Origin of the sequence: Coprobacter tertius (assembly GCF_024330105.1) — a bacterium.
GTDB classification, from domain to species: domain Bacteria; phylum Bacteroidota; class Bacteroidia; order Bacteroidales; family Coprobacteraceae; genus Coprobacter; species Coprobacter tertius.
In genome coordinates, this window is record NZ_JANDHW010000005.1 from 1 (window position 1) to 57671 (window position 57671).

The window sequence follows — 57671 nt, forward strand, 5'->3', positions numbered from 1 at the left end:
CACAGGTTGCTCCCGATAAAGCCGGCGCCTCCTGTTACTAATATAGTTCGCATGTAATGGAATTTTTATACGTACTTTTATTGTCTAATCGGATACCTCAGTATAAAAAAGACTCTTTTCTTTCATCAGAATATGTTCTCCAACAACAAAAGATAAAGTATCGAATACAGTCAATAAATCTTCAGTTATATCTTTATCCGATATCGATCTACGATCTTCTGTAATAATATCCGAACATATTTTTTTTTCTAAATCCCGATTTTCATCGATCATCGAAGATCGATACAGTAATTTAAGAATCTCCCCTCCCAAAACCGATCGATAAAAGATATCGACCGATCTCATACGAGTAATGATTTTACGAAGAGAATTATCCAATATCATATGAAAATCTTCATCTGAAGTCAATGCTTCATATACTTGTATAGTAAATAACCTTTTTATCGTTTCAGAAATCGTACAACAAACCCCGTCATTGGTTCTCGCAGCGATATTATCGATTATATCTTTTGCTTCTTCGGCACACCCGTTATCACCGGTAAAATAAAAACAATAACTCAACAACGTACATTTTTCAAGATCACATACATTTTTCAGTAATACATTTTTATCCCGATCGAAAAACAATTTATTTACCAGATCGAGAGCTCTTTGTAAACGAATTTCATCTTCACCGTCTATACAAGTAGACATTACAGAAATTAAAGCTCGAGCGTTTTCATTATCCGCTTTAACGGAGCTATCGGCAATTTTAAGAAATAGGGTATCCGCTATCTTTTGTAAATATGATATGATATCGGCATATGATATCCCGAAATCGTTATCTCCGGCAATCTTTACCGGTAATCGTAAATTAGAATACCCTTTTAAAAGTGTAGCTAATTCCCCGATTTTTAATTGCGTAAAATCAAGTGTATTTACTTTATTCAACAGACATTGAAAATATTTCTCTAATTCACTTTGCATTATATTAACTATTCATTAGGAATGCGTTCTAAAAAGCTACCGGGAATAAATACGGTAGCTAATGCAAAAAAGTTCTCCAGACGAACGACAACCCGTTTATGTCCTCTAATACGAATAAGTTCGCCTTCGATACCCGCAAAATCACCTTTAATAACTCTAACTTTATCGCCTTTTCTCAAATCGGGCGAAACAAATTCGACCTGATTTTCATAATTTTCGATCAGATAAATAAAATCAGACATTTGTTTATCGGGAACTCGAAGCAAGGTTCGATCCTCGAGATTACGCATATAACGCATCTCGAAGCCATATTCATTTACTAAAGATATGCTTCCTTTCGTATCATAATGTATAAATATAAGATTACTGATGACAGGTTCTATTGAAGTTTTCTTTTTCCCGTCTTTTTCCTTAACGACTTTATGAAAAGGAATAAAATTCTCGATTCCCATTTCATCAAGACGCAGCTTTATCTTTTTTTCTTTTCGATATGTTTTAGCGACAAACCAATGCCGTTCTTCTTTATCAATCATAATTTTTTTCATTCAATCAAGACAAAGCCTAAGCTTCCAGACAGTAAGATACTATCTTCGACAAACTATAAATTACACCTTTTATTGAAGTCATATTTCTTAGACAGAGATAGGACACTCATTTAATTGTACAAAGATAAATTATTAATATGATTCATACAATAAACTTTTACTAAATTATTCCCTTATAGATGTTGATTTCATACACAAATTAACACAGAATACTGTTTATTTATTCAATTTTATTAATATCTCAATTTATAAAAAAGCATTAATTAAATATTTTCTGCAAAAAGTCATTATAATAAAAATGAGATACAAAGAAATTATAGCGATAAAATTTTCTTAATTAATTAATAACCAAAAGGAAATATAAATTGTCCTATCTCTGTCTAAGAGATAGGACACAATTATTATAATTCACATAATATTTTATGGTTTGCATTATCTATCATAGCCTGATCCAATGAAGCAAGATATATTTGAGTGGTAGATTCATTATTATGCCCCATGCCCTCACTAATTATCGAAATTGGAATATTCTTCTTTTTAGCAGCAGTAGCCCACGTATGGCGGGCCACGTAAGTAGTAAGGTTTATCGGTAAATTAAGCATACGAGAAATAATTTTCAATTGTTTATTCTGATATGAAATAGCATTCAGATATTTTTTACTTGAAATTTCATTGTCATTTTTCCGGATAATAGGCAAAATAAAATCTGAATTTTCCATTACAGAAACATACCGATTGATAATTTCCTGAATACAAGGTTCTATTCTGATACGTAATTGTTGCCCTGTTTTTTGCCTGTTATAGTAAATAAATCCATTTTTAATATTCCTCTTCCTTAAATAAGCCATATCGATAAACGACATACCTCTTGTATAAAAACTAAATAAAAAAAGATCTCGGGCTAAAGCTAAACCGGGTTTATTCTCTAAATCCAGTTTCTTTAATTGAGAAATTACCCCTTCATCAACCGCTCTTTTACGTGTTTTTTCTATTCCAGTATAAACGTGTTTAAACAAATTCTTTTTATTTATCTGGTAATTTTCAATAGCTTTATTATATACAGCCCTTAAAATTCGCATATAAAAAGAAATACTATTAAGGGTAAGTCCTCGATCCTTCAGATACCTTTCATATTTTTTTAAAAGATCTGCATTCAGTTTTTCAAAACAAATATCATGCTTTTTTAAAAAACGGCTGAAACTACGATAAGTACATTTATAGGTTTGAGCTGTACGATAACATCCGCTAATTTCGAGACGATTTATCAGGTCATTCATAAACTCAAAAAACAAAAGACTCTCTTTATCATTTTCCTCACAAGAAAGAGCCTGAGTAAAACAATCATATTCCATTTCTGACGCTACCTGTTTTTTCCCCATATTCTTTATTTTCGAATCGAGAAACGATTGAGCTTTCTCCGAAATATCCGATACTCCAGATACAATACACATGTGATTACTGTCCCACTGCCAAGGATAAATTTTTAGACCGGTTGATATAAGTTTTATTCTACTTTCATGCGTTAATTGTAAATAAATCACGCATTTATTATCTTCCCTCTTTAACGTTTTCGATTTTTCTTTCAATGACATCATAATTACTTTTTACTTACACTTCTACTTTTTTAATCATTCCATTTTTCATGTTAAAACCTCTAAACAAAATTAGAAAGAAAATGATACAAAATTTTATCTGCTATAAATACCCATTTATTACTTAAATATTTATATACAAGGACTTAAATATTTCGATTAAGAAAAAATAATTCTTTAATTATAATGTCATTATGATAAAAAATATCATGAGGAAAGTAAAAAAACTAATTTTTAATTGATAGAGGCCGATTTATAAATTTATATCTATTACAAAAAAATGATACCTGTTTTTTTATCTATAATAAAAGGTTTGCTATTAATAAACGAAATAAATAGAATAGAATTCACCCTATTTTATTCTTATACGATCGGATATATCGTAAAAATCATTTTATCGCCTTTCTGTAATGATCATTAATAGCACTATATAATTCATTAAAAGTACAACACAACGCCCGAGTAGATATACATATCGGAGAACCGTATGTATGAAATTTCAATATTAAAGAACGTCGTTTAATAGCCGTTTTTTCTTGTACAATATACTGGTTGGGATTTTTAACGACCAAAACGACATATTGATAATTGAGGTTTTCCAGATCGTCCATAACCTTTATACGTTCTATATCTTTCCATAACACAGTACCGACATAATATCCGGTCGATAAATCGGTAACTCCTTCATCGGAAATAATAACACCGATAAGTCCGTCTTTATGCATACGGTAAACAGCCCACAATGAAAATATAAAAAGCAGCATAGAAACCACGACGAACAATCCGGTGAGATAACGTCCGGGAAGACGCATAGAATATAAATAATGAGCTAAATACATAAGACCGCACATTGCAAGAAATGTTCCGGCACAAAAAGCGTAAACACCGAAACGTTTCCTGCCATTCAACATAAACCGGATTATCGAAGTGTTAGTCATAATAATTTAGTTTAAATCGTCTGTTCAACATTCCATACAAAAGCCCTTAATCCCAAAGCCGGAGATTGTTCGTCGAGTTTGTGCAAAAGATCGAGTAAATTATCTACTTGGCGATCTTCTACCATAGCGATAATCGCCGAATTCATACTCGGCCACGCATGACTGCCGTAATGAGGTTCTCCGGTTACAGAGCCTCGCCCCTGAACATTCTCCCAATAGGTAAATCCCCGACAATTATTATGATCGAGAATCCCATGAATCATTTCAAGATGTGCTTGGTCGAATGTTATAAATATAGCTTTCATTGTTTTAATTTTAAATTTGAAGATAATATAAAAACAGGATAAATGAATTTAAAATTCATTTATCCTAAATTATAAAGTCATAACTTTGACAAACTCGCAAGTTTAGCCGCAAGTTTACGACGTTTTCTCTTTATTCCGTTACCGGCAAATACACAATATACGACTGGTACGATAATTAATGTAATTAAGGTCGATACTGATAATCCCCAAGCGACAGTGGTTCCCATCGAGCGCCACATTTCCGATCCTTCTCCCCGACCTACAGCCAAAGGAATCATACCGATTACTGTTGTCAGTGTCGTCATCAATACAGGACGCAAACGCGATTTACCAGCATGTATGACAGCATGAGTTACCGATAGCCCTCGTTCTCGATTAAGAATCGTATAATCGATAAGTACGATACCATTCTTTACGACAATACCCACCAACATGATCACTCCGATAAGAGCCATTACACTCAAAGGAGTTCCGGTAACGGCAAGCCCGATAAATACTCCTGTAAAGGAGAATGGCAGCGCAAACATAATAATAAAAGGATCGGTAAGAGATTCGAACTGTGAAGCCAAAATAATAAATACCAGTATTATGATAAGTGCCATCAACATGGTAAGGTCACCGAATATCTCTTGCTGATTCTCGTACATACCTCCAAAATTCAAAGACACATTCGACGGAATATCCATTTTCGAAATCTGCTGTTTTACTCCGTTAACAGCTTCTCCTAATACCCCATCGGGACCTAAAATGGCAGAAACGGTAACAACACGTTCCCGGTCTTTTCGTTCGATAGTAGGTGGAGTCATCCGCTCTACCACTTTCCCGAGATCTCTTACTCTTATACCTTTTCCCTGAGCATTATATATCATTATATTTTCTATATCCGAAATTGTTTGACGATACTCAGGTGCATAACGTACCACAATATCGTATTCGTCTCCGTCTTCACGATAATACGAAGCCGTGGTACCGTTAATACGATTTCGCAAGAAAGAAGAAGCCGTTGCCATATTCAAGCCATTCATAGCTAATTTTTCCCGATCGAAATCGACCTGATACTCCGGTATATAATCTTTACGGCTGATATTCGTCCCAGCCACTCCTTTTACCGACTCCATGCGTTTTGCCAGTTCCGCAGCCACTTTATCGGTTGTTTCAAAATCGAATCCGTAAACTTCCACATCTACCGAAGCCTGGGCCGACATTCCTGTATTACTACCACCGGCATTCACTTCGTATGTCTTTATTTCGGGATATTTTTTCAGGTCATCCCGCATCAGATCGCAAATTTGGGTGAGCCCTCTTTCTCGATCTCCAACACTCGACAAACCTATATTGAACGAAATAATATGAGTTCCGTTATCCTGTATAGACCCGAAAATATTATCGGTATCTGCTTGTCCCACTGTAAAGTTAGAAACCTCTATCTCGGGATATTTTTTTCGGAATTCCTTTTCGATATTCTGCGCAAGCTGACGTGAAATTTCAACCCGTGTTCCTACCGGCAACTCTATCGTAATCCCGATACGAGCATTATCTTGAGTCGGGAAAAATTCGGTAGGAATTACTTTTATAAGAAACATACTGCTGACAAATAACGTAATGGCTCCGAATATTACTGTCTTACGATGAGCCACTGCCCATGTAAGAAATTTATAATAACCGTTATCGAGCGCATTCAGCCCTTTTTCTATCGGACCGAAAAACAACATATATAGTTTTCCTTTTTTAGGATCGAGCTTTAATAATTGCGAACATAACATAGGTGTAAGCGTAAGAGCTCCTACCGTAGAAACAATCATAATAATGCTAACAATCCAGCCTAACTGTTGGAAAAGAATTCCGGCCATACCCTGTATCATTGTAAGCGGAAGAAATACGGCTAACATGGTGAGTGTAGATGCGATAACCGATATAGCCACTTCATTCGTTCCATGAATAGCCGCCTGTTTTGGCGCACTTCCCCGCTCGATATGATTGGTAACATTTTCGAGTACTACGATCGCGTCGTCCACCACCATACCGATTGCAATACTTAGCGAACTCAATGATATGATATTCAACGTATTTCCAGACATCAACAAATAACAGAACGATGCGATAAGAGAAATAGGAATAGTAAGTACAATGATAAAGGTAGCCCTCCAACGACCGAGAAATACCAATACCACGATCATCACGATGATAAAGGTTACAAAAACGGTTTCTACCAAACTGCTGATAGTATTTTCGATGTTGGTGGATGTATTTATGATCATCCCCAATTCGACATCCGAAGGTAATGATTTTTGTATCTCGGGTAATTTCTTAAGTACCTGATTCGCAATATTTACCGAATTGGCACCCGACTGTTTCTGTATAACTATCATTCCTCCTTGTTTGCCGTTATTATAAGCTTCTTGAGCCCTTTCGGCAACAGTATCTTCTACTCGAGCCACATCACGCAGGTAAATATTACGATCGCCGGTAGTACCGATTACCAGATTTTCCATCTGCTTGGCATCGGTAAATTCCCCTTGAACACGCAACGAATAGGTATTCGATCCGATATCGAACGTTCCCCCCGGCGTATTCAGATTTTCCTGTGCAATAATACCGGCTATGCCTTCAACCGTTAATCCGTATGCTTCCAGTTTGTGCGGATCACAATAGATTTGTACCTGACGTTCAGGAGCTCCAGTGATAGAAACCGATCCGACTCCCGATATACGTTTCAAAGGATTAGCGACTTTATCATCGAGAATTTTATATAATGCCGGCATACTTTCATTGGCAGTTACCGAAAGGATCAAAATAGGGATATCATCGGTACCGAATTTAAAAATGATAGGGTTCTCGATATTATCCGGCAACGACGACTCTACAACATCGAGCTTATCCCGTACATCGTTTGTCGCTACGTCTATATCGGTACCATATTCAAATTCCATGGTTACAATCGACAGGTTTTCTTTCGACTGAGAAGTAATGTGTTTAAGGTCGCTGACAGTATTCAACGTATTTTCCATCACCTTTGTCACATTTGTCTCTATATCTGCCGCACTTGCTCCGGGATAAGCCGTCATTACCATAATAGTATTTGTCTCTATTTCAGGTAACAGGTCGATAGACAAACGGCTTAACGAGAAAAGACCGAGTATCACGATCGCTACGAAACAAAGAGCTGTCGTAATAGGCTTTTTTACGGCTGTTGCATATAAACTCATAACTATTCTTGTTTTTTAATATGATGAGTACATTAAAAATTATTTCTCGGCAGAATCTTTTTCTACTTCTACCTCCATCCCGTTCGTCAAACGGCTTTGTCCTGCGACAACGACCTCGTCTCCATCGGAAATACCCGAAATTACTTCGTATTTATTACCTATCTGACGGCCTAATTCCACTTTATTATAAGTAACCTTACCATCTTTATAAACATAAATATACCGATCTCCCGAACCCGATTGTTTTATAACCGAAAGATCGGGAGTAACAACATGTTTTTTTACTCCGAAATCCATCGTTGCTCGTGCAAACATACCGGGACGCACTTTACCATCGGTATTCGCCAATTTAACTTCTACAGGAAAAGTACGCGTTGCGGGATCGATAGTCGGATATATCAGACTCACTTTACCTATAAATTCCTGATCCCCGAATACATCTAATTTCACTTTTACATCCATTCCCTTTTTTACTTTAGTATAAAAGCTTTCCGATACATGTACAAGCAATTTTACAGGTGTAATCTGCTCTATTGTAAGAATAGGATTTCCTCCGTACATATCGCCATTATCGTAATTACGAGCTGTTACCACTCCTGTAATGGGGCTGATAAGTTGCGTATTTTCCGATAAATTTTCGTAAGAAGAGCGTGCGACATCGAGTTGCGTTTTCATTTGATCTACCGCCTGTTTCGAAGCTCCGCCTACTTTAAACAACTCTTCAAGACGATCGTATTCGAGCTGTAAATTGTCGAGTTGTGTTTTTTGCTGTATAAGACTTGTTTTATCCAGCAATACCAATACTTGTCCCTTATTTACCCTGTCCCCGATTTCTACTTTTATATCTTTAATGCGCATTTGCACTGAGGGAGAGATATTATTTACAACATTTGCCTGCACATTTGCCGTAAAGTCCTGAGATTGGGGAACATCCTGGGAAGTCACTTTTTCGATCCGAACAAGTGGTTTTTCATCAACTTCATCTCCTGTTTTATTTTTATCGGTACATGATATGATAGACGCTATAAACGCTAAAGATAGAAGTCCGTATTTTCCGTTTCTTTTCATGAGTATATTTCTTTTTTTATTATTTCAAAATAAATATCAATTGTCGTCGGATTTCGAATAATCTTTATTGCCCAACAACAATTCAAGTTCAGATTTTGCAGCCAAATAATCATAAATTGCCTGATAATAAGCCAATCTCGAATTAGTAAGAGCCAAATCAGCATCATTAAGTTCTACAAAAGTCGCCGTACCTATTTCAAAGCTTTTTTGCATGATCATATAAGCCTTTTCCGCCTGTTTTACACCTTCGCTATTCGACGCGATCTGTTTTACCGATTTCTGAATATTATCAAGAGAAGACTGCACCTGCATCGAAAGATTCCGGTGGAGATCCTGCCTGTTATATTTCATTTGCGCAACGGCGACTTTGGCTTGTTTTACCTTATAATAACGACTCCCCCCCTGAAATATAGGGATCGACAGCGATAATCCGATCGTAGAATAAGGATTCCAATGACTACTGCCGTATTTTCCATTATTAAACATATCCAGCCAGTTATACATTCCGGTGAACGCTAAAGTAGGATACCACGACATTTTTTGTACCTCCATCGCCCGTTTAAGATATTCGGTCTGTAAATCGAGTTGTTTCAAACTGGTATTGTTCCGCAATGAAGTATCGATAGCCATTGTTTCGCTATACATCGTATTTTCATAATCGGCAAGGCGGTTTGTAGCTTCAATTTCTACACCCATATCAATTCCCATAAGTACCTTTAGCTGTAATTTAGCCAGTTTTACCCCATTCTCTGCTTGTAATAATCCGGGTTCGAGATTTCTTACCTGTACCTCAGATCGCAAAACATCATATTCCGAAGCCGTTCCCTGATTGAATTTATTACGGTAATTCTCTGCATTGAGTTTGGCATTATCATAACTCTGTTTCAATACAGAATACGAATCCTGAGTCATCATTACATTATAATATGCTTTTTGCACCTGATTTATTAAAGTAAGACGAGACGAACGGGCTGCCTCGAGCGATTGTTCTACATCGGCCTGGGTAAGCTTTATATTTTTCCACAATGCCGGTGCAATTACAGGAAACTGCAAATTAAATCCCATCGTAATCGTATTATCACGTCCAACTTCAAGTCCGTCATTCCCAATGGCATTTTCCTGAACACCGGTTCCACCTCCCGGTGCTAATCCCGACATATCAAAATCCATGTACATCACCTGTTTTTTCAGTGCATACGAATAATCGGCTGATGCTCCTATCTGAGGAAAGAGACTGCCGAGGACTTCTTTTTTGCCGTAATTTTTACGGACAATTTCCATATCAGCCACTTTTATCGTAGGATTTTCATTGATTGCTATTTCAACTGCTTTTTCTAAATCGATACGCAATACAGAAGTTTCTTCCTGACTTTGTGCATATATTCCGCTCTTTGCGAGCGTAAATAAGACAAATGCGCTTGCCAGTTTCCATTTTATATTCATAAATCGTTTTTTCTTGGTTCAAAGGAGGGTTATTATTATTTTAATATTTCAATCTTTCATTTTTTTTGCGATAAATTCTTCAATAAAAGCAACCCCTTTAGGAGTCGCTATACCACGTATAAAATTCATAAACATGGTTTCAAAAATATCGGTGAACGAGAAACGCGAGATATCTAAATCATCGGTATTTTTCAATGAATCGAGTTGGGCGATCATCAACATCGATACGATCTCTATTTTAAGATCAGGGCGTATAAGGCCTTCTGCCATCCCCTGCTTCATGAGTATGTGAGCATTCTTTATTCTTTCGGTTCTCTCTTCTTCAAAGAGCACGGCGATCTTCGGATGATACCGCTTTACATCCGTAAAGTAATTACGATTGGTATTTCTCAATTTTTTTCCGATATGCTGATATACACGCAATAAAAGATCCATAGAGTTTACCGACTTTTCGGCAATTGCCAAGGTTTCTTTTTCTGCCTGCCTGTTCATATACCGTATCGTTTCCAGAAGAAGTTCATCTTTATCTTTAAAATTTTCGTATAATGTACGTTTCGAAATACCCATTTGAGCCGCAATATAGTCCATCGTGACCGATTTAATACCGTTCCTTACAAATAACAATGAAGCTTTTGCAATGACTCGCTCTTTTAGCTCTACGTTCATAAAAGATATATTTATTTGCAAATAAAGAGCGAAAACTCGAAATACTTTAAAAGTTTTCTCAAAATTATCCCTCGCCTATCGTTAATAAATTATAATAGACTTACTCTATATTTATTTTAATTCCGGTTGCGTAATTTATAGGTATTTTAATAAGGAAACACTCGACTTTATTTACAATTTTCATATTGATATTTCTGTAACATATAATCTCTTATCGAAAAAAGAAAACAACTAGAATAACCGAAACCCAAAACACTCCTGTAGTTTTCACTCCCCCGATGATTATTGTATAGTTTATTCTGTATTTATATTCTCCGTTTCCCTTATCTACACAATTTAACAATGTTATAAATTGTATTAATTACACTAAGAATAAATATAAATTATTAGATTTGCATCGATTTGTATATAAAATACATACAAAACTGACGTATTTAATATTGTATCTCCTATGACTAAAATTACAAAAGAAGCAGCCCTGCTTTATCATAGTCAGGGCAAACCGGGAAAGATTGAAGTTGTCCCAACTAAACCTTACAGCACCCAATTAGATCTGTCACTTGCATATTCACCCGGAGTCGCAGAACCCTGCCTCGAAATAGAAAAAGATCCTGAAAAAGCTTACGAATATACTTCTAAAGGAAATCTGGTAGCGGTAATTTCAAACGGAACCGCCGTCCTCGGGCTGGGAGACATAGGAGCTCTTGCCGGGAAACCCGTTATGGAAGGGAAAGGCCTGCTATTTAAAATATTTGCCGGTATCGACGTTTTCGACATCGAAGTAAACGAGAAAGATCCAGATAAATTTATACAAGCTGTCAAAGCGATCTCTCCTACTTTCGGCGGGATAAATCTCGAAGATATAAAAGCTCCGGAATGTTTCGAGATAGAGAACCGTTTAAAAGCCGAACTCGATATTCCGGTCATGCATGACGACCAACACGGTACGGCTATTATTTCAGGAGCAGGATTATTAAATGCTCTCGAAATACAAGGCAAAAAAATAGAAGATGTAAAAATCGTCGTAAACGGAGCCGGAGCTTCGGCAATCTCTTGCACCAAACTTTATGTAATGCTCGGTGCTAAAAAAGAAAATATCGTAATGGTAGACAGCAAAGGCGTAATAAATGCCGAACGTACCAATCTGCCCGAATCTAAAAAACAATTTGTAACCGATCGTAAAATTTATACACTCGAAGATGCTATGCGGGGAGCTGACGTATTCCTCGGACTTTCCAAAGCCGACGTGGTAACCGTAGAAATGGTACAATCGATGAACGAAAATCCGATCGTTTTCGCATTGGCCAATCCCAATCCCGAAATTGCATACGAAAAAGCAAAAAACGCCCGTACCGATCTGATTTTCGCTACCGGACGATCCGACTATCCCAACCAGATAAACAATGTTTTAGGCTTCCCTTACATCTTCCGCGGAGCCCTCGATGTAAGAGCTACTTGTATTAATGAAGAGATGAAACTGGCTGCTGTATATGCGATTGCCGATTTGGCTAAAAAACCGGTTCCCGATGTCGTTAATGCTGCTTATAATCTAAAACGCATCAGTTTCGGTCCTGATTATATTATACCCAAAGCTCTCGATCCGCGTCTGCTCACAACCGTATCCCCTGCCGTTGCTAAAGCGGCTATCAGTTCAGGTGTTGCTCGTAAAGTTATTACCGATTGGGACGCATACGAAAGCAAACTACGCAGCCTTATGGGATACGATAATAAAATGATACGCCGGTTTACCGAAATGGCGAAACAAAATCCGCAGCGTATCGTATTTGCTGAAGCCAATCACGCTAATATGCTGAATGCGGCTGTTATGGCTTACCAAGAAGGTATCTGCTTCCCTATTTTATTAGGTAATGAAGAACTTATCGCCAAACTGGCCGAGCAAATAGGCGTAAGCCTCGAAGGAATACAGGTATTAAATCTGCGCAGCCCCGAAGAAGCCGATCGCAGAGAACGCTATGCCAGAGTATTGGCTAACAAAAAACAACGGGAAGGCGTTACCCTTGCAGAAGCACGGGAAAAAATGTACGACCGTAACTATTTCGGAATGATGATGGTAGAAGTAGGAGATGCAGACGGTTTTATTACCGGTACCTATACGAAATATGCCGAAACCATAGAAATTGCAAAAAATATCATCGGTATACGGGAAGGACACAAACATTTCGGAGCTATGCACATCATGAATACTAAGAAAGGGACTTATTTCCTCGCCGATACTCTGATAAATCGTCACCCAAGTACCGAAACACTGGTCGATATTGCTCGTTTGGCACGTAATTCGGTTAAATTCTTTGCGCATGATCCCGTTATGGCTATGGTATCCTACTCTAACTTCGGAGCCGATGATCAAGGTAGTCCGGCTTCGGTACACGAAGCGGTAGCCGAAATGCAGGCACGTTACCCCGATTTACTGATCGATGGTGAAATGCAGATAAATTTCGCTCTGAATACGAATTTACGGGATAAAACATTCCCTTTCAATAAATTAGCCGGAAAAGAAGTGAATACGCTAATTTTCCCGAACTTGAGTTCTGCCAATTCAGCCTATAAGATGATGCTCGAAATGGGCTTAGCCGAATGCATAGGCCCCATTCAGATGGGGCTGAATAAGCCGATTCATTTCACCGATATCGAAAGTTCTTCTCGCGATATCGTTAATCTAACGACTGTCGCTGTCCTCGATGCGATCGTTCAGAGAGAAATCGAAAAAGTAAAATCCTCTAAATAAAACAAGGGCATTCGCTGTTAAAACATCCCGGCATAATCGTATATCCGATGAGTGCCGGGATGTTTTTATTATTCCGTAATTATAAATATCAAAAGATTAAATATTACACTATCGCCATTCTTACCGATACGGTACATTCATTACCGACAAATATAATTTTCTTTGTATGTTTTTAGTATATAAGAACATCAAAAAAAAATAAAGGGGAAACACGCTAAAAATGCTTCCCCTTTTAAAATATTTTTTCACTTATTATTTTACATCCGACATCAGTTGTTCAAAAAAGTCATCGAGTTCTTTATCTATTTTTTCAAAAAAATTATCCTCCAATACGATATTATCATGATCGACGGTAACCAATTCACAAATCTGTTCGAAATCTTCATCGATCAGTATTACCGAAAACGGACCGACAAATTCCAGCGATTCCAATTCTTCCCGCATCAGTTTACTACCCAAAACCGCTTTTAATGTATCGATTACCGTTTCTTCAAAATTGTCACAGGTTTCTTTCAGTTCATCCCACTCATCGATCGTCGTAGATAAAAGCAATTGTTCCGTATCATCATATATCAGAAGTGAAAGATCGTCATACTTCACGCATACATACATATCCGACAACGAATACGCATCATCGGCATTTGCTTTTTTTATCGCATCGATAAAAACCTCAGCCAATTTTTCGTGAAGTTTTTTTTCTGAAACAGCCATTATTTTATCTCCTTATATCTATAATTTATGATTCAAAGATACAAAAAAATAAATTACAATAGTTATATATCTGTTTTTTCTGCATTATCAACCGGTTTTGCGATACACAAAATACTCCTTTGAGAAAAAAACGTATCTTATTTGTAAAAAAAACGAGAAAAAGTTTTGCAAAACAGATGGAATCGTTACATTTGCATCGTGAAACAAAAATCACGAAACAAATGAAGAATTTCAATTTCGCATATTATTTCTTTTACTTTTTTTACTTTAGCAGAAAGTGAAACGGGATTTTATGTAGAAAACAAAATGAAATAACAGAAACGAAATAATAAAATCCCGTCATAACGACGGGATTTTTTTTTAATAGAATTACGATGAAACGAAACATACGATTTTACTTTTATTACTTTTTTTACTTTATGATAAATCGTAAGGTGGTGAATTCACGTAATAATAATTAAGCGTATTTATAATATCCCACCTTTGAAAAACAAAGTGTGGGATTTTTAATATAATGAAGTTTTATAACAATGAAAAAAGTTGCAATACAAGGAGTATCGGGTTGTTATCACGAAACAGCGGCTCGTAATTTTTTCTCGGGAGAAGAAATACAGGTCGATCAGTGCCGTACTTTCGAAGAATTACTCGAACATATGGGTAAAGACGCTTCCCTGATAGGAACCATGGCGATAGAAAACACCATCGCGGGGTCACTCCTTCAGAATCATGAATTGTTAAGAAAAAGCGACGCCTGCATCATCGGAGAATACAAATTGCGTATTTCTCACGTGCTGGCCGCTCTGCCGGGTGAGAAAATAGAAGATATTACCGAAGTAAACTCCCACCCCATCGCCCTGATGCAATGCGGAGACTTTTTGGCAGGTCACCCTTCTATGAAAGTGGTAGAGAAAGGCGATACTGCGGGAAGCGCCCGTGAAATATCCGAAAAAAAACTAAAAGGGCATGCCGCTATTTGCGGAAAACTGGCTGCCGAATTATACGGCTTGAATATTCTTGCCGAAGGTATCGAAACCAACAAACGCAACTTTACACGATTCCTGATACTGGCCGATAACTGGAAAAAAGAAGAATTGATACAGGAAAGCAAAATAAATAAATCTTCTCTCATTTTTACCCTTCCTCATTCTCAGGGTAGCCTTTCAAAAGTTCTTACGATTCTGTCTTTTTACGATATAAATCTCACCAAAATACAATCATTACCCATCATCGGAAGAGAATGGGAATACCGGTTTTATGTAGATGTGACTTTCGATAACTACGTGCGTTACCGTCAATCCCTCGAAGCCATCATTCCATTAACAAAAGACTTTAAAATACAAGGAGAATATGCTGAATTCACACAACCCCTCTAAAATGATAACTCCGGCAAACAGAGTAAACCAGATAAGCGAGTATTATTTCTCGAAAAAACTGAAAGAAATTGCTGAAATGAATGCTAAAGGGATGCAGGTTATAAGCCTCGGCATCGGTAGCCCCGATCAACCACCACATCCCGATACGATCGAAACGCTATGCAATGAAAGCCGTAGAAACGACACCCACGGTTACCAACCCTATGTGGGTATTCCCGAATTACGGAATGCATTTGCAACATGGTACCGCAAATGGTTTGGAGTTGAACTCGATCCGGCAAAAGAGATACAACCTCTGATTGGCTCTAAAGAAGGAATCCTGCATATTTCACTGGCCTTTCTTAATCCGGGAGACGGCGTACTGGTTCCCAATCCGGGATATCCCACGTATCGGTCGGTCAGTAATCTGGCCGAAGCCAATCTCATCGAATACGAGCTGAAAGAAGAAAACGGTTGGATGCCCGATTTCGAAGAAATCGAAAAAAACGACTTATCGAACGTAAAAATCATGTGGGTAAACTATCCCAACATGCCGACCGGCACACCGGCCACTCCCGAGCTGTTTGAAAAACTCGTCGACTTCGGGAAAAAACACGGGATTATCATCGTCAACGACAATCCGTACAGTTTTATCCTCAACGATAATCGACTGAGTATTTTACAAGTACCGGGAGCAAAAGATATCTGCATAGAGATGAACTCTATGAGTAAGTCTCACAACATGCCGGGATGGCGTATCGGAATGCTCGCTTCCAATCCGCAATTTGTTGAATGGATTCTTAGGGTAAAAAGCAATATCGATTCGGGAATGTTCAAACCCTTGCAAAGCGCTGCGGTTACGGCATTATCAACCGACGAAACCTGGCATCGGGAAATGAATATCGACCTGTATCGCCGCCGCCGGCATCTCGCCGAAGAAATTGTAAATACGCTGGGATGCTCTTTCGATCCCGATCAGGTAGGAATGTTTCTTTGGGCACGCATTCCCGATAACGAAGTCGATTCGATTTCTCTGGCCGATAAAGTATTGTATCAGGCACGCGTATTCATAACTCCGGGAATTATTTTCGGTTCCCAAGGAAAAAGATTCATACGCATTTCTCTCTGTGCGACAGAAGAAGTCCTTGAAAAAGCTCTCGAACGTATAAAAACAAACCTGAAAAATAATAAATAAAAATACGACAATATGACTGAAACAATGAATTTCGAATCTATTCTATTACCGGGCGTAAATGCCAAACGCCCTTTGATTATCGCCGGCCCTTGCAGCGCCGAGACGGAACAGCAAGTACTCGAAACGGCCAAAGATCTGGCGAACCGTGGTGTTAAAATTTTTCGTGCAGGGATATGGAAACCACGTACCAAACCGGGTGGTTTCGAAGGTGTTGGCAGTAAAGGGCTTCCCTGGTTGAAAAAGATAAAAGAAGAAACGGGAATGTACACTTCTACCGAAGTTGCCAACGAACGACATGTGTTCGAAGCTTTAAAATATGGTGTCGATATGTTATGGATAGGTGCCCGCACCACAGCCAACCCCTTTGCAGTTCAGGAGATCGCCGATGCCCTGAAGGGAGTCGATATTCCTGTCCTCATAAAAAATCCGGTCAATCCCGATCTCGAACTCTGGATCGGAGCCGTCGAACGTATTTATAATGCAGGATTACACAAAATCGGAGTCATTCACCGTGGATTCAGTTCTTATGATAAAAAGTTATACCGTAATCTCCCGCAATGGCATATACCCATCGAATTACGCCGCCGGTTACCCGAACTTCCTATTATCTGCGATCCCAGCCATATCGGCGGTAAACGCGAACTTATCGCGCCACTTAGCCAACAGGCCATGGACCTCGGATTCGATGGACTTATCGTAGAATCCCACTGTAATCCCGATTGCGCCTGGAGTGATAAAGACCAACAGGTAACCCCCGACGTACTCCATTATATTTTAAACATGCTGGTAATACGCGAAACACAACAAACGACCGAAAGCCTTACCGAACTGCGCTGCCAGATCGACGAATTCGATAACCAACTGCTCGAATTACTGGCAAAACGTATGCGTGTTTCCCGCGAGATCGGACAATATAAAAAAGAACACGGTATGCAGGTTTTGCAAACCGCCCGTTACGACGAAATTTTGAGCAAGCGTATTGCTCAAGCTCAAGAAATGGGTATGGACGGAGAATTTATGCAACAAGTATTACAAGCCATACATGAAGAGTCGGTAAGACAACAAATGGAGGTACTGAACAAATAAAAACGATGAAAATACTGATTTTAGGAGCCGGTAAAATGGGCTCGTTCTTTGCCGATGTTCTTTGTTTCCAACACGAAGTGGCTCTTTTCGATACCGACATGAAAAGATTGCGTTTCGCATTCAACACGCAACGCATCACAAAAATAGAAGAGATCGAGGCGTTCAAACCCGAGCTCGTAATTAATGCGGCGACTGTAAAGTACACCATCGATGCATTTAAAATGGTGCTACCCCATATCCCTGCGAATTGTATCATTTCCGATATCGCTTCGGTAAAAACAGGATTACCCGAGTTTTATAAAAAAGCCGGACATCCGTTTGTTTCCACCCACCCGATGTTCGGTCCTACATTCGCAAGTCTCAGCGACCTGAGTACGCAAAATACAATTATTATTTCCGAATCGGATCATCTCGGAAAAGTGTTCTTCAAAGACTTGTATAATAGTCTGAGACTGAATATTTTCGAATATTCGTTTAAGGAGCACGACGAGACGATCGCGTATTCATTATCTATCCCCTTCGCATCTACGCTGGTCTTTGCTTCGGTCATGAAACATCAGGATGCACCGGGTACCACGTTTAAGAAACACATGGACATCGCCCGCGGACTTCTGTCCGAAGACGATTACCTGCTTACCGAGATACTTTTCAATCCGCACACTCCGGGACAAGTCGAGAAAATACAGGAACAACTCTCGTACCTACTCACTATCATCCGGGAAAAAGACAGCGAAGCCATGAAAGAGTATCTGACAAAACTACGGGAAAATATAAAATAATTTACCTATTGTCATCCTGAGCTATGGGGATCTTTTGCTCTGCTCAGGATGACAAACTATTATTCTTGCTATCCTGAGCCTTCTTGTCATCCTAAGCGAATCGAAGGATCTCCTAAGCAACCAGAAAAGGGCAATGTTCCCGAGGCGACCGACATGAGGGGATGTTTCGCTAACGCTCAACAAGACAAAAACTTGAGAGTCGGATAAAAAGCGGGAAAAAATTTATGCTGTCCCGGCATGCTCGAGTACCGAGGGGTCGAAAGGATTCTTTTTCAGAAAATCCTTTCTAATAACATAAGCATCCATCCTATCGGCATCAAATGGTTTCAAAAGAGCTTTTATTTCCTCTTGCGTCAACCCCGAACCGAGCCATATCTCCTCTTCTTCCCGAGAAAGTATCGCCGGCATACGGTTGCCTGTACGGGGAGCGTTATGTATATACGCTGTTAAGGGATTAGCTGCCGTCGTTATCATCGAAAAAGTGTAAACCGTTTCCCCGGTAACGGGATTATCCCATACATCATATATTCCGGCTATCGAAAAAACGGGTTCGTTTTTCAGAAAAATATAGTAAGGAATTTTATCATCCCCTTCATGTCGCCATTCGAAATATCCGGTACTCGGTATCAGGCAACGATGTCTTTTTATCGATTCCCTGTAAGAAGGCTTGCTGAAAACGGTCTCGGCTTTCGCATTATAAGTCATGCGCCGTATCTGCGACGCATCTTTTTCCGTGCGAGTCCAAAAAGGGATAAGTCCCCATTTATATGCCTGTATTTCACTATCGGATGTAACGACAGCACAATCGGGATCGGTGAACGCCGCTATTCGGTAGTTTTGTGTCACACCGGAAACCGACTCTATGATATTTACTTTCCGGTTATAACGAGCTGCCAGTTCCTTCGCCTTTTTGCTCATCGAATTATAAAAACACATGACTATTTACAATTTATGTTTATAATATCGGTCATTCTGGTCGAATAACACGGAGACAGGCATTCTTGTTTAAGCTTCCACTTGCGACGGCCGCTTTGTACGGCCAAAGTCAGCCGGTTATCGGTGAATCCCCGGTTCATATGATCGACTACACGCATAAATTTAGCTTGTTTTTTCCGGTTTACCGCATCAAAAAGATTAGTTTGTACACGATCGGTAATTTCCGTTACGATAACTCCGGCTTTTTTAAAAAGATAACCTTCCCGGTATATATCCCGTAAAGCCGCAAGAGCATAATGCACGATTTCCATCGTATCGTCGGTAGGTACGGGAAGTTCAATAACCCGGTTCCGGCAATACTGCGGCAAATCTTCCCTGAAATTATTCGTATGTATAAATACCATCAGAGATACCGCATAACCATGCTGCCGGCGCAACTTTTCGGCACATACCGAAGCGTAACAGGCGACCGCTTCCGAAAGTTCTTCTATATCTGCAACCGAACTCCCGAAAGCTCGTGATGTACATATCTGCTTTTTCCTGGGTACAGCCGTTTCCATATCGATGCACGGCTCACCGTTCAGTTCCCGCCACATGCGTTCTCCTACTACCGTCATATATTTTCGTACCCAGCTTTGCGAAAGACACGAAAATTCGTAAGCATTTGTTATACCTTCTCCTCTAAGAAAACGATTGTATCGCCCTCCGATCCCCCACACGTCTCCGATATCGGTAAGAGAAAGCGATTTTACCCGCCTCTCCTCCGAATCGATCATGCATACATTATGATAAGCCGGATATTTTTTCGCAAATTTGTTAGCTACCTTAGCCAGTGTTTTCGTCGGAGCGATTCCCATACTTACCGGTATACCCGTACTCCGTTTTACGGTGGCGGTCACCTGTTCGCCATACTCTTTCAACCCTCCTGTTTCCAAACCGGTAAGATTCAAAAACGCCTCGTCTATCGAGTAAATTTCCATTTCGGGAGAAAAATGCTGGAGAATAGCCATTACTCGGGCCGACATATCTCCGTACAACGTATAATTTGAGGAAAATACATAAATATGATGCCGTTCTATCTCTTCTTTTATCTGGTAAGCCGGTACTCCCATTTTTATACCTAATTTCTTCACCTCGTTACTACGGGCAATCACACAACCATCATTATTACTCAGTACTACAATCGGCTTATCTCTCAGCGATGGATTAAATACCCGCTCGCAAGACGCATAAAAATTATTGCAATCTACCAGCGCAAACATATCTCATTACCTCCTGCGCATTTGCTTTTTTATCGAATAAGTAACAATACCCCATACAATAAAATCGTTATCCCGGGTCACTTTTATAGGCCGGTAATCCTCGTTGGCCGGCACGAGCCATACTACGTCTTTATCTACCCGTATAAATTTTATGGTAAATTCCCCATCGATAAAGCACACGGCCATATCCCCGTCACGCGGCGTAACCGACTTATCTACGATAACGATATCCCCGTCATATAATCCGGCATCCCGCATGCTGTCACCAGAAACCCGTCCGTAAAACGTACTGGCCGGATGACGGATAAGCTCTTTATTCAGATCGATCGCCGAATCGATATAATCCTGTGCAGGACTCGGAAAACCCGCTTTTATTTTTTCTCCTGCGAACGGAAGAGTAATTCCGTCTCCGCAATACACTTTATATAATACGATAGCCGAATTATTTTTATCCATACAATACCTCCGACAGCAAAAATACGACATTCCCGAACAGAAAAAATATCTTTATATATCATTGAGTTACAGTATTTTTTATTTACCAAAAAGCAACATACGGTTTTATAAATTATTGTAAGAAAATTTGCGAACAGGATACATAATCTACTTATATTCAACAATATATATACAAAACAATATTCTTTGTAAGATCGTTATACCGGTATTATAACCAAAAATGTATGTCGGGAGAATATCAAAAAAAGAAAAAGGATGGCCGATTATCTAATTTAAATATTTTAACTAATTATTTCTATTACTTCATTAGTATCATAGACTCACTATTTGTACTATAAATGTATATATGCGTTAAAACTAAACAATAACAACAAGCCATAAAAAACGTAACTAAATGAAAAACAATACTTAATAAAAATTTTACTTAGAATCAATTGAAATATCTACAGTTTGTAAACCTTAAAAAAATATGAAATGAATAAATTGACAATACACAAGATACTATTCTTGTTACTATTCTTTTCCTTTATTTCTCCGGCAACACTATTAGCACATAAGGCAGCCGTAACGGCAGAAAATTCTCTTGCCGTTAACTCTCAGCAAAATAAAAGGGAAATTACGGGTACAGTAAAGGATAAACAAGGCGAACCCATGATCGGGGTAAGCGTAGTGGTAAACGGTACCACCAACGGTACGATTACCGATCTCGACGGTAATTTTAAAATATCGGTTCCCGCAACCGGTGCCGCGCTTAAATTCACCTATATCGGATACCTGCCCGTTACACTGGCAGTCGATAAAGCCAAATCATTCGATATCGTTATGGAAGAAAATGCGCAACAACTCGGCGAGGTAGTCGTAACGGCTATGGGTATCGAAAGAAAAGAAAAATCGCTGACCTACGCTACACAAAAAGTCGGAGGAGACGATCTTACGAAAGTACAAGACGTTAATTTCGTGAATTCTCTCGACGGCCGTATATCTGGCGTCACCATTACTCCGAGTGCGGGAGGTGCCGGCGGTGCCTCCAAAATACTCCTTAGGGGTAACAAATCGATACTGGGAAATAATACACCATTAGTCGTTGTCGACGGTATTCCCATGACAAATAACGTAAACTCGCAAAAGGGTTGGGACGCCGGTTCCAATCTTAATTACGCCAATGTTTCCGAAGGTTCAGACCCGCTCTCCCTGGTCAATCCCGACGATATCGAAAGCATCAATGTACTGAAAGGGGCCAATGCGGCCGCCCTGTACGGCAGTGCTGCCGCCAATGGGGTCGTTATGATTACTACCAAAAAAGGGAAAGAAGGTAAGATAGATGTTAATATTACCTCTAACGTTACGTTCGAAAAACCATTGCTTACCCCCAAAATACAAAATGTTTACGGAGCCGGGGTGAATCTTGTAGCCAATACGATCGATGTAGACAGTTGGGGTAAAAAAATTACCGACCAGACCCCCGAAGAACTGGCCTATAAGGGTGCCCATCTCCGTAATTACGCTAATGACGATGTAGCCGATTTCTTCGGTACGGGGGTAACCTTCAACAATTCGGTATCGGTAAGCGGCGGTTCCGAAAAAGTACGATCTTATTTCTCGTATGCCAATTCTCATGCCGACGGTATGCGCCCCAACAACACTTACAACCGGAATTCACTCTCTTTCAGACAAAACTATGCGTTATTTAATAAAAAACTGAATATCGACGTTTCTTTGAATTATACCCATGCCGTTACCCGCAACCGGCCCGGCGGTGGTACGGCGTTGAATCCTATTTACGATTTGTACACCGTTCCCCGCAATATCGACATGGACTATTACAAAAACAATTACATGATCGATAACGGACAATGGACTTCGAATCAGGAATATTACCATTATGTAAAAGGTGATAAAGGACAATGGATCTGGCAGTCGGATAAAGTCGATCTGCAAGGGAAACAACAGCAATGGGCTTTCCCTTCCAAAGGGCAAAACAATCCTTATTGGTTGACGAATGAAGCGAACGGAAGAAGCGAAGAAGAAAGGGCACACGGTTATATATCGGCCAAGTACGAGCTTATCAAAGGATTAACCATACAGGGCCGTTTAAGTATGGATCGTACCCGCTTTAAAAGCACTACAAAACGGTCTGCCACAACCTGGAATCCGTCCGTCATGGAAGATTACGGGGTGTTCGGACAAGACCTGATTACGACCAACGAAGTATATGTCGATTACCTGTTGAGCTACAACCGGGAAATCAAGGATTTTTCGGTATCGGCTACCGCCGGATGGGTAGGACATACCATCGAGAACTACGGGCAAAATATCTGGACGCCTGCTACTACCTTCGATCCTAACCGGCGCATTCTGCCTACACTGATCAATTTCTTCGATCCGACGGCCTCAGGCGGGAATCCAACAGAACGCACATCCTCCAACAACCCCAATTGGGATAAAGCCGCGCTTTTCACCGGTCAGGTAGGCTATAAAGACATGATTTATATCGACGGCAGTTACCGCCGCGACTGGTACCGGGCCTTTAAGCAATTCTCCAGCCGGGGCGTACCCGACAACTACGGTTATTTCGGTTTCGGAGCCAGTGCGATATTTTCCAGCATATTCGAATTGCCCGAGGTGATCACCAACCTCAAACTGAGGACTTCTTACAGTGAGGTGGGTAACTCTATCCCTAATATACTGTTCAATAAAGCGACAGAAAATTCACTCACCGGTTCGGTGACCATACCTGCCTACGGCTATTTCGACAACCCGGTTCCAGAAAAAACGAAATCTTTCGAGGCCGGATTCGATATTTCCCTGTTCGGCAATGCCGTAGATATGGATTTTACCTATTATAACTCGGCCATGCACAACAGTTACCTGCTAAACAGCAGCGGCGGCGGAAAGTCTATTCCCGTAAATACCGGAGTCATCCGCAATCAGGGTATCGAGACTACGGTGGGATATTCCTTGAATATCGCCAAAGACTTTATGTGGAGAACTTCGGTTAATTTCTCCTTCAACAAAAACAAAATAGAAAAAACATACCATAAACCCGACGGCAGCGAAGTACTCATAGAGCAAAAAATCGCCAATGATAAAATACAGGTAAAATATAGCGAAGGGGGCCAATACGGCGATATGTACGCAACCGATTTCAAGCGCGATGCCGATGGCAATATCGTTTTATCGTCGACCGGAGCGCCCGTTCTTTCAGATGAAAAATTCGGTCTGTACATCGGCAACATGAATGCCAAATACCATTTGGGATGGAGCAATACTTTTACGTATAAAAATTTCGCCCTCTTTTTCCTGATCAACGGAAAAATAGGCGGTAAAGTCATCTCCTTTACCGAGGCCGAACTCGACCGGCTGGGCGTATCGCAACGTACGGCCGACGCCCGGTTGGCCGCCGAAGCCGATCCGTCACTCGTCTGGAACGGGAAACCGGCTCTGGTTATGCCCGACGGTAACCTCGCCCCCATCAAAGAATACTACCAGACCATCGGCGGCGATGTAAACGCTACCCAATACGTCTACGACGCAACCAATTTCCGCCTGCGCGAACTTTCGCTCGGATACACTTTCCTCAACCTGTTGGGAATGGGTAAGAACGTTACCGTATCGGCCATCGGCCGCAACCTGTTCTTCCTGTATAAAAAAGCACCGGTCGATCCCGATATTTCCCTTTCCACGCAAAACGGACTGGGAGCTTTCGAGATATTCAATATGCCTTCGGCCCGCTCGTTCGGTTTCTCTGTAAAAGTTAATTTTTAGTCGATAATCACTTAATAAACAGGTTCAATTATGAAAAAATATATTTTCCCCGCCATACTGGCCGCATTTACATTCGTTACGTTTCAGTCTTGCCTCGACTACGACATGCCGGGTGATGAGTTACTCGATACCGAAACCGAAGTAGATCCTCAGATTTTCCACGGGGCGGCCGATAAGATCGATTACCGTAAAGAAATCAGCGAAGAAGGATTCAAACAAGCCGAAATAAATTTAAAAACTAATTTCAGTCAAATGCTTACCGCCCAATACGCCATGCGGGGCGGTAAAGAAGGTACCTATCCGGGTGCCCACCAGTATCAATTTCAGTTCAGCCTCATTACCGACAACTATGCCGGTTACCTCTGCCTACCGCATAACTTCGACGGACGCATAAAATCTACCTATGCAAAATCGGTATTTATCGATGGTGCCAACGGCTCGTTCAATATCGTCAAAAACGGATTGGTACCCTTGCTCAATCATCCCGATATCGACTCCATACCCGAATTTAAAGCCATCGCCCTGTTATTATACGATTATTCGTCGCAGGAAATGGCCGATCTTTTCGGCGCCTTACCCTATGCGGATTACAAGGCCAATAAGCAAGACCATCCCTTCGAATTCAATTCGGTCAGGGACATTTATTATACGATCGTCGACAACATCGATACCATTACAGCATGTTTCAAACATTACGAAACGCGTCCTCAATGGTATAAAACCCGCGTGGATAAACTGTTGCTGAAATACGATGTGGTCACCATGGGTCTGAGTATAGATAACTGGGCTCGTTTTGCGAACTCGCTAAAACTGAGAATAGCCATGCATAGCGTAAAAGTAGAATCTAACCAAGCGAAACAATGGGCCGAAGAAGCCGTAAACGGGGGGGTAATAGAAGCGACCTCGCAGGAAGTAGGACTTATCCCCACCCTCCTCGGATTTACGAACCCGCTAGTCGAAATCTCCGAGACTTGGGGAGATACCCGGATGAACGCTTCGTTCGAAAGCCTGCTGGCAAGCCTGAAACATCCGTATATGGAATATTTATTCCTGAAAAATTCCGACGCGTTGGTAAACGATGCCGACGAATCGGATGTACTGCCGGCAGATTCCCGCATAGTCGGCCTCAGGGCAGGTATACCCATGATTCCGGGACAGTCGGCCAAAACAAATCCGAGAGAACGTTACTCCCGGCTGAACAAAAAATCGATGAACAATGCACCTCTCTATTTGATGAAACTTTCCGAGGTCGATTTTCTTAGAGCCGAAGGTTCTGTCCGGGGCTGGAATATGGGCGGTACGGCTCAATTTTTCTACGAAAGAGGCATCGACAATGCTTATGTGGAAGACCGTAGCGGTAGCGACAAAAACGAATATCTGAACCGGCTTTCAGATTATAAAAACCTTGCAAGCGCCATAGATTATACCTATATCGACCCTATGGACCATGCGAACAATATGCCGAGCGTTACGAAGATAGGGGTGAAATGGAACGAAGGCGATGACCGGGAAATAAAACTCGAAAAGATCATTACCCAAAAATTCATCGCCCTTTTCCCGAATTCGTTCGAAGCATGGGGTGAAATGCGGCGCACGGGATATCCTAAAGAATTCCCGGTACTGAATGTAGACGACGGTGACGGAAGTCTGAAACCGGGCGATCTGGTACGTCGGCTGCTATTTCCGAGTGATACCGACGCTAAAAAACAAGATATCGAAACATCAGGTAAAAAAGCGTTAGGCGGCCTCGATCAACAAGCTACCCGCGTATGGTGGGATACGACCGCTCCTAATTTTTAATGAATCGTAACACGGCAGCCGATGGCATGAACGCCCTGTCATCGGCTGCGATTACCCGGTCAACCTAAGCATTTTTCTGTCAGCCTGAGCGATTATCCGGTCTTCCTGAGCGTCAGCGAAGGATCTTCCCGGTAATCGGGAAAAGGCTGTAGCGGCGGAGAGGAAAAAAGGTTTTACTCGACACTACAGGGAGGTAATTCGACAGGAGGAAGGTCAACTTCAAGATGACGATGAAATCCCAGAATATATATTATTAAAATAAAAAACTCTGAATAAAAATCAGAGACTTATTATTCACTTAATACTTACCATTATGAAAAAAATTACTTACGCATGCATCGCCGCTTTGGTTTGCCTGCTTTGGGTAGCGCCTCTTTCGGCGCAGGATACCGATCCTACGCCACCGCCCTCGGCATCGACCGAAATTTTCGATTTTACGCCTTTTAACGACAAGATCATGCTCGAACTTTTCGAAAAGGCACTCGAACAGGGAAGAAAATATCCCACCCAAGAAGAATTCGAAGCAGCCGGATTCAATTACATGGATATCGAGTTCGTTCGTTCGCATACCCGCCTGCGACCGGCCATGATCGAAAAAAACAAGCAGCTCAATCCCGAATTGTACGAAAAAAGGCAGGTATTTATGAATATCCCTTCCGGAAAAGCGAAAGGGATAGGGGGGTATCCCAGCAGCGATTTCAGCAACGACGTATTCTCCATGTGGAACTATACTAAATTGTTCGGGTCGTGGAATCACGGTCTCTTCCAGGCGCCCGGTGTTTGGACCGATGCGGCTCACAAAAACGGTACCGACATTATGAGCGGTATCAAATTCTTCGAAAGCTGGACTCCGGGGAGCGGTGCCGGTGAATACGCAGACTTGATTACCACAAAAAATGAGGACGGTTCCTATAAATATGCCGAACCGATGATCAATTGCCTCATGTTTTTCGGGTTCGACGGCATTAACTATAACTGGGAAGACAACAGTTACGATAACGATGATGTTGTAGCTTTCCATAAAACCTTGTATAAACTCGCCGCCGAAAAAGGTTTCGATAATTTCCATATCGCGATTTATACTTCCAGTGCGATTCTGAACGCCCGCAATGTGGAAGCCCTGTTCGGCACCACCGAAACCGGAAAAACAACCGACCTGATGCTCAATTATTCCGGCGGCGACTTTTCTTATAATATGGGCTCTTCGGTACAAACGGCGGAAAGCAACATGGGAACCGCAGACGGTCTTTATGCAGGCGTTTGGATCGTTACTATGGATCGTAGCTGGAGCCGCCTGAATGCAGACGAAGATTCGAAACGGTGCGGTATATGCCTCTGGGGTGAACACGATATGAGCCGCTTTATGAGCTATAATGTGGGGTCTACCTCTCTGGCATTTCAGTCGAATTACCAGAAACTTCTCGAAAGAGCCTTCTCGGGCGGTAACCGCAATCCGGCCAGCTTGCCTCCCATTTCCGATACTGGCAATAACTGGACGCAAGAGGGTGATAAAGAACCGCTATCGACGTTCTGCGGACTGGCGACCTTCGTACCCGAACGTACTGCCATTCAGGGCGATCTTCCGTTCACGACCTACTTTAATTTAGGAAACGGGGAAAGGTATAATTATAAAGGTAAAAAAACTTTCGGGAACTGGTACAATATGGGAAACCAAGATATCGTACCTACCTACCGATGGCTCGTTTATAATGCCGATACCAAAAACGTTTCTTCCGATATCCAACCCGAATTTACCAACGAAGATGCTTACATGGGCGGGGCGGCTCTGCGCCTTTTCGGGAATGCCGTTTCGGCAGGTACCGACGTCGTTCTTTACCGGGCCAAACTCCATGTAGCTCATGGGGAACCCAAGGTGAAGATCGCCGTTAAGCAAGGGACTCCCGTACAGGGAACTCAAACTTCGGGACTCTCGGTTATCCTCAAAAAACTCGATAACGACCAGTGGTACGAAATTCCCGTTGGAGATACCCAAGGACCGGAATGGCAGGAAAAAGAACTGCCCATGACAGGGTTCGGTACCGGAGACGTAATCGAATACATCGGCCTGCGCGTAAAAGGAAGCAGCCCAGCTTACAATATGCTGGTAGGTAAACTCGAACTCAGTGATAACCGCATCGCGGCTCCCGCTCCCATTAAAGCCAATAGCTTGAAAGTAGAAGTGAAAGAAGAAACGACTAAATCGCTTTCGGTAAAAGTGAACTGGATGGTAGACCCCGCCGGAGTGAACGCGACTCGCGCCGACTATGGACTTATCTATAACGACGAAGCCAATATCGACCACTTCGAAATTATGTACAAAAACGGCGCCGAAGGTAAAATCTCTGAAATAGCCCGTACCTCTTCCTGGTCGGGATTCGCCGGCAAAATAAAATTCGAAAGTACCGACGACGAACCTTATATCGGCGTACGTGCCGCTTCGGTAGATATGAAAACCTACTCGCCCGTAGAATGGGTAAAAGTAGAACGCTCTGCTTCGCCCGATCTGCCGGTATACAAAGATGACACGTATTGTGAATCGGTTATCGACCCCAGTGCGGCCGGTTACGAGGTAGCACTTCAAACCCGTTATATCAAAACATTCTCTACAGAAGGCGCCGTACAAGATCTCGATTACACGGCTGCCGGACCTGCACCCGGAAAAACTAACTATGTAGATGCGACAGACCATGTATTGAAAGTTAATCAAGGACAAACCATTACCCTCAAATTCAGAGCATACGATACTAGTACTGCTGCTAAACAAGACGGTTTGCGGTGGTGTTTCGCTAAAGCCTATATGGACTTCGACCGAAGCAATTCGTTCGAACCCGACGGTGACGAAATGCTGTTCGATCTGGGTACGCCCAATGCAGGAACTCCCGCGTTCGAAACGCAAGTAAACAGCCAAACGTATACCGTTCCCGCCGACGCCGCTCCCGGAAAGAGCCGCCTGCGCGTGGTATTCTCCGACGCATGGTTCGCTCATCCCGGCCCGTGCGGTAAAACGTCGAAAGGATTCTCGATCGACTTCGGTGTGGAAATCATGGGAAACAACCCGGCCCGACCGGTAGCCCCTGACCTACATGACCAAGGAGAAGCCGACGAACCCGACCGCGTAAGAGACGATAACCCGAATGATCCTCCTCAAAGTATCGAAACGGCGCAGGCATATGCCGGTTTCTCTACCTGCTACCCCAGCCCGGCCGACAACGTTATCTTCTTTAACGACGTGGAGAAAGCTTGGGTATATACCTTGAACGGACAGTTAGTGAAGTTCGCTACCGGCAATCCCCAAAGTCTCGATGTTTCGGATCTTTCTTCCGGTATGTACATCGTAAAAATGGAGTACAACAACGTCATCAGAAGCCAGAAATTATACAAGAAATAACCGTATAGAAATTTTCCTATAAAAACCGTCTCCGTCAAACGGAGAGGTTAATAACAACCAAAGCCGCCCGGCACTGCGAAAGGCAGACGGAATTTTCCGTACCGGGCGGCTTTTTTTAATTTAATAATTTAAATATCTTTACCGAATATTTCCGTATTAAACCGGTATTCGATAAATCATTTTTATAATAAAAACTTTTTACTCATTGGCTATGAATATTCGATCGTTAAAACAAGTATTTTTGATTCTCCTTTTCCCGCATTGTATATCTTCCGCTTTCGCCTTAAACACCTGCGACAGCATTTCAGAGCGTGTTCTCGTCTTCGACATGGGAGACGACGGATCCCGTTTCTATCGTATTCCGGCTCTGGTTACCGCCGCAGACGGTTCTCTCGTTGCCGTTGCCGATAAACGGTGGGACAAGATAAACGACTTACCCGCCCGCATAGACGTAGTAGCGAGGCGCAGCACAGATAACGGACGTACGTGGTCGCCTATGATCACCATCGCTAAAAACGATACCACCGGATGCGGCGACGCTGCGCTCATATTAAACGAAAAAAATGGAGAACTGTTATGCATCTTCGCCTCGGGTAACGGTTTATGGCAATCGGATTATAAACAACCTATGCATATAAATATAAGCAGAAGCGTAGATAACGGACTTACATGGACTTCGCCCCGGGATATCACTCCGCAAATTTACGGCCCCGACTGTAAAGACGCCGTGAGAAAACAATGGTACGGGGCTTTCGCTGCTTCGGGCAGAGCACTGCAAACGAGAGACGGCCGCATTATGTTTGTTATCGCGGTAAGAACGACTCCCGAATGGGGAGGCCCGATAAGCAATTATGCTTGCTATTCTGACGACGGGGGAACCACCTGGAATGTTTCGAAAAACGCGGCCGATACCAACGGCGACGAAGCGAAACTGGTAGAACTCGATAACGGAGATATACTCATGAGTATACGCAATCGTGCTCAGGGAGAGCGTAAATTCTGCCTTTCACAGGATAAAGGAATCACTTGGGGTAAGCCTTATTTACAAAAAGATATACAAGACCCCGCCTGTAACGGGGATATTCTGCGATACGCATCGGTAAAAGACGGCGACCGCCACAGCATTCTCTTACACTCTATACCCGACGACCCGAAAATTCGCCGTAACGTATCGATACTGGCCAGCTTCGACGAGGGCCATACCTGGCCGCTAAAAAGAATAATAACACCAGGGTACTCGGCATACTCATCGATGACGGTATTACGCGACGGAAGCATCGGAATACTTGTGGAAGAAGGTAAATGGGACAACAACCTGCCGGGGAAAGACGGCTTCGAACTCTGGTTTATGCGGCTTACACCTGACTGGCTCTACCCCAATTCCCTTAAATAAAAATATCCACACAAAACGAGGTTCATATAAATCGTTATGGAGAAACGACCTGTCTTATCCTCCCTTTACACTGTGATTTAGAAAAATAAAAAAGTATATTTTATAAAACTTGCTTTCTTCGCCATGAAACGATTATTTCAACGATTGCAGATTATCATCGGGACTTATCTCTCTGATAAGCTCTATCGCTTTACGAATATCCGGAATGCCGTAACCGTATGGCAGTTGGGGAGAACCGTACCTGTCTGCCGAACGTTTAAGAATATCGGACAATTGCCGGTTTGTCAACCGGGGATATGCTTGCCATAAACAAGCCGCCAATCCACAAAGAATGGGACTGGCGTAAGAAGTACCGCTTCTGGGGCCGACCGTACCATCGGGACCGATTGTATAAGCACTCTGGCCAAGAGATACGATATCGGGCTTCATCCGGCCGTCTACCGTTATACCGTATGCTGTAAAAGAGCCGATTTCTCCGTTCTTATCCACCGACCCCACAGTAAGAACATCAGGTGAATCGGCCGGAGTACCTACCCATGAGCCGTCGTTTCCGGTACAGCATACGATAAGCATCCCCTTTGACGCAGCCATATTGGCTGCCCTTGTGGCCAGAGCTGTTTTTCCATCCATTTCTTCATATTTATGAGAGGTAAAAGGGGGATCATAAGTGATATAATACAAAGAAGTATTTACTATATCGGCACCCACACTATCGGCATATTCGACAGCAGCCGCCCAATAATCTTCTTCTACAGGACAATCACCCGTCATATCTTCGGAACGTAAAAGCCAATAAGAGGCGCCCGGCGCCGTACCGATAAAATAGCCGGGACGGTTCGTCGCCATACAGGAAGTCACCCATACCCCGTGGTTATCATCGGCATAAGGATCGGATTTACCATAAATAAAAGACCGGGCTCCTTTAATATGAATGTCGTTCAATGCGGGATTATCGGGTAAACCGATAAATCCGGCATCGATTACAGCAATATCGATACCCTCCCCCGTATAACCGAGATCATGCAATACCTGTCCGTTATGAATAGAAATATTAACCAACGCTTTCCCGTAATCACCGGCTGAAAACCGGGCGGCATTTCGGGAAAAATACCTTTCGGAAAGGCTTTCTGATTCTGCCGGCTCTTTATTCCCCCTCCAAACCATCACAACGTCTTCTACAAAAGGTAACTTCATATATTCATCGGCTATATTCGGGTCATCGCTTTGCACGCAAACCGTTTGCAGCCATTTACTGCGAGACACTATTTTACCACCCACTTTTTCAATTTGCGCCAAATACTCTTCAGACAAAGGAAGATCCGACCCGGCGATCGGAATATTCCTTTTACGCCTTTTTTCAACCGCCGAAACTGAAAGAAATTCCTCGGGACGGCTCAAGGAGAAACCGGTCGTTCCCTTGTCTTTTAAAACAAGACGAAATATATAACTGTAATTTTGATTGATAACGATATTACTCGCTGCATAGAGTCCGTTATGAGTATAAGCGGAAACTTTTATACCCGAAATAAATTCATTATAAGCGACAGCTGTAACCTTTCCGGTATTATCTACGCTCACAAGATTAGTATTTGCTTCCCAACGAACCTCGTCCCCGTTTAAAGCCACCCCGTTTAACCGGGCAACCAACTGACAGGATTCACCGACCGATAACGTAACAAATTCCGGATCGACCGTAAAAACGGAAACCGGCGGCTCGCTTTCTTCCTTATCGCCACATGCTTGCAGAAAAACAAAAAAGAATACGCCCCAGACAAGCCGGGTAATAAAAATATAATATTTCATCGTGTATGTGGCATAAAAAGAGTTGATTTTTTTATTCCCTTTACAAAGAAGGGAAATAAAATGCGATATAATGAATAAAATTCAAAAATAATTTTGTCTATCATATAATATTCAAACGTTTAATCGATATTTATTTTTCAATTTTAAAATAAAAAAAGCGTCTGTTTTGTAACAGACGCTTTTGAAATATTATATACCCGGTTACTCTGAACACAAGTTACCGGTAGGACGATTTTACAAAAGGGGCACTTATCAGATAATCGATACTCGTTTTTACACTTTTTTCTACCGGCATACTATAATTTTCGACTTCTACAATAATATGTTGAACTCCCGCTGTATGCGCATTCTTAAAAATAACGTCGAATCCGACCATACCGCTCTCCCCTATTTCGCGGTGATCTTTAATATGAAGTAAAGAAAAACGACCTGGATATTTATTAAAATAATCGACCGGAGAACGGTCACCGATTACTGTCCAGTAAACATCCATTTCGAAAAAAACATATTCGGGATCGGTATTCTCGATCATATAATCCAACATTATCGCTTTATCTTCTACCTTCCGGTATTCGTGAGCATGATTATGATAACCGTATTTTATACCGCTGGCCTTACACTTTTTCCCAATCTCGTTATAATAGTCGCAATAAGTTTTCAAGTCTTTCAGAGTTTTAGGCCTCTCGAGATGCGGAGTTACGATGTAAGACATACCCGCCGCCTTATGATCGGCGATACATTTATCCCACCATTTAAGAGCTTGCGTGAAATCGCCCGATGCCAGTTCGTCGGAGGTCAACGACCGGGTACAGTGAGAAGATAAAACTCTCATCCCGGCAGACTCCACATCTTTTTTAAATTCCTGCGGTGTACGGTTATAAAACCGGCCATTGTTATAGTCGGCTGTTTCTACGGCCGTATATCCCATTCGGGAAAGTTCTTTCAACAATTGAGTATATCTGGGATCGGCTTTGCCGGGAGCGTTGTGAAAACCGGATAATTTATCCCTTACCGAATATAATTGAATAGCAATATCTTTCTCAGGCTTACTATTTTTCTGTGCGTTTACTTCGGGAAATGTTGCCAAAGCCATCAAAAGAACGGCCGGCAGAAATAATTTGATTTTCATGGCGAATGTTTTTACAAAGTATTAAAATATATAACAAACATTGGAGAGCGCGAGAAGCACTCCCCAATGCAAAATATAATTCACATCTGTTTAAGAAAAAATTTATCTAACCGACGTGGTGGATATCAATCCAATACTTTTATACGGATATTGCGGAACCATACATCATCGCCATGATCCTGAAGACCGATATAACCTTCACGATCGGCTCCACCTACATTATTCAACAATTCGAAAGCCAACGGCCATTTATCCTTGCTGAACTTGCTTGCCTGCAACATATCTGTCCACTGGGGAGTCCACAAATGATATTCGAGAACATTAGTGTCATTTTGTCCGTGAACGACAGTGCCTTTATAAACCATAATTTTTGCCTTATTCCATTCACCGAAAGGTTTTGCATTTTGAGGAACAGCGGGAATCATATCGTATAAAGATGCCGACTGACGATTATTGTCTTTTCCCAATTTAGCGTCGGGATGATTTTCGTTATCGAGAACCTGATATTCGGGAGCCGAAATATAAATAGGTTCCAAACGAGTTTCACCGTTTTCGGGATTTACAGATTCTACTTCCTGTGCCAGATAGAAAATACCCGAGTTTCCTCCTTTAGATACCTTCCACTCCATTTCCAGTTCGAAGTTTTTAAATTTATGAGCGAAAATAAGATCTCCTCCTTCGGCATCTTGTGCTTCGCCGCCACCCGAACCATTAAACTTAATCGCACCATTATCAACTGTCCATTTTCCGGGAATACCCTCTTTACCGTATCCACGCCAGCCTTTCATTTCTTTTCCGTCGAAAATAACGATATATCCGTCTTTATCTGTTTTAAATTCAGATAAATCTACCTGTTGGTTATCAAGAACTTTATATTCGGGACCCGCTTTTTCTGTTTTTGCGGTCTCAGCCGTTGCATCAGCATTATTTTCGGCTTTTTTAGTTCCCCCCCCGCACGATGCAAACGCTGCAACGAATGTCATACAACTTACTGCTAAAATTAAATTCTTTTTCATCGTTTTAATTTTTTAATATTGTTAATTCTTTAATTATTATTTCGGCATTTCAGGTAATTTCCAGCCTTCACGATAAGTATGCTTAATCAATTCCTGCGCATATGCTTGTGCATTTACTGGTTCGGTCCACTTTTTATCGAAAGTCGGATGACCGTCTTTAATATGGAAACCGTCTTTGATCACAGTACTGATAGTCGCATTCGGATCGATATTGGTAAACTGCATATTGGGACCATCCCAATGCAATTCCTGATTTAAAGACTGTAATCTGATAGCCAATACGCCCATAACGACCATTTCATTGAAAGGCCCTGCTTCACTAAATGGAGAAGCTGTTTGTACCCGATATTCGGGATCTTCTTTACAAGCACGCACAAAATCCATTTCGTGAGAAGTTTTTACTTCTCTCAGCACCTTAGGAGCTTCGGGATTTCTACCCGACAACAACCACGGATTAGCACCGTAGCAACCACAGATCAAAGTATCTTTAGTACCATGGAATATAACACCGCCACCCTGATCATTCATATCTCTGCCAACAGGGAAACCTTCGGGACGCATCGGTTTCATACCTCCGTCGTACCAAACTACTTCGACTTCGGGGAAAGCCACTTTAGGCATATTTTCACGAGCCGGGAAGATAAATTTTACCATTTGCGCATTGGGGGCGCAATCAGTAAGCAACAAAGTAGAACTACCCTGTACTTTTGTAGGATAACCCAACTTCAATCCCTTAAATACAGGATGAAGGATATGACATGCCATATCTCCCAAAGCACCGGTTCCGAAATCCCACCAACCGCGCCAGTTCCACGGAGTATAAATTTCATTGAAATCACGGTACTTAGCCGGCCCCAGGAATAAATCCCAATCTAATGTCTTGGGAGGCTTCTGAGACACTTCGGGACGGTTCAATCCTTGCGGCCAGATAGGACGGTCGGTGAATGCTTCGACTTTGGTCACTTCGCCGATTTCACCGTTCCATATCCATTCGCATATTTTGCGTACACCTGCGGCAGAAGCCCCTTGATTACCCATCTGAGTTGCGACATTCTTTTTATCGGCCAGTTTCGTCAACAGACGAGATTCGTAAACGCTATGCGTAAGGGGTTTCTCGAGATATACGTGCTTACCCATTGTCATTGCATCAGCAGCAATAAGAGCGTGTGTGTGATCGGCAGTAGCCACCATAACGGCGTCGGCCGACTTGCCCAACTCTTCGAACATCTTCCGATAATCGTTATACCTCTTTGCATTGGGATATTCTTTAAATACATTCGAACTGTATTTCCAGTCTACATCGCAAAGACCGATGATATTCTGAGATTTCATACCTCTCAGTACGTGCGCTCCACGGCCACCGATACCCACACCGATAATATTAAGTTTATCACTCGGCGGTACATGCCCGAAACTCTTTCCCAGAATTGAACTGGGAGCTACTGTAATTCCTGCAAGGGCCATGGCCCCGGCTTTAATGAATTTTCTTCTTGAAATGTCCGACATAAATAGAAGATTTTAGTTAATAAAGATGTTATTGTGTTTGTTGTAATAATCCGTATCCGTTTTTCATTGTTCTTCTCCGGTGCAATATTTTCTCCAACGTCTGTAACTCGCCGATTGCAGGCATATCATTCTTTTTAGCATTTTCAAGAAAATCCCACGCATATTGCGATGCCACAGCCGAGTCACGCAAAGTAGGCAGATCGGGGTGACGTACACCCGTCTCGATGGACTGTGCGAACAAATCGCATAAAACATCAATGTTCTTACCACCAAAAGGTCTTTCCTCCCGTACTGTCTGGTTCACTCCGTGCAACTCTACCACTGCTGTCTTAAAATCGTGTGTCATACGCACGATGCCTTCTGTACCGATAATATCTACATAAGAATTATGCGTCTGATTTTTAGACAACTGCCCATAAACATGTCCTTGTGTGATATCGAATACGACACCGTTTTCAAACGTTCCGTGACACTGCAACCACCAAGGATCTTTATACGACCACATACGTACGGCCTGCGCATTCCAGGTTTTAAAATCGCATCCGGCATACCAACGCGCAATATCTACATAATGCATTCCGCAATCGTGAAAAGAAGGGCCTTCATATTCATGTCCTTCTCCCGGTGCAAGCCCCGGAGTAAGGTGGCAAATACGCAAAATAGCTAATTCACCGATCTCACCTTGCTTTATATACTCTCTAATAAGTTTGTGATACCACGAATTGCGAAGATACAGGTTAACGGTAGAAAAAAGCGAAGTACTTTCTGCGATTCTAACGGCCTCCCATTCGCGATCGATACTGTCTGCTATAGGCTTCTCCGAAATCACATGCTTACCACTACGCATCGCTTTTTCTATTTGTTCTTTTCTCGAATCGGCCAAAGCAAATAATCCGACGACCTGTACTGTCTTATCATCGAAAATTTCCTGTTCATTCTCTATTACTTTCGATTCCGGCGATAATTTATGAGCCAGTTCACGTGATTTGGGATTAGTATCACAGATATAAGCTATATTCCACTTTCCGCTTTTTTGCATCTCCTCGAGATGGTATCTACCCATCCTACCGAAACCGATAAGCCCGATTTTGATTAAGTCGTTCATGTTATTAGCTGTAATTTATGTTTTTCTCTCTAATACGGACAAATACTCCTCTACCTTTATTCTTGTTTTAAACGCCCGTAACTTTTCTCTAACACAAAACTAATTTTTAATAAGTTCGCTCTTTTTTCATAAGTGCGATAATGTAGATACAGAAAAACAATAAATTATTATATATCATATATTTAATATTAAAAAACATAGTATAAAATGTAGATTGTATAGAATGCATTTTTATGGTTCTTCTCCTTTCATTTCATCTTATATCCTATTCATCGTTATGTTGTAAAACACCGATCCTCATCACCCGCTCTTCGAACCTGTCGCGATCACAGGCCGCTCTGTTCCTGATCTTAGTACGATAATTATAAATCGTACTCATCGAACAACGTAGGAAACTGGCAATCTTGGCACCATCGGTAATACCGAGACGCAATAAAGCATAAATACGCAATTCTTTATTTAAAATATCGCCCGACTTCAAAACAATCCGGTCGTCTTTAGCAAGCAAAGCATTAAAATCGTCGACAAACGTAGGGTACAAACTGATAAATATACTGTCGAAATGAGAATATAATTCATCCAACTCATTTTCGAAAACATTGGTCGATTTCAGCATTTTATGCAACTCTTCATATTGCCTGTTCAAAACAAGTTTATACAATGACTTCCGATTCTCCTCCATTTTATCGATATAAGAAGAACAGAGATAAAAAAACTGCGCGATATACTGTTCTTTGATATGATTGGCATCGTATAACTGATTATTTTTTTCTTGTAACATATCGTTGGCAATGTTCAACTCCTTATTCAGTCCGGATAATTTTTTATTGGTCTCGAATAATTTTTCTTTTATACCCGAAAGCCTTTTCATCTGTTTATAAATATACAACACCAGCAAAATAAGGAATAGCAAAAGTACGCTGATAAGGGTAAGATATGTCTTTAATTTACTATTGGTCTTTGCCTCTTTTGCCTGATAAGAGGCGTTTATAATCGAATAAAATTCTGATAACTGGGCCGTACGGAATTGCACCCCAGAAAATACGGCATCTTCTATTGCCGATTGGGCATATTTAAACGCTCTGGTAATATCCCCGTTATTGTAGTAAATAAGAGCCAAACTACGGAACGAGGCATTTTCTTTAATAGAGTTTTTTATATCTGCAATGGCCGACAAAATATAATATTTTTTCTCTTGTTCAGGATCTCCTTTTATACCCGATATCATACCCAAAGAATGGGTAACCTGTGCATATTCGGGAGTATCGGGACTCTGCGTTTCAAGTAAACCGAATAATATTTTTTCCGACTGATCTATCTGTCCCCGGCTGATACTTTTATGTGCCATATTTATTTTATACCTGAAAGATGCCGTATCGATTACAGCCAATAAAGAGTCTCGGTATATTTCGATAAGATGATTATACTGAGGTTGGTTACTCGCAGCCGCATAATGTTCGTAAAACCGGGAACATGCCTCATAATAATCTCCCAAAATCTGCTTCGGCAGATCTTTAGACTGTATATTTTTCAATAATTCTTCGGATTCTAAAAATTTTCCCGAAAAAGAATAAACACTCGCGAGTTTTATTTCTGATAAATGTTTAATATTTTTATCATTCAGAAGATTAGCAATTTCTACATTTCTCCGCGCATAATATATAGCCGAATCGAGTTTGAATTTCCGGTATTCTTTATATAATTCCGAATTAATTTCATACTCGTACCGCAAAGACGAGTGCTTAGTATTTAATATCTTTTTTAAGCTTGTAATAACCTGATTCTTATTGTGGGTATACTGTTCTTTATTGTCGATGATCTGATCCAAAAAATCAGACATCGATTTAAGATCTTCCTTACCATAAACAACAGAATTAAATAAGCATAAAAACAGCAATAATATATACTTCTGTATTATACGATAATTCTTTATTTTATCTTTCATAGTACACACGATATAAACTGCAGTACAGCTTAAAATCTAAAAGTCAAAACAATAAACTACTCTCTACTCTTTTTTGAAAAAATTGCTTGAATGAACAAATTTAAAATCTTATTCTCAAAAAAAAAATTATGAGCGTCAATTTATCATTTATTCGATAATAAGCATCAAAAAAACAGTTTTAAAAATCTTTTTTAATGATTCGCGTAATACAGATAGGTAGGATCTGCCTATTTTTCACCGGGATCACCTCATCATCTGGATAATCGATATTGAGAATAAACAAGTTTATAGTATAAAAATGTCAATAATTTTTTGTTAATTTACAAAATCAGAAATTGAGAAATATGAAAAAAACAACAATTATAATAAGCTTATTATTTACCTGGTTTCTTTATGGTTTGCAAGCAAAGGAAACACCGGATGTCCGGGCCTCTGTTGAGATTAAAACGATTGACTATCGTATGTTACCGGATAACCCCGTAAAAGTTGAAATTTACTCAACGCCTACCAGAAACATAACGATCGAAATATCGAACACGACTCCCGAATGGGCCGAAATTTATTATTATTCACCTCTAATGGAAAATAAGAATTATTCATATCGAAAGTTTCAGGGAAACGACAACAATTTTTTAGGATTAGTCCGTTTCGGAGAAAGTGAAGTCGTCACTATTCCCGATACGATCGAACACGGAGATAAATTATTGATTCATGCCGTAGGATACGAACTCGTGGAACTACCGATGAAGGACATCGCGAATAAAAAACACATTCGAATTCAATTTACACCCAGATCGTACTATAGCTCTGCTGTGCTGTACGAAAAAATATATGACAATAAAATATCGATAATAGAGATCGATAATATACATGAAATACCGAAAAGAGTATTCTATGGCGAATGTTTACCCATCTGGAATGATGATGGTAATCACGCCGACCCTTATTGTGCAGGGGCCTGTATGGGTTGCTTTCCTGAATTCAACTTTTACAAAGATATATATCCGGATAACCAAAAAGAATTATCGCAATTATATCGGGCATTGAAAAAAGGGGAGAATTGTGGTTTGCTGATCACTGTCGATGAGAAAAAAGTTAAGGAAGTTAAAATTATCGGATTCTCCAATAGCATAATCGAAGCCGAACGCAAAAGACTGTTAGGTCAACGGATGAGTGACGGATACCGGTTTCAATATCGATTGAATTTCGAAGTAAGATAGAATAAGATGAAACATAAACCAACTCTTATCTCTTTTATTTGTCTGTTCGCAGCGGCAGTTATTTTATTTTTAAAAGCAATACTGAATTTCCCGGGAATATTTTTTGTTGTAATCGTAATTATCTGTTTATTAATCGTATCTACCGTTTTTACTGCAAAATCTCTCAAAAGAAAACGGTGTATAGGTAATTATATTCTGCTGATATTGAATATTGCGGCGTTGTCGTTCATCTTATATCCGGTTGTTAAAACCACTATCCATGTCACCACCAGCAAGGTTAGTAAAGAAAACGCTCAAGACGAAATTAAAATGAATAAAACAGACCGAGAATCCAATATTTTTATTCTCGATGAACTTCCTCCTGAGTTGATAAAAATTGCGCAACACGAATCGGTAATTTTTCTCGAAAACACTTTAAAAGAAAATACAAACCTTACCCGAAGCAAATCTGGCTTGATATATGAGATTTTAAAGCCGGGGAATGTAATTCGACCGGATAACAAAGACATTACTTATGTTATCGAGTGGGAAAAGTTATTACGTTCAGGTGTACCTGTTCCATCGACAATGACAAAAACGGGAACAATGAAATACCGGGTCGAAGTTACATACAAAGAGATTCCTACAGGTATGGCAGAAGGATTACAACTAATCGGGGAAAACGGACGTATAAAACTATATATCCCCCCTGATTTGATGTCAAAACCCGGAGAGAAGCATCGGCCCCAGCAAGAAGAAGGTATTTATATTGTCGATCTGATAAAGATAAAACCAAAGAAATAAACCCTTTTTTACGCCTATTCTTTTTTTAAAGAAATATTCCAATCCGCTCGTGCGGAATAAATGACAACACAAACCGTAGGGTTAATAAGATGCTCTTTGGAAAAGCAGAAATAGGAAAATAAAAACTATTCAATTTCTTTCATTCGTTCTATCTGTCTATTTAAAAAATAGTCGGCATAATTACTATAATCTTCGGTTTCATAAAAAGCGATTAAGCCTCTTCTGTAATTCAGAATATCTGAATCTTTGGAAGAATATACGGGAATGATGCCAGCATTCATCAAGACAATGCTCTCTATCATCCTTGCCGTCCGTTTATTTCCGTCAATGAAAGGTTGTAGACGAGCAAGATTACAATGCAAATAGATCGCCTTCTCTAAAGGATTGGTATATTCGCCCTGCTGAAAAAGAATTTCATTCAGCTTGCTTTCTATTTCTTGCTGATTCTTGGGAGGAATATAATCCGTTCCGCTAATACGAACTGCTCGTGCTCGTAATGAACCCGATTCTTCGTTAGATACTAATCCCGTAGAAATAGATTGATGTACTCTAAAAAGAGTGCGTTCGTCTATAATCTCTTGATTTTTTTCTTTATGGATATATTCTAATTCAGAGATGAACGTGTTGTAGAGGTTTTTAAGCATCTTGGCATCTTCGTACCGTTTCTCCGAAGTAATGCCATCTTTGAGTAATGCTTCTGTTTCAACGTAGGTATACGTATTGCCTTCTATCTTGCCCGAATAGTAGCACCAAACGACTGCCAAGTCCTTTATTTCATTGGAATAAAGTTCAGATAGCTTGGATAGAGGATTCTCCAAAATGAAAGCAGCCTTTTTTTGTTGCTCTTCGTTGAATATCGGTTTCATACCTTAGCGTATTTAATGGGGTTATTTATATCCAATACAAAAGTAATTATAAAATCTTGTTTTTACGATATACCTCTCGAAAACCCCTTAAATCACAGGAGAATCATTGGTTTTAATCCTCTTTTTAATCCTAAAAGCAAAAAACCTTGTAACCATATACTGAAATTCAGTTAGTTACAAGGTTTTTAGAGGTTCCTGGCGGATTCGAACCGCCGTAAACGGTTTTGCAGACCGGTGCCTAGCCACTCGGCCAAGGAACCCTATTTTTGGGTTTGCGAATGCAAAGGTAATTTATTTTTTTATTTTCCCAAAGTATCCTTAAACTTTTTTTCATCCTTTTCTCTTTCACAACAACATGACAGAGTCTTACCCAACCGTTTTTCAACTTTATTACCCGAACAACAAGAACAACTTCCACAAGAATTTTTATATTCTTTTTTTCTGTAAATACGTACAATACGATATATCAGATACGAGAATACAAAAATTCCGATTACAGCAACGATAATATTCTGAAACATTTTTATTTTTCTCTAAATATTAAACAAACATTTTTCCAACATTATATACAATGAAAGCACAAATCCATGCGATCCCAGTATTGTACACAATAGAAAATACTCCCCATTTCCAACTTCCCGATTCCCGAACAATTGCTGCAATAGAAGCCAAACAAGGGAAATATAGCAATACAAATACCATGAAACTTATAGAAATAAGAGGGGTAAAATCCGGTTTTCCCGTTTGCGGATCTGGCATTTTAAGTTTTTCTGAGAGCGCTACCGAATTTTCATCAGCATTATTCTCTGAATATAAAACTCCGATCGTACTTACAATAAGCTCTTTTGCTGCTGTTCCTGATATAAGAGCGATACTAACCTTCCAGTTGAAACCGAGCGGCTCGAGAACCGGTTCTATAAAACTGCCTATTTTCCCTATATAAGAGTCTCGTTGCTGCTGCAAACTTTCTTCGGTAGAAACATTTTTGGAGTCATGTACTTCGGTTCTGGGATAATAACTCAAAAACCAAACAATGATCGAAGCAAACAAAATGAGTCCTCCCATTTTACGCAAATATTGCTCTGCTTTACCCCACATATGCCGAACCGTAGCCTTGGCAGTTGGTAAACGATATGGAGGCAACTCCATTACGAATGGGGTCTCATCTTTTTTAAACATAAACTTTCGCAATAACTTTGCCGTGATAATCGCCAATACTATTCCCCCTAAATAAAGAGAAAGAAAAACAAGACTTTGATTATTCGGGAAAAATGTTCCGATAAGCAATATATATATGGGTATACGAGCACTACATGACATAAACGGATTGATGAGAATCGTTATTAGACGGCTGCTGCGACTCTCGATCGTACGACAGGCCATTATAGCCGGCACATTACACCCGAATCCCATTACCAGAGGAATAAACGACTTTCCGTGCAATCCGATACGATGCATAATTCTATCCATTATAAATGCTGCACGTGCCATGTAGCCCGAATCCTCCATAAAGGAAATGAAGAAATAGAGAATAAGTATGTTGGGCAAAAAAACAATAACGCCCCCTACTCCGCCTAATACACCATCGATTATCAAATCTTTTAAAGGACCGGGAGCCATCCATTGCTGAACCAGATTAGAGATATAGGCGACCCCATTTTCTATCCACGCCATCGGATAAGCTCCTAAAGTAAATGTAGCTTCAAACATAAGCCACATAATAAATATAAAAATAGGAAAGCCAAAAAGTTTATTTGTAACTAAAGCATCAATTAAATGGGTCGTATTAGCCGTTTCTTTATTTCCGGGAGTAAGAGTCTCTTTTAACGCCCCTGAAATAAAACCGTATTTTTCGTTGGCAATTGCCGACTCTACATCTTCACCCAATGTATCCTCAATACGCTCAACTTCTTTATCCCGCAAAGCGGCCCATTTATCATAATTCACCTCTTTATGTAAAAATACCTCGGCCTCCCGGTCTTTCTCGAGCATTTTTATCGCCAAATATCGGGGTGAAAAATACTTTTGTATTTTCGGATCTGTTTTTAACTCATCTTTTATTACAGTAATGCCCGATTCTATTACAGAACCATGATTTATATGTATGTGCCGAACGATCGGGTCTTCCCCTTCATACACTTTTATTATCGTATCGAATAGATTTTCGATTCCCCATCCCGTCTTCGATATCGTAGGAACAATAGGCACCCCGATCATACCTCCAAGAGTTTTATAATCGAGAATGCTGCCCGCATTCTCCAATTCGTCATACATATTTAAAGCGATCACCATGCTTAAATCCATATCGATCAGTTCTGTCGTAAGATATAGATTCCGCTCGAGATTTGAAGCCACAACAACATTAACGATAATATCGGGAGTTTCGTTTATCAAATGACGCCTTACATAAATTTCTTCAGGAGTATATGCCGAAAGGGAATATGTCCCTGGTAAATCATATATATTGAAATTATATCCCTTATAATGGAAATATCCTTGTTTTGCATCAACCGTAACTCCGCCATAATTCCCCACATGTTCATGCGCACCGGATGCAATATTGAATAATGAAGTTTTTCCACAATTAGGATTACCGACAAGAGCGATATTTATGGTTCGAGCCGATTTATCGATAATTTCACGAATCGTCTCTTCATCTATGATCGTATGCGGGGTTTCGGGAGCCGATGTATCTTTCAAGATTTCATCCATAGCTACTACCTCTATCATCTGAGCTTCACTGCGTCGTAACGAAACCTCATATCCCATTATCTTATATTTTATGGGATCTTTTAAAGGAGCATTCAATAAAATTTCTACTTTTTTCCCCCTTACAAATCCCATTTCCATTATCCTCTTTCTGAATGCACCATGCCCCAGAACTTTTACAACAATCGCACTTTCTCCAGTTTGTAAATCAGATAATCGCATAAATAATCTTTCTATTACCATTTTTCTTTAATGCTGCAAAGATCATTATTTATTCTCATTCTACATAACAAATAAGAAAGAATTATTTATATTGAATTTAAATAGTAACTTTTTTTTAATAAAAAAAGAACCGTCCATAACCCGATATTTCAAGTTATAACAGTTCTATAATAAAAAAAGAATATAAGATTATTTTATTTTGCTATGCTCAGAAAGAATCCAAGCATCGGTAAAAAAAGTTTCAGATTGTATTTTACGCAAATACATTTGCGCTTCCTCCTTGTCGGAAAAAGATTCAAGATAAAGACGGGCTTTATTAGCCGTATCATGTATTTTTATATCCTGTGTATAACCGGCTTTTCTCAAATTATCAAGCTGTTTTTCTGCAGCTTTATGAGATGGTAATGTCGCAACAATGATATAATAACGAGGACATTTTACCTCTTGCAAATTAAAATCCTGATTTTCCTTATTTGTAATTCCATGTATGGCATTTTCCCGATTTCCCTCATCAACATAATCTGTAGAAATATCTAACGATGTGCTATTATCTTCATAACCGTTACCAGTTACATTATCCAATAATTCAGAAGATACAAGCCCTGCATAATCAACCGGAACCTGTTGCTTATGGATAGGAGTCGCAATAAGCATAATAACGATAACGACTGCAACTACAGCAGAAATTCGTTTAAAAAATCCTTTACTTAACGGTATATAAATTGTATCGGCCTTACGTACCGTTGAATTTCCATCGTCCTTATTTTCCTGCAATTTAACCAAAGGAGGAAAATTCAATGTATCCAAGCCAAACAATTGTGGAGATATTTTGCAGCCTACATCTTTTGGCTTAAACTCGAAAGAACCTTCAGGTGTGTGATAGAATAATCCTAAATCACCAAATTCAAATCCTTCAACAGAATCTTTTATCGATTTTTTCAATATCTCTACTTGTTCCTTAATATGAGAGACCGATTGAGAATAAGACTTATTTGTATAAGACATCACCGATGTTGCCAACAAACCGTCATTATGAGATAATTCCGCATTGAAAGAGACACTCCTCCTTGGCGGCAATATTGTTTTTTTATCTGTCGAAAAAGCCGCATGGCGATATTGTACGACAAAACCACCTAAATCAGGAACAACAACACAATCGTGTTTTGCCAATAAAAATTCGATATGATCTATCAAATCAAACATCTCACAAATATATACATTTTTCAGTATATGTCTTAATATATTACGATAAAAAATTGCTATTATAACTCCACCCCCGCTTTAAGTATATTTTGAGCCTCGTTTTTATCAAATCCCAACGAAACTGCTTTTTTAAGGTCCAGAGCAGCATCTTCCTTATCGTATCTGGCAATTTTCACCTTAGCCCTGAGTACATATATTAAAGGATCATCGGGATCGAGTTTTAATGCTTTTGCAATATCTTCATCGGCTTTATTATACTTTTTCAGATAATAATAGGCTTCTCCTCTACCCACATAATAAGCCGAATTCTCGGGTTCTGCCCGTATAACCTGATTATATAAATCGATTGCATTATCATAATAGTGCCTGCATTTTAATAAAGTAGCCATTCCTATACGGGCATCGGTACTCTGCGGATTCAATTTATATAACCTTTCCAAATCTATTCTACAAGCGGCCGTATCGCCAAGTTCCAATCGCAACAGTCCACGTAGATATAAAGCATTTTCTTCATCTTCATCATACATCAATACCCTGTCATAATCCTTCAAAGCATCTTCCATCCTATTCATTTCCGAATATAATGCCGCCCTGTTTTTAAGCAGTGTTACTGCCCGAGGCGTAATCATCAAAGCATTATTGTAAGATTTTAGGGCATCGTCCAATTTTCCCATTCTTCGTTGTACTGTTCCCAAATTAGACAATAAAAGCGAATTTTGAGGATTTGCAGGTTCTTTCCGAACCGCACTCAACAAAGCTTTTTCGGCTGAAACCCAATCTTTTTTCGATATATATACATAAGATGAATCGACCCAATCGTTATAACTTTGAGCATAACATCCTAAGGTCATAAACATCAACAATATAAAACTTATTCCTTTAAATTGCATTTATTCCTTTTTTACAGCAAAATAACATATTTCCCTCCAAGAAAATTTAATTTTCATGTTTTTATTCCTTAAAAAACACTCTTAAAAAAAATTATCTCGTATATATTTTTTTAATTTGCATATTAATATTTCAATAAATGGCAAAGATTATTAAATACAGATTAGGAATATTCATTATCATTCTGTTATCATTACTCATCTCATGTAATAAAGAAGATAACGGAGTAATTCCTTTATTACCCAAAGAGCAACCTACCGGGGAAAAACAACGCACGGTACTGGTATATATGCTAGCGAATAATAATCTATACCCATACGGCGAAGATAATATTGAACTTATGCTAAATGCCGTCAAAAACGACGCATTACAAGGGGGAAATCTCCTTGTTTATATCGACGGTATTCATGCTTTCCCCCAATTGATACAAATTAAAAAGGACAATCATGATCATGTTAAAAAACTAATAATAAAAGAGTACTCCGATCGTAATTCTGCTTCTAAAAATAGTATTAAAGAAGTAATCGACGATGCCTATTACCGTTTCCCTGCAAAAGAATACGGAATAATATTTTGGGGACATGCCAGCGGATGGGTTAACGAATCATCCGATCCACTTTCATTCAAGACATTTTTATACCATCCCAATACTCCTATAACCCGAGCATACGGAACCGATGGAAACGCATGGATCAATATAGATGATCTTGCCGAAGCCATACCAGATAATAAATTACAATTTATTCTTTTCGATGCCTGCTATATGGCCAATGCCGAAACAATTTACCAATTACGAAACAAAGCGAAATATATCATTGGGTCGCCCACTGAGGTATGGGCATCCGGACATCCATATAACACTCTTATACCCAGATTATTTGAAGAAAATATAGATTACGAAGGCATCTGTGAAGATTTATACAATTACTATCTTTCTTATACATATCCTTATAGTACCGTTAGTGCAATAAAATGCGATGAATTAGACTCTTTAGCCCGCATATCTCGGAGAATAATGCTTAAATTTAATGAAAACAGAGCAATGCTACAACGATCCGAAATACAACAATTCGGTAGACTCCAATATAAAAACAATAGTTTTTTCGACTTAGACGATTATATTGCACATATAGCACCCGTTACTACTCCAGAATATAAAGAGTTTAGCGACCAATTATCACGTACAGTTATTGCTAAAAGATATACATCCAAATTCGGAGATCCATTTTATGGATATGTGAATATTGAACATTGTTGTGGAATAAGTGCTTATATCCCTTTAACAGATGAGAAAAACGATTTTTATTTCAATCTCGATTGGGGAAAATTCATATATAATATTTCATCAAAACCTTAATGCTTATGACCTTTTTACAAATTCCACCGATTACATTGCCGACTGTCGCAGCAGACACGACAAAAACAATTTCTTTTTTCGACAAATTATCAAAAGCATCCGATTTGTCTTTCGACAAATTCCTCGAACAAGCAATAAGCAGCATTATACACGGTTGTATACGTATCGCCATTGCTGTTGCCGTATTTTGGCTGGGAAGAATCATACTGAAAAAACTAAAAAAAGTTCTATTGCATATTCTTGAAAAAAGACATGTAGACTTATCTCTCCGCACCTTTTTGGCAAGTCTTATAAATATAACTCTAATGTTTATCCTTATTATTATCGTTATCGGAATATTAGGAGTAAACACATCTTCTTTCATTGCTCTTTTCGCATCAGCAGGTATCGCTATCGGTATGGCTCTGAGCGGAACATTGCAAAATTTTGCCGGTGGAGTAATGGTTTTATTGTTTAAACCATACCGTGTTGGCGATTATATCGAAGCACAAGGGCAAAGCGGAACTGTCAAAGAAATACAGATATTCAATACCATATTGAATACTCCTGATAATAAAACTATTATCGTTCCCAATGGAGGAATATCTACCGGCATTATCAATAACTACTCCAAAGAACCGCGCCGCCGCGTAGATTGGGTGTTCGGTATCGGCTACAACGACAATTATGACAAAGCGAAACAAATTATATCCCACCTACTCGATAGTGATGAACGTATTCATCGTACACCAGCCTATACCATAGCCATAACAAGTCTGGGAGATAGTTCGGTAAATATTGTAGTCAGAGTTTGGGTAGATTCGGCTGATTATTGGTCGGTATATTTCGATATGAACGAACGTGTATTTAAAGAATTCACCAAACAAGGTATCAATATACCTTTTCCCCAAATGGATGTGCATCTTATTCCAGTCGAAAAATAAAATTATTTTCTATTATTTACAAAAGGATTTGTCCGAATACAAAGGAGACAAATCCTTCTGTTTTTTATTTTTTATCAAAATTTCGGACCCAAATTCAGAACAGTTTTTATACCTTTACAGCATCTCTGTTAAAGAGCTTTCAGGAGTTTTTCTATGTGTAAGACTTCTTTCCCGACCTATTTTCCGTAAAGACAATAACTTATATCCGCACGGTCATAACAATAGGCCTATATCTTTCGGTTTTTAACCGGAAGACCAGAATTTGATAAAAATAAAAAAACATATAAATGATAAGTAAATGGAATTACTTACCTCTCTCACCAGAACAAGACGCCATAAAAAAGAAATTAGTCCGGGAACTATCTTTAAGCCCCGTTCTATGCGAACTTTTGGTCCAACGAGGGGTGACTTCTATAACAGAAGCTAAGAAATTCTTTCACCCGCAACTGAGCGATCTTCACGATCCTTTTATCATGAACGATATGGATAAGGCGGTAGAGCGACTAGATCGAGCCATGGGTGGCAAAGAAAAGATACTGATTTATGGAGACTATGATGTAGATGGAACAACAGCGGTAGCATTGGTTTACAAGTTTCTCAGAAACTTCTACTCCAATATCGATTATTACATACCCGATCGTTATGACGAAGGTTATGGAATATCGAAAAAGAGTATTGACTTTGCCTCCGAAAACGATTTTAAATTGATCATCGCTCTCGATTGCGGAATAAAAGCAATTGAAAAAGTGGCTTATGCTAAAAGCAAAGGGATAGATTTTATTATTTGTGACCATCATATGCCAGATGAAGATTTACCGGATGCTGTTGCAGTACTCGACCCGAAACGCACCGACTCGGCATATCCCTACTCTCATCTTTCGGGTTGTGGTGTCGGATTTAAATTTATGCAGGGGTTTGCCATTAATAATGACATCGAAATAAAAAAATACTTGTATCCGCTTCTCGATCTCATGGCAGTAAGCATAGCCTCAGACATTGTTCCTATAACAGGAGAAAACCGTATTCTCGCATATCACGGCTTAAAACAGTTAAATACTTGTCCGAGTCTTGGCTTACAAAGTATAATACATTTATGCGGCCTAAAAAACCGGGAACTGACAATAAGTGATATCGTCTTTAAAATCGGCCCTCGCATCAATGCTTCAGGGCGTATGCAATCGGGGAAAGAAGCCGTCGACCTTCTCATCAGTAAGGATATGGAAGGAGCTAAAGCAAAAAGCGAAAATATAAACCAATATAACGAAGACCGGAAAAAACTGGACAGCCAAATCACAAACCAGGCAAACGAAATTATTCTGAAAAATTGCAAAGATCTCGACAAACGCAAATCTATCGTTATATATAACGCCGATTGGCATAAAGGGATTATAGGAATCGTTGCGTCACGCCTTACTGAGTTATATTACAAACCGGCTGTCGTACTGACCTACTCCAATGGTTTGGTTACAGGTTCTGCTCGTTCCGTTCAGGGATTCGATATATATAAAGCTATTGAATACTGCCGTGACCTTCTCGAAAATTTCGGAGGACATACCTATGCAGCCGGTCTATCCTTAAAGGAAGAAAATATACCTCATTTCATCAACCGGTTCGAGTCTTATGTTTCAGAAAATATTCTCCCGACCCAGATGTCTCCACAACTCGACATCGATATCAATATCGAATTTAACGAGATCACTCCATCTTTTTTTCGAACATTAAAAATGTTCAACCCTTTCGGACCGGGAAATACCAACCCTATATTCTGTACTAAAAATGTTTACGATTATGGGACAAGTCGTTTGGTTGGAAGAGAACTGGAACATTTAAAACTCGAAATGGTCGATAGCCGGTCAGAGAATATTATGAATGGCATTGCTTTTGGAATGCACGAATATAACGACCATATCAAATCACATAAACCGTTTGATATATGTTATACTCTCGAAGAAAATACTCATAACGGAGCCTCAAACATGCAACTTATGATTAAAGAAATACGACCTTCGGAATAAAACCGGGAAATAAAAAATATTTTAAATGCGACAAAATGTAATAAATATACAATTTGTCGCATTTTCTTTACAATTTAAAAACTTTCTCAACCACTTCCCTTATAAATAAAAGAAATAATACTAAAAAACGAAGATATTTTTACCATATTGTTATATCTTTGCGAAAAATATTATTAAAATGAAGTTCGATATAAACATAATCCGTGAGGTATATTCCTCTTTCGACAAACGGGTTGATAAAGCCCGTAAGATTTTGAACCGACCGATGACATATGCCGAAAAAATACTTTATGCCCATTTACACGATAATATAAATATTCAGTCCTATCAGAGAGGAAACGACTATGTTAATTTTTCTCCCGACCGAGTGGCTATGCAAGATGCTACCGCACAAATGGCCCTTTTACAATTTATGATAGCGGGAAAAGATCAAGTGGCCGTACCCTCTTCGGTACATTGCGACCATCTGATACGTGCTGACATTAACGCCGACGCTGATTTAAAAGCAGCCTTATCGACCAATAAAGAGGTATACGATTTTCTTCAAACTGTTTCCGATAAATACGGAATCGGATTTTGGAAACCGGGGGCTGGAATTATACATCAGGTTGTACTCGAAAATTATGCATTTCCCGGCGGAATGATGGTAGGAACCGATTCACACACACCAAATGCAGGTGGACTCGGCATGATAGCCATAGGAGTGGGAGGTGCTGACGCTGTCGACGTAATGACAGGAATTCCGTGGGAACTAAAAATGCCTAAACTTATCGGCGTAAAACTTACTGGAAAGCTCAATGGTTGGACTTCCCCCAAAGATGTCATTCTGAGACTTGCAGGAATTCTTACCGTAAAAGGGGGTACTAATGCAATCATCGAATATTTCGGCGAAGGAACTTCTTCCCTTTCTGCTACTGGTAAAGCTACAATCTGCAATATGGGAGCCGAAGTAGGCGCCACGACCTCTCTCTTTCCTTACGACTCTGAGATGGAAAGCTACCTAAAAGCTACCGGAAGAAGTGAGGTTGCTGAAGCTGCGAAAAAGATTGCAGATTACCTGAAAGCGGATAAAGAAGTTTATACCGTCCCCGAAAAATACTATGACAGGATAATAGAAATCGACCTTTCGACTCTCGAACCTTACATCAACGGACCTTTTACTCCGGATGCCGCACAACCCATCTCGGAATTTGCTAAAATCGTAAAAGAAAAAGGATATCCTCGTAAAATGGAAGTAGGCCTCATCGGATCTTGTACGAATTCTTCTTATCAGGACATGAGCCGAGCTGCATCCATAGCCCGGCAGGCCATAAAAAAAGGATTAAAGGTAAAAGCCGAATTTATTGTCAACCCTGGTTCTGAACAAATACGATATACCACAGAACGCGATGGTATTATTGATGATTTTAAAGCGATCGGCGGAACAATCATGACAAATGCTTGCGGCCCGTGTATCGGTCAGTGGAAGCGCCATACCGACGATCCGGAAAAAAGAAACTCAATTCTTACTTCCTTTAACCGGAATTTTGCCAAAAGAGCCGATGGAAATCCCAACACCCATGCTTTTATTGCATCACCCGAAATAGTAACAGCATTGACCATCGCAGGCGACCTATGTTTCAACCCACTGACTGATTCCCTGATTAATGAAAATGGCGAAGCTGTACTGCTCGAGGAACCTCAAGGCGAATCTTTACCTATAAAAGGTTTTGAAGTCGAAAACGCAGGTTATTTACCACCAGCCGGGAATGGAAAAAATATAAGTATTCATATCGATCCGACATCTCAACGGTTACAGATTTTAACTCCTTTTCTACCCCTTTCCATAAATGACTTTTCCGACATGCCTCTATTACTGAAAGTTATGGGTAAATGTACGACCGATCATATATCGATGGCCGGCCCCTGGCTTCGTTTCAGAGGCCATCTCGAAAACATATCCGAAAATATGCTTATGGGTGCGATAAACAGTTTCAATAACAAAACCAATTCTGTATTAAATCAGGAAAACGGAAACTATGATACGGTATCGGCAGTTGCAAAAGCGTACAAGAATAAAGGGATATCAACGATCGTTGTTGCAGAAGAAAATTACGGTGAAGGATCGTCTCGTGAACATGCCGCTCTTGAGCCTCGATTCTTGAACGTAAAAGTTATTTTAGCAAAATCTTTTGCCAGAATTCATGAAACAAATCTGAAAAAACAAGGCATGCTGGCACTTACTTTCGCAAATAAAAACGATTATGACAAAATAAAAGAAGATGATCGTTTCACAATAAAAGGTCTCGAAAATTTTGCACCCGGCAAGAACCTTTTAATCATCATCAAACACAGTAATGGGACAAAAGAAACCATTGAAGCTATACATACTTACAATGATTTACAAATAGAGTGGTTTAAAGCTGGGAGCGCATTGAATTACTTATCTAAATTGAAAAAATAAGTCATGGCTAAACTAAAAACGGAAAACGGGAAATTAATCGTGCCCGACCATATAACGATCCCTTTTATAGAAGGAGACGGCGTAGGAGCAGAAATTACACCAGTCGCTCAAGAAGTCATTAACGAGGCCATTAAAAAAGCCTATAACGGACAAAAAAGGATAGAATGGAAAGAAGTTCTTGCCGGTGAAAAAGCATTCGAAAAATACGGAGAATGGCTACCCGATGATACAATGACGGCATTTAGGGAATATCTTGTCGGAATCAAAGGACCATTGACCACTCCGGTAGGTGGAGGAATAAGATCATTAAACGTCGCGTTACGCCAGGAACTCGATTTATTTGTATGCCTACGCCCAGTACGCTGGTTTAAAGGAGTAGTTTCTCCGGTTAAAGAGCCACAGAAAGTCGACATGCATATATTTCGTGAGAATACAGAAGATATTTATGCCGGTATCGAATGGATGCAAGGAACACCCGAAGCCAAAAAAGTATTGCAATTTTTACAAAAAGAAATGAATGTAATAAAAATAAGATTTCCGCACACATCTTCTTTCGGAATAAAACCGGTTTCACTTGAAGGAAGCGAGCGCTTAATACGTGCGGCAATACTTTACGCAATCCAACATAATTTACCTTCGGTAACCCTCGTACACAAAGGAAATATTATGAAATTTACCGAAGGAGGTTTTAAACTCTGGGGATACGCACTTGCTGAAAGAGAATTTGGTGACCGTGTATTCACTATGATGCAATATGATACGATAAAAAAAGAAAAAGGAGAAGAATACGCCGAAGAGGCTTTGCAGAAAGCAAAAGAAAAAGGACTAATCATTATAAAAGACGTAATTGCAGACGCATTTTTGCAAAATACATTATTAATTCCTGAAGAGTATTCTGTTATCGCCACTCTTAATCTGAACGGAGATTATATATCAGACCAACTTGCCGCAATGGTCGGAGGAATAGGTATTGCCCCGGGAGCCAATATAAATTACGTTACCGGACATGCTATATTTGAAGCCACTCACGGAACAGCACCCAACATCGCCGGCAAAAATAAAGTAAACCCCTGTTCTCTATTATTATCTGGCGTAATGATGCTCGAGTACATAGGGTGGCAAAAAGCGGCTGATATGATCATTGCTGCTATCGAAAAGACATTCGGTTCCCATACAGCAACAATAGACATTGCCCGTTTTATGACTAATGCAACAGCCTTGGGGACCCGTGAATTTAAAGATACTTTAATAAAGAATCTGAATTAAATTAATTATTAATTTTTAAGACAGGAAAAAGATGAAGGACGAATATATGGTATACAAACTTTCAGAATCTATAAAAACGACAAGTCATATAGATAACGACCTTTTTATTAAACATAATGTTAAAAGAGGACTCCGAAACGAAGATCATTCGGGTGTATTGGTAGGACTCACAAAGATCGGAGATGTCGTAGGATATGAACGCCAGGAAAACGGACTGAAAGCGATTCCAGGAAAACTCGTCTATCGCGGAATCAACATTAACGATTTGGTAAACGGAATCGAAAAAGAAAATCGCTTCGGCTTCGAAGAAACCGCTTTCCTGTTATTGGCCGGATTTTTGCCTGATAAAGAAGAACTCGAAGCATTTAAGCGACTTATTAATCAAGCCATGCCTCTCGAGCAAAAAACAACGATGAATATTCTCGATCTGGAAGGACATAACATTATGAATATTCTGGCTCGTAGCGTTTTGGAAATGTACACTTTCGATCCGAACCCAGACGATACATCCCGAGATAATCTTATGCGACAGTCCATCGATCTAATCGCCAAATTTCCTACAATTATTTCTTATGCCTATAATATTTTAAGACATAGCCAACAAGGCCGCTCATTGCACATAAGACATCCGAAAGAAAATCTCTCGATTGCAGAAAATTTCCTTTTCATGCTTAAAGGCCAATATACACCTATCGAAGCAAAAGTCCTCGATCTCTCCCTTATGTTGCATGCTGACCACGGAGGAGGAAATAACTCGACCTTTACAGTTAGGGTTACCAGTTCGTCGGGAACTGATACATATTCATCTATTGCCGCCGGCATAGGTTCCTTAAAAGGTCCGTTACACGGAGGAGCGAATTTACGAGTTATAGATATGTTCCATCACTTGCAAGGCGCTATAAAAAATTGGAACGATAAAGACGAAATAGATGCATATCTAATGAAAATTCTTAAAAAAGATGCCTATAACCGAACCGGGAAAATATATGGTATCGGACATGCAGTATATACGATTTCCGATCCGAGAGCACTTCTTTTGAAAAAATGGGCGCGTGAATTGGCTAAAGAAAAAGGACTTGAGAAAGAATTTGCCTTTCTTGAATTAATTGAAGAAAGAGCAATAGAAACTTTCATGAATTTCAAAGGCAATCTCGTTAAAAAAAGAGTATGCGCCAATGTCGATTTCTATTCCGGTTTTGTTTACGAAATGATAGGGCTTCCCAAAGAAGTTTATACCCCTCTTTTTGCCATGTCTCGTATCACCGGATGGACTGCTCACCGTATCGAAGAATTAAATTTCGACAGTAAAAGAATAATACGTCCCGCCTATAAAAATGTATCTGAGAAACAACCATTTATCCCTTTAGATAAGAGATAACATTATATACATTAAAATAAAAGCGGGCCTTGTTTTCAACCCGCTTTTATTTTTTCTGAATAAATTACCGAAAAATATATTTCGAATGTAAGGTCATGCAAATTAGTATTACTAATTTTGCAATCCATAACGGGGACAGGATGAATATGACAAATAACATTCACGACATACTGGCAGAATATTGGGGATATTCAGAATTCCGCCCTTTACAGGAAGATATCATCCATTCGGTTTTATCAGGAAAAGATACTTTAGGTTTAATGCCGACTGGAGGAGGGAAATCGCTTACTTTTCAG

43 protein-coding genes and 1 tRNA gene (1 of these 44 running past the window's edge) are annotated in these 57671 nt (G+C 40.0%); 19 read left to right on the plus strand and 25 right to left on the minus strand.

What is annotated here, in order from left to right; genetic code table 11:
* Window positions 1-84: 84 nt before the first annotated feature.
* From NMU02_RS06105 to NMU02_RS06145, 9 genes are all read right to left on the minus strand, one after another.
* Window positions 85-966, minus strand: coding sequence for a hypothetical protein (locus NMU02_RS06105; protein WP_255026606.1), 882 nt, complete (start codon window positions 964-966; stop codon window positions 85-87).
* A gap of 8 nt (window positions 967-974) precedes the next feature.
* Window positions 975-1499 (minus strand): UpxY family transcription antiterminator, encoded by a 525-nt coding sequence (locus tag NMU02_RS06110; RefSeq protein ID WP_255026608.1) that lies wholly within the window; start codon window positions 1497-1499, stop codon window positions 975-977.
* A gap of 413 nt (window positions 1500-1912) precedes the next feature.
* A complete protein-coding gene (locus tag NMU02_RS06115; protein WP_255026610.1) occupies window positions 1913-3106 on the minus strand; it encodes a tyrosine-type recombinase/integrase in 1194 nt (397 codons plus the stop codon).
* Between the two features lie 386 nt (window positions 3107-3492).
* Complete coding sequence (locus tag NMU02_RS06120; protein WP_255026612.1) at window positions 3493-4041, minus strand: STM3941 family protein; 549 nt, start codon at window positions 4039-4041, stop codon at window positions 3493-3495.
* Between the two features lie 11 nt (window positions 4042-4052).
* Window positions 4053-4346: a PG0541 family transporter-associated protein gene (locus NMU02_RS06125; RefSeq protein ID WP_255026614.1), complete on the minus strand. Its 294-nt coding sequence runs from the start codon at window positions 4344-4346 to the stop codon at window positions 4053-4055.
* Between the two features lie 77 nt (window positions 4347-4423).
* Entirely contained in the window at window positions 4424-7552 is a 3129-nt protein-coding gene (locus NMU02_RS06130) for an efflux RND transporter permease subunit (protein ID WP_255026615.1), read from the minus strand.
* A 39-nt stretch (window positions 7553-7591) separates the two neighbouring features.
* On the minus strand, window positions 7592-8620 hold the full coding sequence (locus tag NMU02_RS06135) for an efflux RND transporter periplasmic adaptor subunit (protein WP_255026618.1): 1029 nt from the start codon (window positions 8618-8620) through the stop codon (window positions 7592-7594).
* 36 nt (window positions 8621-8656) lie between these two features.
* Window positions 8657-10063 (minus strand): TolC family protein, encoded by a 1407-nt coding sequence (locus NMU02_RS06140; protein WP_255026619.1) that lies wholly within the window; start codon window positions 10061-10063, stop codon window positions 8657-8659.
* Window positions 10064-10111: 48 nt separating this feature from the next.
* Window positions 10112-10729: a TetR/AcrR family transcriptional regulator gene (locus NMU02_RS06145; RefSeq protein ID WP_255026620.1), complete on the minus strand. Its 618-nt coding sequence runs from the start codon at window positions 10727-10729 to the stop codon at window positions 10112-10114.
* 451 nt (window positions 10730-11180) lie between these two features.
* On the opposite strand from NMU02_RS06145, the gene NMU02_RS06150 reads away from it, so the two are divergent.
* A complete protein-coding gene (locus tag NMU02_RS06150) occupies window positions 11181-13475 on the plus strand; it encodes an NADP-dependent malic enzyme (RefSeq protein WP_255026621.1) in 2295 nt (764 codons plus the stop codon).
* A gap of 252 nt (window positions 13476-13727) precedes the next feature.
* Here NMU02_RS06150 and NMU02_RS06155 read toward each other — a convergent pair whose 3' ends face one another.
* Window positions 13728-14186 carry a hypothetical protein gene (locus NMU02_RS06155; protein WP_255026622.1) on the minus strand — a complete coding sequence of 153 codons (459 nt, stop codon included), beginning with the start codon at window positions 14184-14186 and terminating at the stop codon, window positions 13728-13730.
* A 530-nt stretch (window positions 14187-14716) separates the two neighbouring features.
* Between NMU02_RS06155 and NMU02_RS06160 the strand changes: the two genes are divergently transcribed.
* Genes NMU02_RS06160 through NMU02_RS06180 form a run of 5 tightly spaced genes read left to right on the plus strand, consistent with a single transcriptional unit; the run spans window position 14717 to window position 18805 of the window.
* Entirely contained in the window at window positions 14717-15559 is an 843-nt protein-coding gene (locus NMU02_RS06160; protein WP_255026623.1) for a prephenate dehydratase, read from the plus strand.
* The gene (locus NMU02_RS06165) at window positions 15534-16733 is read left to right on the plus strand and encodes a pyridoxal phosphate-dependent aminotransferase (RefSeq protein ID WP_255026624.1); all 1200 of its coding nucleotides are present in this window, start codon (window positions 15534-15536) and stop codon (window positions 16731-16733) included. The genes NMU02_RS06160 and NMU02_RS06165 overlap by 26 nt, the downstream gene beginning before the upstream one ends.
* A 24-nt stretch (window positions 16734-16757) precedes the next feature.
* A complete protein-coding gene (locus NMU02_RS06170) occupies window positions 16758-17819 on the plus strand; it encodes a bifunctional 3-deoxy-7-phosphoheptulonate synthase/chorismate mutase type II (protein WP_255026928.1) in 1062 nt (353 codons plus the stop codon).
* A 5-nt stretch (window positions 17820-17824) separates the two neighbouring features.
* Window positions 17825-18598 (plus strand): prephenate dehydrogenase, encoded by a 774-nt coding sequence (locus NMU02_RS06175; RefSeq protein WP_255026625.1) that lies wholly within the window; start codon window positions 17825-17827, stop codon window positions 18596-18598.
* A gap of 48 nt (window positions 18599-18646) precedes the next feature.
* Entirely contained in the window at window positions 18647-18805 is a 159-nt protein-coding gene (locus tag NMU02_RS06180) for a hypothetical protein (protein ID WP_255026626.1), read from the plus strand.
* A gap of 15 nt (window positions 18806-18820) precedes the next feature.
* Here the strand turns inward: NMU02_RS06180 and NMU02_RS06185 are convergent, their stop codons facing one another.
* From NMU02_RS06185 to NMU02_RS06195, 3 genes are read right to left on the minus strand one after another with little or no spacing between them, the layout of a single operon-like run.
* Window positions 18821-19534 carry an SOS response-associated peptidase gene (locus NMU02_RS06185; protein ID WP_255026627.1) on the minus strand — a complete coding sequence of 238 codons (714 nt, stop codon included), beginning with the start codon at window positions 19532-19534 and terminating at the stop codon, window positions 18821-18823.
* A gap of 2 nt (window positions 19535-19536) precedes the next feature.
* Window positions 19537-20796 (minus strand): Y-family DNA polymerase, encoded by a 1260-nt coding sequence (locus NMU02_RS06190; protein WP_255026628.1) that lies wholly within the window; start codon window positions 20794-20796, stop codon window positions 19537-19539.
* Window positions 20797-20802: 6 nt separating this feature from the next.
* Complete coding sequence (locus NMU02_RS06195) at window positions 20803-21252, minus strand: LexA family protein (RefSeq protein WP_255026630.1); 450 nt, start codon at window positions 21250-21252, stop codon at window positions 20803-20805.
* 474 nt (window positions 21253-21726) lie between these two features.
* On the opposite strand from NMU02_RS06195, the gene NMU02_RS06200 reads away from it, so the two are divergent.
* The 4 genes from NMU02_RS06200 (at window position 21727) to NMU02_RS06215 (ending at window position 31598) form a co-directional block, all read left to right on the plus strand.
* Window positions 21727-25017 carry a SusC/RagA family TonB-linked outer membrane protein gene (locus tag NMU02_RS06200; RefSeq protein ID WP_255026632.1) on the plus strand — a complete coding sequence of 1097 codons (3291 nt, stop codon included), beginning with the start codon at window positions 21727-21729 and terminating at the stop codon, window positions 25015-25017.
* A 30-nt stretch (window positions 25018-25047) separates the two neighbouring features.
* The gene (locus NMU02_RS06205) at window positions 25048-26817 is read left to right on the plus strand and encodes a SusD/RagB family nutrient-binding outer membrane lipoprotein (RefSeq protein ID WP_255026633.1); all 1770 of its coding nucleotides are present in this window, start codon (window positions 25048-25050) and stop codon (window positions 26815-26817) included.
* Window positions 26818-27130: 313 nt separating this feature from the next.
* Window positions 27131-30205 carry an endo-beta-N-acetylglucosaminidase gene (locus NMU02_RS06210; RefSeq protein WP_255026635.1) on the plus strand — a complete coding sequence of 1025 codons (3075 nt, stop codon included), beginning with the start codon at window positions 27131-27133 and terminating at the stop codon, window positions 30203-30205.
* A 211-nt stretch (window positions 30206-30416) separates the two neighbouring features.
* Window positions 30417-31598: a sialidase family protein gene (locus NMU02_RS06215; protein WP_255026930.1), complete on the plus strand. Its 1182-nt coding sequence runs from the start codon at window positions 30417-30419 to the stop codon at window positions 31596-31598.
* A gap of 132 nt (window positions 31599-31730) precedes the next feature.
* Here the strand turns inward: NMU02_RS06215 and NMU02_RS06220 are convergent, their stop codons facing one another.
* The 6 genes from NMU02_RS06220 to susR all read right to left on the minus strand — a co-directional run bounded on the left by NMU02_RS06220 (window position 31731) and on the right by susR (window position 40102).
* Window positions 31731-33401: a S8 family serine peptidase gene (locus tag NMU02_RS06220; RefSeq protein ID WP_255026637.1), complete on the minus strand. Its 1671-nt coding sequence runs from the start codon at window positions 33399-33401 to the stop codon at window positions 31731-31733.
* Between the two features lie 217 nt (window positions 33402-33618).
* Entirely contained in the window at window positions 33619-34530 is a 912-nt protein-coding gene (locus tag NMU02_RS06225; protein ID WP_255026639.1) for a sugar phosphate isomerase/epimerase family protein, read from the minus strand.
* A 125-nt stretch (window positions 34531-34655) separates the two neighbouring features.
* Entirely contained in the window at window positions 34656-35546 is an 891-nt protein-coding gene (locus NMU02_RS06230) for a 3-keto-disaccharide hydrolase (RefSeq protein ID WP_255026641.1), read from the minus strand.
* Window positions 35547-35582: 36 nt separating this feature from the next.
* Entirely contained in the window at window positions 35583-37052 is a 1470-nt protein-coding gene (locus NMU02_RS06235) for a glycoside 3-dehydrogenase (RefSeq protein ID WP_255026643.1), read from the minus strand.
* Between the two features lie 28 nt (window positions 37053-37080).
* A complete protein-coding gene (locus NMU02_RS06240) occupies window positions 37081-38157 on the minus strand; it encodes a disaccharide 3-dehydrogenase (protein WP_255026644.1) in 1077 nt (358 codons plus the stop codon).
* Window positions 38158-38422: 265 nt separating this feature from the next.
* Complete coding sequence (gene susR / locus NMU02_RS06245; protein WP_255026645.1) at window positions 38423-40102, minus strand: SusR family glycan utilization regulator; 1680 nt, start codon at window positions 40100-40102, stop codon at window positions 38423-38425.
* 344 nt (window positions 40103-40446) lie between these two features.
* Between susR and NMU02_RS06250 the strand changes: the two genes are divergently transcribed.
* Complete coding sequence (locus NMU02_RS06250; RefSeq protein ID WP_255026647.1) at window positions 40447-41322, plus strand: hypothetical protein; 876 nt, start codon at window positions 40447-40449, stop codon at window positions 41320-41322.
* A gap of 6 nt (window positions 41323-41328) precedes the next feature.
* The gene (locus NMU02_RS06255) at window positions 41329-42105 is read left to right on the plus strand and encodes an FKBP-type peptidyl-prolyl cis-trans isomerase (RefSeq protein WP_255026649.1); all 777 of its coding nucleotides are present in this window, start codon (window positions 41329-41331) and stop codon (window positions 42103-42105) included.
* A gap of 125 nt (window positions 42106-42230) precedes the next feature.
* Here NMU02_RS06255 and NMU02_RS06260 read toward each other — a convergent pair whose 3' ends face one another.
* From NMU02_RS06260 to NMU02_RS06285, 6 genes are all read right to left on the minus strand, one after another.
* A complete protein-coding gene (locus NMU02_RS06260) occupies window positions 42231-42971 on the minus strand; it encodes a Fic family protein (protein WP_255026650.1) in 741 nt (246 codons plus the stop codon).
* Between the two features lie 189 nt (window positions 42972-43160).
* A tRNA-Cys gene (locus NMU02_RS06265) sits at window positions 43161-43231 on the minus strand.
* Window positions 43232-43270: 39 nt separating this feature from the next.
* Complete coding sequence (locus tag NMU02_RS06270) at window positions 43271-43492, minus strand: hypothetical protein (protein WP_255026652.1); 222 nt, start codon at window positions 43490-43492, stop codon at window positions 43271-43273.
* Window positions 43493-43511: 19 nt separating this feature from the next.
* Window positions 43512-45902: a ferrous iron transport protein B gene (gene feoB / locus NMU02_RS06275; RefSeq protein ID WP_255026653.1), complete on the minus strand. Its 2391-nt coding sequence runs from the start codon at window positions 45900-45902 to the stop codon at window positions 43512-43514.
* A 189-nt stretch (window positions 45903-46091) separates the two neighbouring features.
* Window positions 46092-47105, minus strand: coding sequence for an HU domain-containing protein (locus NMU02_RS06280; protein WP_255026656.1), 1014 nt, complete (start codon window positions 47103-47105; stop codon window positions 46092-46094).
* Window positions 47106-47164: 59 nt separating this feature from the next.
* Window positions 47165-47995: a tetratricopeptide repeat protein gene (locus NMU02_RS06285; protein WP_255026657.1), complete on the minus strand. Its 831-nt coding sequence runs from the start codon at window positions 47993-47995 to the stop codon at window positions 47165-47167.
* Between the two features lie 137 nt (window positions 47996-48132).
* Between NMU02_RS06285 and NMU02_RS06290 the strand changes: the two genes are divergently transcribed.
* The 7 genes from NMU02_RS06290 to NMU02_RS06320 all read left to right on the plus strand — a co-directional run.
* A complete protein-coding gene (locus NMU02_RS06290) occupies window positions 48133-49350 on the plus strand; it encodes a clostripain-related cysteine peptidase (protein ID WP_255026659.1) in 1218 nt (405 codons plus the stop codon).
* Between the two features lie 5 nt (window positions 49351-49355).
* Window positions 49356-50273, plus strand: coding sequence for a mechanosensitive ion channel family protein (locus NMU02_RS06295; protein WP_255026660.1), 918 nt, complete (start codon window positions 49356-49358; stop codon window positions 50271-50273).
* A gap of 287 nt (window positions 50274-50560) precedes the next feature.
* Entirely contained in the window at window positions 50561-52288 is a 1728-nt protein-coding gene (recJ, locus tag NMU02_RS06300; protein ID WP_255026662.1) for a single-stranded-DNA-specific exonuclease RecJ, read from the plus strand.
* Window positions 52289-52466: 178 nt separating this feature from the next.
* Window positions 52467-54731, plus strand: coding sequence for an aconitate hydratase (locus NMU02_RS06305; protein ID WP_255026663.1), 2265 nt, complete (start codon window positions 52467-52469; stop codon window positions 54729-54731).
* 3 nt (window positions 54732-54734) lie between these two features.
* Entirely contained in the window at window positions 54735-55997 is a 1263-nt protein-coding gene (icd, locus tag NMU02_RS06310) for an NADP-dependent isocitrate dehydrogenase (protein ID WP_255026664.1), read from the plus strand.
* A 31-nt stretch (window positions 55998-56028) separates the two neighbouring features.
* On the plus strand, window positions 56029-57375 hold the full coding sequence (locus NMU02_RS06315) for a citrate/2-methylcitrate synthase (protein WP_255026665.1): 1347 nt from the start codon (window positions 56029-56031) through the stop codon (window positions 57373-57375).
* Window positions 57376-57521: 146 nt separating this feature from the next.
* Window positions 57522-57671, plus strand: partial view of a RecQ family ATP-dependent DNA helicase gene (locus NMU02_RS06320; protein ID WP_255026931.1) — the start only. 1749 nt of this gene lie beyond the right edge of the window; the window shows 150 of its 1899 coding nt (coding positions 1-150); it begins with the start codon at window positions 57522-57524; the stop codon falls past the right edge of the window.

Excerpts from the sequence above, each read along its gene's own strand:
- NMU02_RS06105 (WP_255026606.1), bottom strand. The coding sequence starts at position 966 with ATGCAAAGTGAATTAGAGAAATATTTTCAATGTCTGTTGAATAAAGTA.
- NMU02_RS06110 (WP_255026608.1), bottom strand. The coding sequence starts at position 1,499 with ATGATTGATAAAGAAGAACGGCATTGGTTTGTCGCTAAAACATATCGA.
- NMU02_RS06115 (WP_255026610.1), bottom strand. The coding sequence starts at position 3,106 with ATGATGTCATTGAAAGAAAAATCGAAAACGTTAAAGAGGGAAGATAAT.
- NMU02_RS06120 (WP_255026612.1), bottom strand. The coding sequence starts at position 4,041 with ATGACTAACACTTCGATAATCCGGTTTATGTTGAATGGCAGGAAACGT.
- NMU02_RS06125 (WP_255026614.1), bottom strand. The coding sequence starts at position 4,346 with ATGAAAGCTATATTTATAACATTCGACCAAGCACATCTTGAAATGATT.
- NMU02_RS06130 (WP_255026615.1), bottom strand. The coding sequence starts at position 7,552 with ATGAGTTTATATGCAACAGCCGTAAAAAAGCCTATTACGACAGCTCTT.
- NMU02_RS06135 (WP_255026618.1), bottom strand. The coding sequence starts at position 8,620 with ATGAAAAGAAACGGAAAATACGGACTTCTATCTTTAGCGTTTATAGCG.
- NMU02_RS06140 (WP_255026619.1), bottom strand. The coding sequence starts at position 10,063 with ATGAATATAAAATGGAAACTGGCAAGCGCATTTGTCTTATTTACGCTC.
- NMU02_RS06145 (WP_255026620.1), bottom strand. The coding sequence starts at position 10,729 with ATGAACGTAGAGCTAAAAGAGCGAGTCATTGCAAAAGCTTCATTGTTA.
- NMU02_RS06150 (WP_255026621.1), top strand. The coding sequence starts at position 11,181 with ATGACTAAAATTACAAAAGAAGCAGCCCTGCTTTATCATAGTCAGGGC.
- NMU02_RS06155 (WP_255026622.1), bottom strand. The coding sequence starts at position 14,186 with ATGGCTGTTTCAGAAAAAAAACTTCACGAAAAATTGGCTGAGGTTTTT.
- NMU02_RS06160 (WP_255026623.1), top strand. The coding sequence starts at position 14,717 with ATGAAAAAAGTTGCAATACAAGGAGTATCGGGTTGTTATCACGAAACA.
- NMU02_RS06165 (WP_255026624.1), top strand. The coding sequence starts at position 15,534 with ATGCTGAATTCACACAACCCCTCTAAAATGATAACTCCGGCAAACAGA.
- NMU02_RS06170 (WP_255026928.1), top strand. The coding sequence starts at position 16,758 with ATGAATTTCGAATCTATTCTATTACCGGGCGTAAATGCCAAACGCCCT.
- NMU02_RS06175 (WP_255026625.1), top strand. The coding sequence starts at position 17,825 with ATGAAAATACTGATTTTAGGAGCCGGTAAAATGGGCTCGTTCTTTGCC.
- NMU02_RS06180 (WP_255026626.1), top strand. The coding sequence starts at position 18,647 with ATGACAAACTATTATTCTTGCTATCCTGAGCCTTCTTGTCATCCTAAG.
- NMU02_RS06185 (WP_255026627.1), bottom strand. The coding sequence starts at position 19,534 with ATGTGTTTTTATAATTCGATGAGCAAAAAGGCGAAGGAACTGGCAGCT.
- NMU02_RS06190 (WP_255026628.1), bottom strand. The coding sequence starts at position 20,796 with ATGTTTGCGCTGGTAGATTGCAATAATTTTTATGCGTCTTGCGAGCGG.
- NMU02_RS06195 (WP_255026630.1), bottom strand. The coding sequence starts at position 21,252 with ATGGATAAAAATAATTCGGCTATCGTATTATATAAAGTGTATTGCGGA.
- NMU02_RS06200 (WP_255026632.1), top strand. The coding sequence starts at position 21,727 with ATGAATAAATTGACAATACACAAGATACTATTCTTGTTACTATTCTTT.
- NMU02_RS06205 (WP_255026633.1), top strand. The coding sequence starts at position 25,048 with ATGAAAAAATATATTTTCCCCGCCATACTGGCCGCATTTACATTCGTT.
- NMU02_RS06210 (WP_255026635.1), top strand. The coding sequence starts at position 27,131 with ATGAAAAAAATTACTTACGCATGCATCGCCGCTTTGGTTTGCCTGCTT.
- NMU02_RS06215 (WP_255026930.1), top strand. The coding sequence starts at position 30,417 with ATGAATATTCGATCGTTAAAACAAGTATTTTTGATTCTCCTTTTCCCG.
- NMU02_RS06220 (WP_255026637.1), bottom strand. The coding sequence starts at position 33,401 with ATGAAATATTATATTTTTATTACCCGGCTTGTCTGGGGCGTATTCTTT.
- NMU02_RS06225 (WP_255026639.1), bottom strand. The coding sequence starts at position 34,530 with ATGAAAATCAAATTATTTCTGCCGGCCGTTCTTTTGATGGCTTTGGCA.
- NMU02_RS06230 (WP_255026641.1), bottom strand. The coding sequence starts at position 35,546 with ATGAAAAAGAATTTAATTTTAGCAGTAAGTTGTATGACATTCGTTGCA.
- NMU02_RS06235 (WP_255026643.1), bottom strand. The coding sequence starts at position 37,052 with ATGTCGGACATTTCAAGAAGAAAATTCATTAAAGCCGGGGCCATGGCC.
- NMU02_RS06240 (WP_255026644.1), bottom strand. The coding sequence starts at position 38,157 with ATGAACGACTTAATCAAAATCGGGCTTATCGGTTTCGGTAGGATGGGT.
- susR (WP_255026645.1), bottom strand. The coding sequence starts at position 40,102 with ATGAAAGATAAAATAAAGAATTATCGTATAATACAGAAGTATATATTA.
- NMU02_RS06250 (WP_255026647.1), top strand. The coding sequence starts at position 40,447 with ATGAAAAAAACAACAATTATAATAAGCTTATTATTTACCTGGTTTCTT.
- NMU02_RS06255 (WP_255026649.1), top strand. The coding sequence starts at position 41,329 with ATGAAACATAAACCAACTCTTATCTCTTTTATTTGTCTGTTCGCAGCG.
- NMU02_RS06260 (WP_255026650.1), bottom strand. The coding sequence starts at position 42,971 with ATGAAACCGATATTCAACGAAGAGCAACAAAAAAAGGCTGCTTTCATT.
- NMU02_RS06270 (WP_255026652.1), bottom strand. The coding sequence starts at position 43,492 with ATGTTTCAGAATATTATCGTTGCTGTAATCGGAATTTTTGTATTCTCG.
- feoB (WP_255026653.1), bottom strand. The coding sequence starts at position 45,902 with ATGCGATTATCTGATTTACAAACTGGAGAAAGTGCGATTGTTGTAAAA.
- NMU02_RS06280 (WP_255026656.1), bottom strand. The coding sequence starts at position 47,105 with ATGTTTGATTTGATAGATCATATCGAATTTTTATTGGCAAAACACGAT.
- NMU02_RS06285 (WP_255026657.1), bottom strand. The coding sequence starts at position 47,995 with ATGCAATTTAAAGGAATAAGTTTTATATTGTTGATGTTTATGACCTTA.
- NMU02_RS06290 (WP_255026659.1), top strand. The coding sequence starts at position 48,133 with ATGGCAAAGATTATTAAATACAGATTAGGAATATTCATTATCATTCTG.
- NMU02_RS06295 (WP_255026660.1), top strand. The coding sequence starts at position 49,356 with ATGACCTTTTTACAAATTCCACCGATTACATTGCCGACTGTCGCAGCA.
- recJ (WP_255026662.1), top strand. The coding sequence starts at position 50,561 with ATGATAAGTAAATGGAATTACTTACCTCTCTCACCAGAACAAGACGCC.
- NMU02_RS06305 (WP_255026663.1), top strand. The coding sequence starts at position 52,467 with ATGAAGTTCGATATAAACATAATCCGTGAGGTATATTCCTCTTTCGAC.
- icd (WP_255026664.1), top strand. The coding sequence starts at position 54,735 with ATGGCTAAACTAAAAACGGAAAACGGGAAATTAATCGTGCCCGACCAT.
- NMU02_RS06315 (WP_255026665.1), top strand. The coding sequence starts at position 56,029 with ATGAAGGACGAATATATGGTATACAAACTTTCAGAATCTATAAAAACG.